The sequence below is a fragment of the Maccoyibacter intestinihominis genome, assembly GCF_040096355.1.
Classification (GTDB): Bacteria; Bacillota; Clostridia; order Lachnospirales; family Lachnospiraceae; genus Maccoyibacter; species Maccoyibacter intestinihominis.
This window is the reverse complement of sequence record NZ_JBBMEX010000002.1, coordinates 288,358-345,665: the sequence shown is the minus strand read 5'-3', so window position 1 is coordinate 345,665 and position 57,308 is coordinate 288,358. Positions and strand designations below refer to the sequence as shown.

The window sequence follows — 57,308 nt, the reverse complement described above, 5'->3', positions numbered from 1 at the left end:
AACTGCACACTTTCCTTCCGGTAACATTCTTGGAATATTCTCATAAAAACCGCCACCTGTGATATGGCTGCATGCTTTGATGCGCACGCCTGCATCCTTGATGCTGCGAAGTGCTTTGACATAAATTTTTGTCGGAGCGATCAATGCTTCACCAAGCGTCGTTCCTAACTCCTCATGATAGGTATCTAAGGTCTTTTTATCCATGGAGAACACCTTGCGTACCAGTGAAAATCCATTGGAGTGTACACCGGAGGATGCCATTCCGATCAACACATCACCCGCTTTGACATCTTTACCTGTAATAATATCTTTTTCATCTACGATTCCTACTGCAAATCCTGCTAAATCATACTCATCTTCCGGATAAAATCCCGGCATCTCTGCGGTCTCGCCACCGATCAATGCAGCATTTGACTGCTTGCATCCTTCTGCCACACCGCTTACGATCGATGCGATCTTTTCCGGATAATTCTTTCCACATGCAATATAATCAAGGAAAAACAGTGGCTCACCACCGGCACATGCGATGTCATTGACACACATTGCCACACAGTCAATTCCTACACTGTCATGCTTGTCCATAATAAACGCCAGCTTTAATTTTGTTCCAACTCCATCTGTCCCTGATACTAAAGTTGGTTTTTCCATATTTTTAAATGCTTCCATTGAAAACGCACCGGAGAAACCGCCAAGATTTGTCAATACTTCTTTTCTCATGGTCTCCTGCACATGTTTTTTCATCAATTCCACTGATCTGTAACCTGCTTCAATATCTACACCGGCATTCTTGTAATCCATCTTTTTTCCTCCTGAATATCCTGATTCTGTATCACTGTATCTTCCGCACGATCGCGGTTTTATGTCACTGTCCTTATTGTACAAAAAAAACGCTAAAAAAGCCAATAGTATTTTATTATTGGTTTTATTAGCGTGGCTAATTAATCTATGTGGTAAGTTTTGTTTTTCTTATAAAATATTGTAAGAAATTTTTCCCGGTTATCCTTCTATCCCCTCTGTTGCTGAGGCAACGACATCGGATACCTCCATGATCTCCGGGGTACCACCACCGTATTCTGCATCGTTTGCCACTTCATCCGGGTCCGGATTTTCTTCTTTTTTTTCATCATCCCAAAGGGAATCATACTCTTCTTTCTTCTTATTTTCGTTCAGCACTGCCATATTCTTTGCTGCCATATACAGTTCCATGCTGTATTCCATCAGTTTTTTCTCATCGGAGGCTGGTACTTTTGCACCCTTCATGATCCTTCGTGCCACTTCCATGATCTTTATCATATCCTCTGAATATTCTTCCATGGCCTCGCCCTGCTGCTTAGAAACCTCTGCATTAAATAGTGCTGTATGCTGTGCCATGATCTGTTCCATGGTCTTGCTGTACTCTTCATATTTTTCTGAAACAGCACGATATGACAGGTCTAAGGTTACCGCCTCTTTGGCAAATTCCTCTTTTCCACTTGGGGTTGCCTTTATTTTTTCATCTAATGCTTTTTTCTGTTTTGCTAAAGACTTTTTCTCTTCCCAAAATTCACGCAGTGGTGCGGAATAAGTCTTTCTTGCTTCACCGATCTTCATATGATCACATCCTTGTCTGTGTTTTTGAACTGTCGTGTTCTTTGTAATATTTTTTATGATATGCTTTCTCATGTTTCTATCTATATCATATGTATCGACCGGATGCAGGAATTTGATTATATGAAAAACCAAAAAGAAGATACCTGCCCTGCAGCAGATATCTTCTCCTAAAGATCCTATTTCTATTTTTTACAACTCACAATTATTAACAGTTCTTGGGAACGGAATGACGTCACGGATATTACCCATTCCGGTCAGGTACATGACACAACGTTCAAATCCAAGGCCGAATCCTGCATGACGGGTGCTTCCGTATTTACGCAGATCTAAATAGAATCCGTAGTCTTCTTCGTTTAAACCAAGCTCTTTGATCCGTGCAAGCAGTTTGTCGTAATCATCTTCTCTCTGGCTTCCACCGATGATCTCACCAATGCCAGGTACTAAGCAGTCCATTGCTGCCACTGTCTTGCCATCCTCGTTTAACTTCATATAGAATGCTTTGATCTCCTTCGGATAATCGGTTACAAAGACCGGACGTTTGAACACTTCCTCTGTCAGATAACGCTCATGCTCTGTCTGTAAGTCACAGCCCCAGGATACCTTATATTCAAACTTGTCGTTGTTCTTCTCTAAAATCTCGATCGCCTCTGTATAGGTCACATGTCCAAAATCAGAATTTAACACATGGTTCAGGCGGTCTAACAGTCCCTTATCCACAAAACTGTTGAAGAAATTCATCTCTTCCGGTGCATGCTCTAACACATAACGGATCACATATTTTAACATGCTCTCTGCTAAGATCATATCATCCTTTAAATCTGCAAATGCGATCTCCGGCTCGATCATCCAGAACTCTGCTGCATGACGGGTCGTGTTGGAGTTCTCTGCACGGAAAGTCGGTCCGAATGTATAGATGTTTTTAAATGCCATCGCATATGTCTCACCGTTCAACTGTCCGCTTACCGTCAAATTGGTCGGCTTATTAAAGAAATCCTTTGTATAATCTACGGTACCGTCCTCGTTTGTCGGCACATTGTCTAAATCCAATGTGGTAACTTTAAACATCTCGCCTGCACCTTCACAGTCACTTCCCGTGATCAATGGAGTGTGAACATATACAAAGTCTCTCTCCTGGAAAAACTTATGGATCGCATATGCGGTTAAAGAACGTACACGGAAAACTGCCTCAAACGTATTGGTTCTTGCTCGCAGATGAGAAATTGTTCTTAAATACTCAAAACTGTGGCGTTTTTTCTGCAGTGGGTAATCCGGTGAAGACTGACCTTCAATGGCAACCTCCTCTGCCTGGATCTCAAATGGCTGTTTTGCCTGTGGGGTCGCTACTAATTTTCCGGTAACGATGATTGCCGCACCGACATTTAATTTTTCTACCTCTGCAAAATTTTCTAAGCCATCTGCATATACAATCTGTAATGGCTCAAAAAAAGTTCCGTCATTTACAACAATAAACCCAAAATTCTTAGAGCTTCGGATGCTTCGCACCCAGCCGCCGATCGTCACTGTCTTATCCAGATATTCTTCCTGGTTCCGATATAATTCGCGTATATTTACCAATTCCATCTCTAATCCCTCTGTTCTATTTCTTACTTTCCTGTCGTTGTATCAATGGTATCCTTTACTTCTGCATTTTCAGAAGTATTGTCTGTATTACCTGTATCTTCACTTCCATCAGACTGTGTCTGTTCTGTAGTGTCCTCGGAAGTAGTCTCTACATATTTTACTTTTGCCTGTTTGATCAATTTATCTTTGGCTTCCTGCTCAATATACATACGTTTTACCATAGTTTCCGGATAGACGTCAAACAGATCATCCTTTTTATCAAATTTCAGGGTGCTCATCATCTTGTCTACGAATTTGTCATAATCCTCACCGCTGGCTTTGATCCCTTCTTTTGCAGCAACTGCTTCCCATACTAAATCGCTCTTGATATAGTCCGGCATCAGTTCTTTGAGCTGCTTGTTAAAATCATCCTCTGACATTCCATAGGTGTTCTGTAAGAAATCTGCAAATTCCTGATCCTGATATTTTGCCATTCCTTTATAATAGCTCTTTAATTCTTTGGTACGCTCTTTGGTCAGAGAATCCGGAATATCACTGATCTTACTGATCTCTTTTAACTTATCCGTTAAAGCATCTCCTACTGCTGAATTGTTATTGTTCTCTAAAGAATCGGATACATATTTCTTTAACTCTTCAACTGTAGATACTCCGTAATAATCGTTGTAATTGTCTTTGACATATTCATCGTTCAATGTATCATAAGTCGGATAACTCTCATCCTGAATGGAGTTGATCGTTACTTTAAAGACAACATCTTTTCCTGCTAAGTCCTCACTGCCGCAATCTTCCGGGAATGTCAGGTTCAGATCTACGGTTTCACCGACTTTTTTACCGATCAGACCGGACTCAAATCCGTCAATAAATGTACCGGAACCGATCTTTAAATTGTAACCTTTTGCGGAACCGCCGTCAAAAGCCTCTCCGTCTTTGGTTCCTTCATAATCAATATTTGCAACATCACCATCTGCAACGGTGTCTTTTTCCTTATTTTCCGTATAGATCGGGGCAGTTAAGAAATAATTCTCAATGGTCTCCTGTACACTGTTATCAGAGATTTCATAGCTCTTATCTACTTCCACTTCAATATTCTTATAATCCCCAAGTTTTACCAGTTTTTCTGCGCTGTCCACATTTCCTGTACTTGTACTGCTTTTGCTGCTACCACATCCGGATAAAGCCGCCACTGTAGAAATGCACAGAAAAAGTGCTATCATTTTTTTTCTCATAGTCTCTACCTTTCCTTACGATATTTTAGAACTTCACAAGTATTTACGATACCACACTTTGTGGGGATTGAAAAGATTCTTTCCGATAAATTAATAAAGATTTCACATATTGCTTTTTCTATAAATCAATGATACAATGAAAATCAAGTCTGATGATAAGGAGGTCTATATCGTGAGCCCATTAACAGTTGTACTAATTGTTATCGCCGTGGCTATGTTAGCTGCCGTCATCGCACTGTATTTCGTAGGAAAGAAAGCACAGAAGAGACAGGAAGAGCAGAATGAACAGTTAGCCGCTACTGCACAGACAGTATCAATGTTGATCATAGACAAGAAAAAGATGAGATTGAAGGATTCCGGTCTTCCGGCAGTTGTCATTGAACAGTCTCCAAAAATGCTTCGTCGTTCCAAACTGCCTATCGTAAAGGCAAAAATTGGTCCAAAAGTTATGACATTGATCTGTGATGCTTCTATCTATGACAGTATTCCTGTGAAAAAAGAAGTCAAAGCAGTGGTCAGTGGTCTTTATATTACCGAGGTAAAAGGACTCCGCGGTCCAATCGAAAATAAAGATGAGAAGAAGAAAAAGAAATTCTTCAAAAAATAGGACATGCTAAAAAGGAGCTACCACACCAGCTGATTGAAATCAGCAGTGTGGTAGCTCCTTTTTTATCTGTTTCTCTTTACTCGTAATCTAACATTGCATCCATATTTCCATGAAGCTGGTCTAAATATTCTTTCAACTCTCCGGAAACTTCCGGATTGCGAAGTGCAAATTCAATATTTGCCTGTAAGAATCCAATCTTGCTGCCCACATCATAGCGGTGTCCCTTGAAGTCATATGCATAGACTTCCTGCTGTTTTGCAAGACGTTTTAATGCATCGGTAAGCTGAATCTCGCCACCTTTTCCTGCTCCCTGTGTCTCTAATAATGGGAAGATCTCCGGTGTGATGATATAACGTCCTAATACGGCAACATGGGAAGGTGCATGTTCAGGGTCCGGTTTTTCTACCATATCATGTACACGGTACATACGATCTGAAACCCGCTCTCCATCAATAATTCCATATTTATTTACAACTTCTTCCGGTACCGTCTGAACGCCTAAAATACTCGACTGACATTCCTCAAACTGCTCGATCATCTGACCTAAGCATGGTGTTTTCGATACTACGATATCATCGCCGAGTAATACGGCAAACGGTTCATCTCCAATAAACTGTTTTGCTACTAATACGGCATGTCCAAGTCCTCTTGGCTGTTTCTGGCGGATATAATGTACATTTGCCATATCTGCGATCTCGCGTACCATTTTTAAATAGTCTGTCTTTCCGGTCTTTTCTAATTCCATCTCTAACTCGATAGAGCGGTCAAAATGGTTCTCAATGGTCTGCTTGCCTCTTCCTGAGATAATGATAATATCTTCAATACCGGATGCTACTGCCTCTTCAATAATATACTGGATGGTCGGCTTATCCACGATGGGAAGCATCTCTTTCGGCTGTGCCTTGGTTGCCGGCAGAAAACGTGTTCCTAATCCTGCTGCCGGTATAATCGCTTTGCGTACTTTCATATCTGTTCCTCCTATGCCTGTAGTTTAAAATCCCTTGCATCTTTCGATTTAATATTCATCTGTATCCGGCAATCTGCTAAATGCTCATAATTGGCTTCTAACGCGTATGCCACGTTTACGTTAATATTCTCTTCTGACTCCTCTACCTGTATTTTTTCCGCATCAATGCCGATAAACAGGTTTCCAAACGGCGTATTGTAATAAGTGATATTTTTCTTATTTTCTTCAAACACCATATGGACATTCGTCACACCTTTTTTCGTGACATCCAAAGAATCCTCGGTCAGCTTGATGATATTTTTCGTGCTTCCCTCAAATCCCTCCATGACTTCATCATAGATGATATAGTGCTTTCCGTTTTTCTTATAATAACTTCCGGCTGTTACGATCTCGACCGGCTCTGTTTCTGTCTCCTGTGCGAACTGTAATCCGCTGATGGTTACAATTACGTCTTTTGTCATATCAATACTCCTCTATCGGAATGAGCTGTGTCTGCTCAATGTCATATGGCAGAATAGAATTGGCAAACTGCATAAACTTCTCTGCCGCATCGCTGACATAGAACTGGTATTTTTCCTCCCCATCCTTTGTTTTTCCATCATTTGCAATTCCCTGCTCGGATAAAAGCCGTCGTAATTCCACGGCTGTCTCATAAGCCGGATTGACCAGATTCACGCCTTCTCCCATGATCTCCCTTACGGTTGAACGCAGCAGCGGATAATGGGTACAACCTAGGATCAGTGTATCAATATCTGACTCCTTAAACGGCTGCAGATAACGTTCTGCCACGGCAACGGTTACCGGGTCTTTGATCCATCCCTCTTCTACTAAAGGAACGAATAAAGGGCATGCCCTGCCCATAACCTGTGCATCCTTATTTTCTCTATGTATGGTTTTTGTATAAATCTCACTGCGGATCGTACCCTCTGTTCCGATGACTCCGATCTTTCCATTTTGTGTTGTCTGCGCCGCAACCTTAGCCCCCGGCTTTACAACACCGATAATCGGAATGTCTAACTCCGGTTTGATCGTCTCTAATGCAAACGCACTCGCCGTATTGCAGGCAACTACAATTGCCTTGACATTTTTTGTCCGTAAAAAACGGATGATCTGTCTGGAATATCGGATAATGGTATTCGGTGACTTACTTCCATACGGTACGCGTGCTGTATCTCCAAAATATACAATTCTCTCATCCGGTATCTGACGCATGATCTCCCGTGCCACCGTCAGACCGCCGACACCGGAATCAAACACGCCAATCGGAGCATGGTTCAAGTCACAATGTTCCGTCATGTTCTATTCCTCTCAAAATCTTTCTACTCTTTTCATTTTAACTGTTTTCCATAAAATATTCAAGTCAGCAAACATAAGCATTACAGATAATGATTGAGAAATGACAAATATTTAAACTGTATCTTATAGTCGCTGTCCTCTATAATAGAGTCATATTCTTCCTGTGTCAACACTTCCTGCAAAGATGTTTCGGCTTTCTCATCGATCACCTCATACATGCTCCCCTGAAAGCACATATTCGGATACATCACACACCACCAGTTTTTTCCGGCTCCTTCTCCGATAACCACTTCGACCGCCTCATAAGTTCCTGCCGGGAAAGAATATGCTCCATAGGTTTTGAACGGAAAATCCACCGGTCCGATAAAAGCATTTACAGTATATGATCTTCCTTCTTTGGCTATGACATCTTCAGCCACTTTTTCTATCTTTTTTAAATTGGCATTCGCTGTCTCTTCTGCTTCTTTTCGGTTCGTGACTTCTTTCATCTGATCTTTCATATAAAGCCCGACTGCATCACGGACTTTTAATTTCAATTCCTGATCTTCTCTGCTGTCACTGTTAGCGATCACATGAAAACGCAAAATTTTCTCTGCGATCTCCTTTTGCATTCTCTGTTCTCTATACATATGTATCATCGGCATCACTGCTAAAAATAATAGCAGGAAAAAGATTCCTTTTTTCCAGTTTTTATTCATTATTATTCCTTCTTTCTGACTCTTATCACAGGGATCCTGTCCGATCACTGTCTTTTGACCCCGGATCTGTTTGTCAGATACATCTTTCCCGAAAAAAAGAAATCCTAAACCTGTTTTATTTTAAATTTACCACCGATACCTCTGTCTCCACTTTGATCTGAAGATTTTTCTCATATTCCTCTCTTCGTTCTTCATAATAGACATAGCCTTTCCGATAGGAATTTCCAAGTTTTTTATAACTGTTGCTGATGTCAATCCCTTTTTCCAATGCCGCTTTTGCATCCGTATTTAACCGGTTCTGCAATTCCTCTTCTAACGTTCGTTCTAATGTCTCTTCATGCTTCCAGTCTGTTAAGGTTGCATTTTCCAAAGAAGCCGTACAGGCAAGATGTATCTTTATGATCGGATGCTCTATATTTTTTTCAAACTCATAAGACGGATGGATCTTTGTGATCCTCCACTCACAGCCTGCTGCATCCTGATAGGAAAATCCTTTGAGTTTTCCCTGTAACAGCATACTTTCCATGGCAAGTTCCGATGACACTCTCTCTTTTGCTTTTCCATTTCTTAACACATAAAATCCTGTCACCTCCGGCTCTTTATCTTTTTCTCCCAAAACCGGAATATACAGTGTTTCCATCTGATTCTGCCGCTCGTCATAGAGCCGTCCAAGTGTCATGATCCGCTTATCCTTATAGTCCTCATCACTCTCTAAAAGCTCCTCTAAATAAGTTCCCAACGGCTTTTCTAAGTTCTGATCCAGTCCAAATAAATGTTCCATTTTCAGGTCAGTCACAAACAGATACGTGTTCCTTGCCATCAGTTCCTGCGTCTTTGCATATTCTAAGAACTTCTGCAGTTTTTCTTCGTCCTTTAAAAATTCTTCACTTAAGATCAGTGCTTTGTTATGAGAAAAGTCGATACTCTTAGAGCTGTTTTTTTCGTAATTTTTCTGTATAGTAAAAAAATCCCTGCCCTTTTTAGAAGCCACTGCCGTATAACTACCGTCGGCATTTTCATTTGCAACCTCCGAAAGCACCGGAAAGTTAAAGACCACGCGGCATCCCTGTTTCTCACTTTCTAAACCGACCGCTAACGGAAAACTGCGGTTCTCCAGTTCATGGTCGCCACAGCCGCAAAGCAGCAGGGATAAGACCATAAGCATGAAAAACATTTTTCTTTTTTTATGCATGCTCCTTCCTCCTTTTGCGTTTTACCAGAATGTATGCCAGAATCGAAATCCCAATAGAAATTGGGACTGCTGCAAGATAAAACAACTGTTTTAAAAGCTGTAAAAAGAACAGGGACTCCCAACATCCTCTTGCAATGGCATAGACCAGAATTAAGATCAGAATGGACGGATATTTTTTATTTTTTAAAGAAAATGTATGCATAAAAATATTCACACTGTGAAAGATCATATGATCCATCAAAGCATACAGCGCAAAGAACCATATCCCCACCATCAATACGTCTAACCGCTCTAAAAATCTACCCGGCAATTCTACCATGCTCATAAGTGCCACAACTGAGAACTGCGTTCCCGCCAGTGCCTTTGTTCCAAAAATCCCCATCAGAAGCAGATAGATGAAAAAAAGCAGTCCACCGGTCACAAGAACTGCCCTTGCCGCCGTATTTCCCAATTTTTCCGGTTCTGCACAGTGAGGTCTTAAAAACAGCAAAAAAATGATCCAGGAAAAGATTCCAAATACCAGATAGGTACTGCCTAAAAAATCCATTCCACTGTCATACAAAAACGGCATCCACTTATCCGTATCCACACTTCCTACAGAAAATGCCAGCATGATCAGCAGCAGGACCGCCAGCGTCCAGTATATGATCTCATAGACTCTTCCGCGGCTTTCAATCCCTCCATAAATCCCATATGCTCCCAGTAAAAGGAGCAGGAGCAAAATGACCTCAAAGGATTCCTGCTGCAACAGATTTTTTAAGATCAGATGGCAGATCGTATATGCTGCAAAACCCGCGATACTGATACTGTAAAAGAAATAAAAGATTTCACAAAATTCCGTTCCTTTTTCCCCAAATGCTTCTTTTAAATAGGAAAAATAATCTCCCCGCATCTGCTTAAAATTACCGCCCAGAAGCCACAGCAGTAAAAACGTGCAAAATATGCCACACAGGATCGCAACTGCTCCGTCCACCCCACTCCTTCCTGCAAGGATATCCGGCAGCAGCAGGGATGCCATGCCAAAGATATTAAAAATGAGCAGCCGCTTTATCTGACGTAATGATATTTTTCCATTGTCTGCAAACATCTTACTCCTTCCAGCGCAGACGCGTCTTATTCCGTCTGCTCGCAAAAATCGGTCTTTTCTTCAGATAAAATAGCGGCATCCGAAACAGGGAATCCCGCTCATCCTGATAATTAGTCAGATCTGCTCCCGCAAATGGCATCAGATACGGAATACCAAAACTTTTCAGACTTGCCAAATGTAAAAATACAGCAAGAAGTGCTATCAAAAATCCAAAGAAGCCTAACCACGCACACATTCCGATAAAAAAGAATTTGAGAATACGGAAGGCTGCGGCAAATTCCTCGTTTGGTATTGCAAAGGAACAGAGTGCCGTAAAGGCAATGACGATCACCACGACCGGGCTTACAATATTCGCTTCCACTGCTGCCTGTCCGATGATCAATCCACCTACGATCCCGATCGTATTTCCCATTGCTCCCGGCAGACGGATGCCCGCCTCCCGCAACAGCTCAAAAGACAGTTCCATCAGGATCACTTCTACCACGGAAGGAAACGGTACGCCCTGTCTTGCCGCCGCAAAGGATAAGATCAACGTAGTCGGCAAGATCTGCGTATGGAAATTGGTCACCGCCAGATACAGTCCCGGCAGTGTCATTGCAAAAAAAGATGCCAGATAACGGATGATCCGTCCTAAAGAGGCAATTTCAAACCGGTTGTAATAGTCATCACTGGTCTGAATAAATGAGTTGTAATCCGTAGGCAGGATCAATGCCACCGGAGAATTGTCACAGAGCAGGATCACTCTTCCTTCTAACAGACACATCGCCGCACGATCCGGCCGTAAGGTTGTCTGGAACTGTGGAAACGGCGACAGCCACCGTTCCTCTGAAAGCTGTTCGATCACTCCGCTGTCCATCACGCCGTCAATCTCAAATCCCTCTAACCGCTTTTCAATCTCTGCTAACACAATGTCCGGTGCGATCCCCTCCATGTAGAGCAGACTGATATTCGTATTGCTTCTGACTCCCGCTTTTTTCTCCTTGACTTTTAGCTGTGGCGAACGGATCCTTTTTCGGATCAGTGCAGTATTTGTTTTTATGGAATTCGCAAAACCTTCGTTCGAACCACGGGCAACTTTTTCCGAATCGGTCTCTGACACTCCTATTCCCGGATAACCTTTATCCGAAACCTTGATCGCCCGTGCAAATCCATCGATCAAAAGCAATGCGGCACCGGATAACATCCCATTAATGGCGTCCTCCATATTCTCAAAATATGCCATATCCGACACGCCAAAGCTGTTCTGTTCTAAAGAAAGATAGACCTCTTCTTTCTCCATCGTACACAGCATATTGAGCATTTTTCCAAGTACCGTCTCATCTAACAGCATGTTTTCCACCGTTGTCTCGATAAAAGCCACGATACAGGAAATATTATGCTCTGTCCCTAAATGTATCTCATTATATTTCAGATCACTACATCCTTCAAAGAGATCAAACAGCACTGCACTGTCCTTTTGCAGATTTCCGGTTACCGGATGCTTCTCTTCATCAGGACGGTATTTTCTATTTTGTTCATCCATGTTCATGGTAATTCCTCCGAATCCTATAACGGTGTTTCCTATAAAGCAAAAAAGAGATAAGCTGCACTTATCTCTTTTAATATCTTCATATTCCAGCCATTTTATACCATAACGGATGATTCTTATCTGATTTCCCGCCTATTCCTGATCGCGGATGATCTGTTTCACTACTTTTGCCTGTTTTTCCACATGTACTTTCATGACTTCGATGACTTTTTCTTTTTCGTGTTTGTCTAATAACTCCAGTATCTTTCGATGCTCCTGTATCAGTGTCGGATATGCATTTTCATCTTTTAGATATTCCACACGATACCGGTAAATCTGCTCACGCATATTATCTAACATCGTTACTAACTTTGCATTGCCTGCCGCATGGTAAATCGTATCGTGAAACGCCACGTCGGCTTCCGCGATTTTTTTGATATCCCCCTGCTTGGTGCTGTTTTCAAACTGCAGCATCTGCTTTTCTAATTCTTTGATCTCTTCTTTTGTGATATTATCACAGGCAAGCCGGACTGCTAATTCATCTAAGACCTCACGGATCTGCAAAACATCTTTCATGTCTTTTTCGGTCATCCGTGCTACTTCCGCACCTCTGCGCGGGATCGTCACTGCCAACCCTTCCTGCTCTAACATTCGGATTGCTTCACGGATCGGTGTTCTCGATACTCCTAATTTAGATGCAAGCTGCAATTCCATCAAACGCTCCCCCGGTTTTAACTCTCCTTTCAGGATTGCCTCCCGCAGTGTATGAAATACTACATCACGCAGTGGCAGATATGCATCCACATTTAATTTTAAATTGTCTGTCATAAATCCCCCTACTTTCTGTTATTATAAATCGTTGTCAGATAGAGCTGCTTTGCCAGCCCGCTCTCTTTTACTGCACGATACGCTCTCTTCGCTGTCTTTTCATCTTCAAACAGTCCAAATACCGTCGGACCGCTGCCACTCATCAGTGCGTTGAGTGCCCCATGCTCTTTCATGATCTCTTTTAAACTGGCAATCTCAGGATAATATGCAACGGTTACTGTCTCTAAGATATTTCCCATATCCTGCGCCGTGCTCTGTAAATCCTTCTTACGGATATCTTCTAATAAACGGTCAATGTCAGGATGTGGCGGATCATTCTCTAAATGCAGATTCTCATATACGAATTTTGTAGAAACCGCAACCGATGGCTTCGCTACTAAAACCGGACATTTTGGCATCGGCGGAAGTGCTGTTAACTTCTCTCCGATTCCCTCTGCTAAAGCGGTTCCACGCATCAGACAATATGGCACGTCTGCTCCGATCTTTACACCACGTTCTTTTAACTGCTCCATATTAAGTCCTAAATCAAACATTTGGTTCATTCCATATAATGCTGCTGCAGCATCGGTACTGCCTCCTGCCATGCCTGCCGCAACCGGAATATGCTTCTCTAAACGGAACTCTACACCCTCTGTGATTGAAAACTCATCCATCAAAAGAGCTGCCGCCTTATGAATTAAATTGTTCTCATTGACCGGAAGGTAATACAGATTCGAGGAAATCTGAATCCCCGGCTCTTTTGTCTTTTTGATATGAAGACGGTCAAATAAGTGAATCGTCTGCATGATCATGCGAACCTCGTGATATCCGTCCTCACGCTTTCTCAATACGTCAAGTCCAATATTAATTTTTGCCAATGCTTTTAAATTTAACTCATCCATGTTTTTCTCCTGCACTTTGTATACAATATACTCTAACGTGATATTTTAAAAATGTCAAGTGACATTTCCTGCCGAGATCCGGGTGTCAAAAAGCGGCTCACAACTTAGTAGTTTGCAACTTGCACAAAACAGACTCGGCTTTGTGCAATTGTCAATACAAAAACCTGAAACCGCCTTTTGACACCCTAATCTGTAGAGTAAAAAAAGCGGAGAACCCCTTCGCCTTTTCCGTAAGAGATTACTCCGCTTTCCTGTCATCTGACCTCCCTGTTAGGATGTCTTTGATGATAAATTTTGATCATTATTCTTCTGTTTCTGTCTTAGCTGTCTCTGTACCGTTTTTCCATGCATCGAATTTTTTCATAACAGCATCATAGGTTCTGCCGGAGATATCCGGTAAGGATTTGCCCCATGCTTTGGTTGCCTGATCAAAACCTTTTTTGAATGCTGCGATCATTTCGTCTGCTTTTTCTGAATCACCGCCGGATAATGCTTTTGCAAATTCCACGATACGGTCAGAGGTCTGCTCTACGCCCCAGTAACCATCGTCTGCAATATCTTTTTGTGCCTGGGCTCTTACCTCAGGAGATACATTATATTTACCGCTTGCTAAGAATGACCAGATATCGTCTGCCTGTCCGATCTTCTTGCCCTGCTTCGTCATCATCTGCTCTACCATGCTGCGAAGCTGGTTGGTTCTGTTTGCTGTATCTGCTTTCATCTTTTCGATCAGTGCGGTATTTGTCTTTCCGCTTGTCTTTTTATAAGTTCCTGCATTTTCTACGGTCTTTGAACTTTTCTCATAGACTACTCCTACATCTTTGCCATAGGATTTTTCTGTCGTTGCCTCTGTATTCTCTTTTTTTGCAACTGCTTTGCTCTCATAAGCTGTTGTTGTATACGCCGCTGCTGTTACACTGTTAATTGTACTCATATCCATCCCTCCGTGGTTTTGCTGCGTTTTGATTGTTCCTGCTAAGCCGGCTCCGCCCACTTATGCTGCTTTCTTATATTATATATCGTACATTTCTTTCAATAGTTTAGTGTTTCTGCACTGTTTTAGACTTTTCTTTCAGATTTCTATTGCAGACTGTTATTTCAGGCCTTCCCGCCAGGATTTTACCATTGCAATCTCTGCCGCATAGCCCTCATCGTCATTCGGTGTCTCTAAGATGAACGGAAGTCCCTGCAGCTTTTCATGACATACGATCCTCTGCAATGCTTCTGGTCCGATCTGCCCTTCTCCTAATCTTGCATGACGGTCCTTGTGGCTTCCTAACGGATTCATACTGTCATTTAAATGTATGGCTTTTAATCTCTCTAATCCGATGATACGGTCAAATTCCTTTAACACTTCATCGAGATGTTCCACGATATCGTAACCGGCATCCCAGACATGGCAGGTATCGAGACAGACTCCGATCTTTTCCTTTAAATCCACCCGTTCTATAATTGCCTGTAATTCCTCAAAGTTTCTTCCGACTTCACTTCCTTTGCCTGCCATGGTCTCTAATAAGACGGTCGTCGTCTGCTCCGGATGTAACACCTGATTGAGCAGTTCTGCGATCAATGTGATCCCTGTCTCCGTTCCCTGTCCGACATGGGAACCCGGATGAAAATTGTAATAGTTTCCCGGTGTATACTCCATGCGCTTTAAATCATCGGTAAACATCGTATGTGCCAGTTCCCGAATGTCTTCTTTGGCTGCACAGGCATTCATCGTATAGGGTGCGTGTGCCACAATCTTTCCAAAGTGCTGCTCTTTTGCAATTTCTAAAAATTTTTCCACATCCTCAGGCTTAATCTCTTTTGCCTTTCCACCTCTTGGATTTCTGGTAAAAAAAGCAAAGGTTTCACCGCCTAATCGGACTGCCTGCTTTCCCATTGCCTCATAACCTTTTGCCGAGGACAAATGATTTCCTATATACATAAAGAATCTTCCTTCCTGTTTTTTTTAAGCATACCACATTCTGTTCCCGACATACAACGCCCTGCATATGATATAAAAAACTTTTAAGGATTTTCATATGTATTTATATATTGGTATGATTCTTCTGCTCTGTGTGCTGCTTTTTGTCCTGAGTTTGCTTTTCAGAAAGGCAAAGGCTGAAAAAATCTGTAAGATGAGCTGTCCGCAAAAACTGCAGATCATAGAAAACCTTGTGTTTCCTTTTGGGTATACCTATATTCCAAAAAGCGATTTCTTTTCTTCTTCCTTAGAAGCATGGCAGAGACGCTTTGGATACGCTGCCCTCTATGATAAGAGTGCTTCACATTTTCATATGGTCTTTAATGCTCTCCCGGTCTATTTTGACTATGACGGCCGCACCTGGCTCATCGAGTTCTGGAAAGGTCAGTACGGACTTCACACCGGCTGCGAGATCGGCGTCTATTGTTCTGACCGCATTTTAAGACCGGCAGAGCGTTCCGCGGAACTGTTCCATGCCGTATCGGATGAGGAGCTTCTTCCGATGTCCCTTGTCTTAAAACAAAACGATACGACCGTGGCTGCACTTTCCGGTATCCACTGGTGGCTGACTGCTTTTTGTCCGGGTGTCTTTTCTGATCCGGAGGATTTGACGATGGAGACCTCCATTACTTTTCCGGACCTTTGTATGGCATATGCTTTCCGGGATGCCCTTGAAAAAGAAGGTTATGATGTCTGTATCTGTGGTCTGAAGATCTGCTTTACGTTTTCAGACTGCAAAAACTGTTCTTTTTCCTGCCTGCAAAAATGCTACCGCAGATGGATCCAGTGGCAGAACCGCCTCTTATGCCGTCTGTTTCTGTGGTATACCAGACCATTTGACACTGCCTTAGACCGCATATTGTTTCTCTGTGAAAGTCTTCCTTTTGCTTTTCATAAGACACTTCAACTTCATAAAAGTAATCGTAAGATCCGGAGGCAGCTATGAGTTATCTATCCCGTATTGACCATGCCTTTTCCGATGCCCCTGTTCTCCCACTTTCGGAGAACGGGCGGTATGTCCTCTTTAGTGACTGCCACCGCGGCATCGGTACTTCTAATGACAATTTTTTAAAAAACCAGCATCTCTATTTTGCTGCTTTAAATTACTATTATCAACATTCTTTTTGTTATATTGAACTGGGGGATGGGGATGAATTGTGGGAAAACAGAAGTTTTTCCGCTATTCAGAATATCCACAGCAATGTCTTCTGGCTGCTTTCTCTCTTTTATGAAGAACACCGCCTGTTCATGCTGTTTGGAAATCACGATATTGCCAAGAAGGATTTTCATCCGTTTTCGGACTGTTGCTTTCACGAGGGTCTTCGTTTGAAAGACTGTGTCACCGGACAGGAACTGTATCTGACACACGGACACCAGGCAGATTTTTTTAATTCCACGCTCTGGCGGCTCTCCTGTTTTCTGGTGCGTTATCTCTGGAAACCGTTAGAACAATTCGGCGTACTCGACCCGACAAGTGCTGCTAAAAATTATAAGGTGAAAAACAAAACCGAACAAAGACTGCAGGAATGGACCAAACTCCACAAAAAAATCCTGATCACCGGGCATACCCACCGTCCCGTATTAGGTTCTAAAGACAGCCTGTACTTTAATACCGGAAGCTGTGTACATCCCCGCTGCATTACCTGTATCGAATTGGTTCATCGGGAATTGTCTTTAGTGAAATGGACACTCTCCACCAAACCGGACCGTACTCTCTTTGTCGCAAGAGAAGTGCTTGCAGGCCCGGTAGGACTTGATGATTTATTAAAATACTCTTAAGAGCTTACTTCCATTTTATCTCGTAGGTTTCGCCGGTTGCCTCTCCCATCCGGTTGACATAATCCGTGATCAGGTTCTTAGCTCTCTCTTCTGCCTGTGAAAGCAGCTCGTTATCTTCTTTGGCTGCTTTTTTCAGGTTCTCCTGTGCCGTCCTGATCGTCTTGGTCTGTATGTCTGCCGTGATCTTTCCGGCTCCTAACCCATGTTTTTCTACGACATAGGAATCCTCGGTCAGAGAATCTTTATCGACCTTGCAACTTAAGATCTCCGCCTTTGGAAGGGATATGGTAAGTGTATTTCCATCCACTTTCATATCGATTTTATCTATATCAACGCCTGCTTTTACGATTCCTGTATACTCTATCCAGAGCCGCCTGTCCGTATTCCACCACAACACCTTTTTCATAGTATCTGATTTTGCGACATTGTGATAATAACATTCTAATACCGCAAATTCTCCAATGGATTTGATCTGCTGTAATTCGATCTCCGGTTTCTTTTCGCTCTGCTCAGAAGTGCATCCCGCAAAGGAAAATGCCAGCATCATGACACATATGTAAATACTGATCCGCTTCTTCATCTGTCCTTCTCCTTATTTTACTTCTAACGTATATGCTTCTTCCTGCTGTGCTAACAGTGTTCCTAAAACTCCTTTGACAACATTTTTTGCATTCTCTTTTGCCAGATCTTTGATCTCCTCATTGTCCTTACATTCTTTGGTCACATCCGCAATGGCTGCCTGATATGCATCTTTGGACACACTTTCTGTCTGACTTCGTTTGCTCTCAAACATATAATCTAACGTTCCCATGTCCACATCGATGTCCTGAATCTGAACCTCCGGCAGGATAACGGTTACTTTTTTTGCTTCTTTCTCTATTTTGATCTTGATCTTATCGGTATCAATGCCTGCTTTTACCGTCGCATCATATGCCACATGGTATAGCACGCGCTCATCATTTTTCAGATCATACACATGTGCGATCCCATGATAAACTGCCTTACCTGTCGATAACTCACTGATATCCAATACTTTTTCTAAGGTTGTCTTACTGATGACCGTAGTCGTCTCTTTTCGTCCTTCTTTGATATGAAAAGCCGTCCATACTCCTGCTACGGCTATGACTGCAAGGAGCAGGATCAGAATAATGTATTTCACCGGCTTTTTCTTTTGTTGCTTTTTCACGTTTTTTCCTCCTAAATGAATCTGTCTAATACTTTCCGGATCGGCCGGTATAAGATCAGCATCAGTACAAAATTAGAAATCCCATGCAAGATATCATAGGGGATTCCGGCAATCCACCATGCAAATGCCGTCTTTATTCCACCAAATCCCAAATATACCAGACTGCACAATCCGCCAAACATCAGACCATAGATGCCGGAAAAAACTGCCCAGAACCATACTGATCTTTGTTTTTTTAAAAATAGTGTCAATACGCAAAGCAAGGGCCAGATGTATAAATACATGATGACCCATATTCCCATTCCCCAGATCAGACATTCCACACCGACAAAGGCAAAAGCTGCATAGAGCACTTTTTTGCCAAATGCTAAGGTATAGAGTATCAAAAGGAATGTAACCAGTTCCACATTCGGGATAAATGACAGGGATAGTTTTGCCGCTTCTAAAGTTGCGATCATCATTCCGATGTAAGCGACATCGCGTACTGTCAATGACCAGGAAGATTTATTCTGCAGCATTTTTTTCATAAGACAGTGTGATCTCGTCTTTATTCCGGACTGGCTGTGTATCAATACCGTTCTGCGCATATTCGCCATTCATATACAATGCCCAGTAAGCACCGTCCTTGTTGTAATCTGCTTCTAATCCGTTTACTTTTTCAATATAGAGCCCATAATCGGATTCACTGCCTTCTAAGGTAAAATCTTCCGTCTTTTCTAACTCCTCCAATGCGCCTCTGACATACTCCGCATCGGTATAGCCTTCATAGACTTTTTTGTCTCCTTGATCATCCTGTACGGTCAGTGTATAACTCTTTGCACCCTGTGTGGTCTTTGCTCCGAATACTTTCCAGCATCCGAATAAGACTGCTATCACAACTGCAAACAATACGACGCCTAACACTATTTTTTTCGTGTTTTTCGTATTCTTTGTATTCTCTTCCATTGATTAAATCCTATACTCCTGTTTATTTATTTTTACCGCATGATCTTTCACTAGCAGGCAATGATCACGCCGCCGTCATTGGCATACAGGGAGCTGACTCCTGCTGTATCCAGTACAAAAATATCTTTAAAGTTTGCCGCTTTTTCTAACTTTTCTTTGACCAGTGCGGCTCTCTGCGGGCAGTTGCAGTGGGCAATCGCAAGGATTTTTTCTTCACAGTTCTTTGTCTTTGCAACAACCTCCTGCACCATTTTTTCTAATGCTTTATTCATTCCGCGAGCCTGAGAAAGCTGACAGATTGCCCCCTCCGGAGTCGAACCCATGACCGGCTTGATGTTCAATGCTCCTGCCACAAGCGCTTTCAGATTGCTCAGACGTCCGTTTTTACGCAGCGTATCTAAGGTCTCTAATACAAAAAATGTATGCTGTGTCTCGATGTACCGGTCAACTTCTTTGACCACATCCTGAAACTCCATGCCTGCTTCCTCACATTCCTGAATCTTCATGGCAATCAGTGTCTCTCCGATCGAGGCTGATTTCGAATCAAATACATGGATATTCTTATTCTCATTTTCTTCTAAATAGAGCTTCTTACCAAGTTCGGCACTGTTATAGGAACCGCTTAACCGGGAAGAAAGCGTGACTGCATAGACGTTCTGTGCCTCTCCTTCAAACGCTGTCATATAGCGCTCCGGGGAAGGACAGGTAGATTTCGGGCAGTTCGGACTCTCCTTCACTCTTCTTAAAAATTCCTTCTGGTCAAAACTCTCATCATCCACAACATGATAATCGTCCACATCCAGCTCTAAGGACGCTGACGCAAAATGAATGTCACTCTTCTGCTCCGGCTTTAATTCTCCACAACTGTCTACTACAATTTTATAGCTCATAAAAACATCCTCATTTCTCTTTTTCTATTGCTCACATTTGTTATTAAAAAATATATTATCTTTTTTCTTTTTCTATAACATGTAGTTTTTAATACTACATTATATTAGCACAAACCAATACGTTTGAAAAGAGTTATTTCTATATTTTAAAAATTTTTAAAAAGATATACTTAAAATTTTCTGTTCCTTATTCTCGATATAGTACATTGTAGTGATTCCGTCGCAGTAATTTGAAATTTTTTCATCATGGATAAAAAACTGTACTGCCTGCTCATAAAGCTCCGGTGTCGCAAACTTCACTGACACCTTCTTTTGTCCGTTCTCCCATGCCGCAGCATATTTTTCTCCAATCGCATCCGGGTCCCATTGGTCAAAGTAAAGCCCCTCATGTACATAATAATTGTCCGCTGTTGCCGTACATTCCGGCAGCGTATAGATGGTATCTGCCTGATGGGAAGTGCTGATCTCCTCACTGGTAATTCCCAAATAATTGTAATTTACATACTTTTCTGCGGAACGGTCTTTGCCATAATAACGGGAATTGCCCCAGGTGGTATCCAGATAGTAATAATCTCCGTCCATCCGTACCAGATTCCACGCATGCGCATCTCCGTCAGCTTTTCCTGTCACGATCGCACATTGGATATTCAACAGACGTAACAGATACTGCGTTGCACAGGCATATCCCTGACAGACCGTTTCCCCATTTAAAAATACGCTGATGATATTCTGATTATTCTCTGCATCCGGATTGTAATCCACCTGTTCGATCAGCGTTTCAAACACATACTTTACTTTTTCATAATCGGAAGCCTCCGTTGGAATGCCGGTAAGCAGTTCCTCCACGCGGCTGTCGATCTGCGCCTGGATCTCTTCCCGCTCACTCTGCTCCATCGTGTAGCTTGGTGAAAAATCCATACCTATGATATTATCCCCTCTGCTATGCTGGGTATACATATAGCCGGATACCCAAAACAGACCGCCGTAGTCTGCATTTACCGCATTATAGGCATTGTCTAAAACTTCCTGTTCGGTTGTCGATACTGCCACACTTTCTTTATTTTTTAAAATTGCATCCAGTACCTCATCATAGACTTTCTTCGTCTTTTCATCCAGTGTCTGATATGCATAGGCTTCTGTCGAAATACTCTCTACTTCTTCCGGCTTTTTGATCTCTTTGGATGCCTGCTCTGTGATGGTATCCGCTGCTGTTTTCCAGTCAACCGGACTGCATCCCGTTATCAGACAGAGCATTGCTAAAAACAGAATACCTATCCTGCATTTTTTCCACAGCTCCACGCTTTACCTCCTGTATTCTCAGATTGAAAAATAACTACCTACAAAACGGCTCAAAGCTGCCATATCATCTGCTCCCATCAACTCCCTTGCAGAATGCATTGCAAGGATTGGAACTCCGATATCTACGGTCTGTACCGGCATCAGGCTTCCTGCAATGGCTCCAAGCGTACTTCCTCCTGCAATATCGGAACGGTTTGCATATTTCTGATAAGCAATCCCTTCCTTTTTACAGATCTGTTCCACAATCGCAACCACTTCACAATCTGTTGCGTAGGACTGATTGCCGGATTCTTTGATACAAAATCCCCGGTTCAATACCGGCTGATTCGTCACATCTGCTTTCTGGTTCTGATTTGGATGCATGGCATGTGCCACATCCACGGACAACAGCATACTCTGGTAAAGTGCCTCTTTTACCTGACATGCATCTCTGCCAAGTGAAATCTGTATTTTTTCCACCACATCACGAAGCAGCATAGAGCCTGCTCCCTGTTTTGTTCTGCTTCCAATCTCTTCATGGTCAAATAATGCGATCAGATTGATGCCGTCCTCACGCCCACCTGTTATGATTCCGTCTAACAATGCCTGTACGGAAGTCAGGTTATCCAGTCTTGGGGCAGAGATCAGTTCTTTGTCCATGCCAACGGTTTCCGGCATTTCTGTATTATATAGATACAGGTCAAAATCTAAAATTTCCTCTTTTGATACCTGTAATTCTTTTGCTAAATATTCATAGAAGAAATCTTTTTGCTGCATTTCTTCTCCGGCGACACCGACGATCGGTATCATATCCTTTTGTTTATTCAGCTCTACTCCTTTATTTAATGCCGGATTCATATGGATCGCGATATTCGGTATGACCGCAACCGGGTATTCCGAGGAAAAATGCACAATCCGCGGCGCAAATACCTCGTCACTTGCAAGTGCCACTTTTCCTGCAATTCCAAGCGGACGGTCTAACCAGGTATTTAAGATTGCTCCACCGTACACCTCGACATTCAACTGCTGATAGCCGGACATCTCCATTTCCGGATTTGGCTTGATCCGCAGACACGGAAAATCCGTATGTGCCGCTGCCATGCGAAAACTTTCTCTGTAATACAGCGTTTTAGGGATCGTAAATGCGATCAGCGTTGTGCCATGGTGGATCATATAATAACTTTTTCCACCGGTTAATCCCCATGCCGTGTGAAACTCTAATTTTTCAAATCCTGCTTCTTTCAGTCTTTTTTCTGCCTCTTCCACAACCTGATACGGCGAGCCTCCTTTCTCTATTAAATGGAACAGTTGCTCTGCTGTTGTGTTCATTTCTATGACCTCCCATCATTTGCTTCACATTGTACTATATTCTCTTTCTTTTTTCTACCAATCTATCCGGTATTTTATCTTTATTTTATATTTTGACACCCTGATCATATTTATGAAAAAAGTTCTTTTTTTCGTCATATCGTTGCGTTATAATAATATGCATAATGCGTTTTAGCGTACATAACACAGGAGGATTTTTACATGATTGCAGTGCAGATTGCAGATATCGGCAGTTTTATGACTAAATTTTTGCGTTCGGAAATATTTGATCCCTTTGAATTTATGGAGGGAACTTTGCAGACACGCATTACCTATGACTTCGATGGCCACATTCTGAGTGACTCTTATTCCGAAGATGAACTGAGGGAAGAAGGACTGTTCGGACATACTTATCTGCCTTTTTCGATGCAGCGTCCGGTACTGTTTGATCTGATCAAAGGGAAAAAAACTCCTGTCTTTTTTAAATTTACTCTGTTTTTATCTCCTTTGGATTTTTACGAAAGGACACAGCTTCCACCGGACCCTTCGGATGCGATCAGTGGCTTTTTATTAAATCTGAGATTTATGCATGGGGAACTGACTGCTTCTACCGGTGTCTCCTATCGTACTTTTTCCACCGATAAATCCTTAGAATTTGAGTGGGATTCCTATATCCGGCAGTTTTTTAAGGAACATTCCCTTTACTTTTCGGAGGACCTATGATATGGTTAGTTTAGTGTTGCAGAGTGCACACTGATATTATTTATTTGGAGGTACTTTCAATGAACAAAGGTACAGTAAAATGGTTTAACAACCAAAAAGGTTACGGATTCATCTCCGATGAGCAGGGAAATGATGTATTCGTACATTTCTCCGGTCTGAACATGGAGGGATTCAAATCCTTAGAGGAAGGCGCATCTGTAGAGTTTGATATTACAGAAGGTGCTAAAGGTCCTCAGGCAGTCAACGTAACCGTTTTAAATTAGTCTTTTCAACGTACCTTTTTCTATTTTCGATAATAAACAGATAGAATCAGATTTTTTATTTTTTATTATGATAAAAGTTAGGTATTGGGTAATGGCTATGAAGCAAAAAGAAGCTGAACACCGGGTAATCTGAGATCAGATCATCCGGGTGACAGCTTCTTTTTGTTTTATTGTTCTTTATCTTACTACTGTTCATCCTTATGAAGTCTTGAAGTAATAAATAGTATCACTGCTCCAACAAGGACATAGATATCCGACAGGTTAAAAACCAGTTTGTTCAGGCGTTTATCAGAGGTCTTCAGACGTATGTAATCGACCACATAACCTCTCCGGTAGCGGTCAAGAAGATTATTGAGTCCTCCTGCTAATAACAGTCCCGTGCCTGCTTTCATCCCTGCATGATCGCGATGTTTGTTCAGACAGGTCAGATAGCCTGCTGCGCTAAACCATGCTCCGGCATGCAGCTTTTTCATAAGTCCCGGTCTTTTTTCCAGGGCATTGAGTGCTGCCCCTTTATTGTGATATTTTTCAATCTGAACTTTTCCACGAAAGAGTTCTTTTTGCTTCTTTTCATCATATGTTTTTTCTACTTTTTCCTTTGCAGCATAATCACATAAAAATGCCGCTGTACTTCCTAATAAATAGTTCATGTCGTTCTCCTCATATTTGTAAATGCCTTGTATACATTCAGCCGTCCGTAGCCTTCTTCCGGGTTCGGATAGACCCTTCCCGGCGTTTTATCCGTTCCGACCAAAAGATAATTTTTGATCAATGCATTATTCATGTCACTGGAATTCCCACGCACGACTCCCCATTCTAACAACTGTGCCGCTGCCCCTGCCGTAACGGCGGCTGCCGCACTCGTACCGGTACGCCTTGTAAAATTCCCAGTCAGGTCAGGACCAAAGACTTCTACCGCCGGTGCTAAAAAATCCGGTTTGACCTGATTATCAATATTATATCCTCTGCCGGAATCTAAGTAAAGACTATCGTCTGATGCATTAAACCCGCCCACACTGATTGGCGCATAGGCACTTGCCGGTCCGGTAATGGTAGTTTCGGGATTTGACCTTAAGAAAAAGATGTCCCCCTGTACAAATTCCGTGACCGGAAGCCAGATATGGTATCTGCTTGTCACATAATTTTCCGGGTATACCCGCAGTCTCCAGATTCCCTTGCTCGGATTCGTAAACCGCAAAAAAATCAGTTCCCTTTCTCTGGTAAACTCTCCCAGACTATAGCTGATACTGACTGTTGTTCCCTCTAACAAAAAACGGTATTCCTCGCTACTTCCCTGCCTTGCCGGGATCAGTGGTTGACTTTCTCCGGTCGGTGACTGCACGGCTACCGATACAACTTCCGGTGAATTTGTTAAAAGCTCGGCGGTAAATCCTCCGATATTGTCTCCTACACTGATCTCCACATCCTCGTATTCCTGCAACGGTGCTAAGTTTCCCAGATAGTGCCGCCTTGCATTTGCCTCATTTCCTGCTGCAACGACCACTGCCCGCATCCGTTTTGCCGCCACATAAGAGAGCAGCATCGACAATGCCGAAGTCCCCCCATGCCCGCCACTGTTTGTTCCAAGTCCCAGACAGAGCACCAGTGGTTTACTCAGTGTATATGCCAGATTGTGCAAATAGGCGATTCCTGCCATAATGTCATTTTCCTGATATGCCACGGCACCCTCTTTGATGTGGTAAAAATCTCTTAAATACTGCTTTGCTTCTTTTAATTTGACTACTGCAATATCAGCAAGGGGTGCCGCTCCGATAAAATCCCGCCGTTGGATTTCCGAACCCGCCGCAACACCTGCTAAAAAAGTGCCATGTCCATTTGTGTCACGGCTTGGCACAATCGAATAGGAATCTTCTGAACGAATTGCATAATTGATATCCTCTGCCGTATACTCACTTCCATATAGAAATCCTTCCGGCTGTGTCCCGGTCCGCACAGTCTGATCCCAGATCCTTAATATCCTGGTAGTTCCGTTTTCCGATTGAAATACCGGATTTTGATAGTCAATCCCGGTATCGATAAATCCCATCAGCACTCCGTTCCCTTTTAATGGAAGGGTCGGAAAATTCTGCATGGTAAGTATTCCGGTTCCTTCAAGCGCAGAGGTATCCATCAGTGCATAGCATTTTGGCACTCCGATATAAGTCAGTCTTGCAATATTAAAATCCCCATTCTCTACAACTTCCCTGGGATAAAAAAGGGCTTCAAAACCATTGTCAAGTGGCTGGGAACACAAGATTTCATCTCCGTTTCGCATGTTCACTTCCCTTGACAATGTATTTATGAAGTCAAAATAATCTTCCGAGTAAACGGCCTCTGTACAATCCATTTTTCACCTGATGCTTCTATTTATTGCATTTTATGCCGAAAATAGAAAGTTATGCCACTAGATCACACTCTTTTCTTCCAATTCCGGGCATCCACGCATCATAATAACAGGTCCGCCTGTTTTCTCGATATATTCTTTTGTGATAATTACTTTTCCAATGTTGTCATCCTTTGGAATCTCATACATGATGTCTAGCATGAATTCTTCAATGATGGCACGAAGCGCTCTCGCTCCGACTTTCTTCTCCTTTGCTTTTTTTGCAATCGCATGGAGTGCCTCATCTTCAAATTCTAACTTGACCTCATCCATCTCTAACAGCTTCTGATACTGTTTTAAAATGGCGTTGCGCGGCTCTTTTAAAATCCGCACTAACATATCTTCTGTCAATGCCTCTAAAGAAAAAAGGATTGGCAGACGACCAATGAATTCCGGTATCATTCCAAAAGTACGGATATCCTCTACCGTTACCTTCTGTAAAATGTTCTCATCCTCATCGTACTGGTCTTTTAATGCCGCTTTAAATCCCATAGAGGATTCCTGATTCAGCCGCTCTTTGATAATATTGTCCAAGTCCGGAAATGCTCCGCCACAGATAAACAAAATATTTCTGGTGTTGACAGTTACCATCGGCACCATGGCATTTTTACTGCTGGCTCCCACTGGAACCTCTACATCAGCACCCTCTAACAGCTTTAACATTCCCTGCTGGACGCTCTCGCCGCTGACATCTCTCTGATTGGTGTTCCGCTTTTTGGCAATCTTATCGATCTCATCGATAAAGATGATCCCACGCTCTGCCTTTTCTATGTCATTATCGGCTGCCGCTAAAAGTTTGGAAACTACACTCTCGATGTCATCACCGATATAACCGGCTTCTGTCAGGGAAGTTGCATCCGTAATTGCCAACGGCACATCTAACAGCTTTGCTAACGTTCTGACCATATAAGTCTTACCAGAACCGGTCGGACCTACCATCAGCATATTGGATTTTTCAATTTCAATATCATCATTTGCCTCGGATGCCACTCTCTTGTAGTGGTTGTATACGGCAACGGACATAACCTTTTTTGCATAGTCCTGTCCTACAATGTACTCATCCAGACTTGCCTTGATCTTATGAGGTGCCGGGATCGCATGGATATCGAGTGCCGGCTTTTCTTTCTTTTCTTTTGGTTTTTTCTTCTTGATCTGCTGGCTTTTTGGAAGCATACCCTGTAAATCAGAAAGATTGATCATGCTGATATTGGGCATGTTCCCAAATCCCATATTTGCCGGATTGAAATCTCCAAGATTAAACCCGGAACCGCTCATGCTGTCAAAGGTCTTTTGCATACAATCCCGACAAATACAGATATTATTTGGGATTTTGATCATTTTGCCCGCTTTGCTCTCCGGCCGGCGGCAGATATAGCAGATATCTTCGTAGCCATCCTTCTCGTCTTTGTTCGTATCCGGGGCATCGTCTGTCTGTTCTTTTTCTATGATTTCCTGTTCTAAATCTTTATCCTGATCTGACATGTTATTCTCCTATCATCTATCTTATCTATAACTGCCCCCATTATAAGACATTCCATTTGCAATCTCAATTGATAATTTGGAGAAAATGCCGAATTTATAAAATTTCTTTCAATATCTTATTGACCATTCCAGGATCTGCTTTTCCCTTCATGGCTTTCATCGTCTGACCGACTAAGAATCCGATGGCTTTTTCCTTTCCGTTATGGTAATCTTCTACAGATTTCGGATTGTCTGCAACGATCTGCTCGATCGTCTCTCGCAATGCACCTTCGTCGTTTACGGTCTTTAAGCCTTTTTCTTCCACATATTTTTCCGGGTCAATATTACGATCGAAAATCTGCTCAAATACTTCTTTTGCCACATTGCCGTTGATGACTCCGCCATCGACAAGCTCGATTAATTTTGCCAAGTTTTCAGCAGAAAAAGCGATGTCCTCCGGCTCTTTTTCATGTTCTTTTAACAGACGGAGTGTTTCGCCCATCAGCCAGTTTGAGACTTTTTTCGGCTTCTTACAGATGGCTGTGGTCTCTTCAAAAATATCTGCCATATGCTTTGAACCGGTAATGATCTGTGCATCATAATCCGGCAGCTCATATTCTTTTTTGTAACGCTCTAATTTTGCGGTACGAAGTTCCGGCTCTTTTGCCTTGATCTCCGCTAACCACTCGTCACTGATGACGATCGGTACTAAATCCGGCTCCGGGAAATAACGGTAATCCTGTGCATCCTCTTTGCTTCTCATCGCATAGGAATACTCTTTGTTGTCATCCCAGCGTCTGGTCTCCTGAATGACCTGTTTGCCTTCTTCTAACAGTTCGATCTGTCTTGCACGCTCGCCTTCGATGGCACGGGCAATTGCTTTGAATGAGTTCAGGTTTTTCATCTCGGTACGCGTTCCAAATTCTGTTGCTCCCACCTCTCTGACTGACAGGTTGACATCGGCACGCATCGAACCTTCATTTAATTTGCAGTCTGAAGCACCCAGATACTGGATGATCAGTCTTAACTTCTCTAAGTATGCAATGACTTCTTCTGCAGAACGCATATCCGGTTCTGATACGATCTCGATCAGTGGTACACCGGAACGGTTATAATCTACGATTGAGCAGTCTTCCCACTCGTCATGTACCAGTTTTCCGGCATCTTCTTCCATGTGGATCTCATGGATGCCGATACTTTTCTTTCCGCCTGCGGTCTCGATCTCTACGCTTCCATTCCTGCAGATCGGCAGATAGAGCTGGGAAATCTGGTAGTTCTGTGGATTGTCCGGATAAAAATAATTCTTTCTGTCAAATTTGCAATACTGGGTAATCGTACAATTGGTTGCAAGTCCGACTGCCACGGCATACTCTACGACCTGTTTGTTTAAAACCGGTAAAGATCCCGGCATTCCGGTGCAGACCGGGCAGGTATGTGTATTCGGTGCTCCTCCAAACGCTGTGGAGCAGGAGCAGAAAATTTTTGTCTTGGTCGCAAGTTCCACATGAACTTCCAATCCGATCACGGTTTCATATTGTTTGCTCATTTTCTCCTCCTCCTATTCTGCTAACGGGCTTTTGTGATATGCTCTGGTCTGTTCAAAACTATATGCTGCACGAATGATATTTTTTTCTTCAAAACAATCTCCGATCAACTGCAATCCGATCGGCAGTCCCTTCGAATCGATCCCGCATGGAAGTGTCATTCCCGGAAGTCCTGCTAAGTTGACGGATATCGTATAAATATCTCCTAAATACATTTTGATCGGGTCTTCTAAGGAAGAACCTAACTTCGGTGCTGTTGTCGGTGCTGCCGGTCCTAAGATCACGTCGTATTTTTCAAAGGCTTTATCAAATGCCTGCTTGATCAGTGCTTTTGTCCGGAGTGCCTTTAAATAATATGCATCATAATAGCCGGAACTTAATACGAAAGAGCCTAACATGATACGGCGTTTTGCTTCTGCTCCAAATCCTTCGGAACGTGTCTTTTTGTACATGTTATGAAGTCCTTCATATTCTTTTGTACGGTAGCCGTATTTTACACCGTCAAAACGGGCTAAGTTCGAACTTGCCTCGGCACTGGCTATGACATAATAAGCAGGGATCGCATACTCTACAAGGCTTAGATCAAATTCCTCGACAATGGCTCCTTTTTCCTCTAATGTCTTTGCTGCTGCTAAAACTGCTGCTTTCACTTCTTCGTTCAAGCCCTCGCCAAAATAATCTTTTGGGATTCCGATCTTCATTCCTTTTACATCATCCACTAATGCAGATGTAAAATCTGTATCTTTTCGTTCTATGGATGTGGAATCCTTCTTATCATAGGAAGTAATTGCTTCTAAAATGGTGGCACAGTCGGTCACGTCTTTTGCCACCGGTCCGATCTGATCTAAGGAAGAACCATAGGCGATCAGTCCGTAACGGGATACCGTTCCATAGGTTGGTTTTAAGCCGGTCACTCCGCAAAATGAACTTGGCTGGCGGATGGAACCACCGGTATCGGAACCTAACGCATAACTGCACTCTTCTGCTGCCACGGCTGCACAGGAACCGCCGGAAGAACCGCCCGGCACATGTTCTAAATTCCATGGGTTTTTCGTAACTCCATAAGCGGATGTCTCTGTCGTGCTTCCCATTGCAAACTCATCCATATTGGTCTTGCCTATGATGACCGCGCCTGCTTTTTGCAGATTTTCTACTGCCTGTGCGGTATAGGTTGGTACAAAGTTATTTAATATCTTGGAACTGCAGGTTGTCAGAACTCCTTTGGTACAAAGGTTGTCTTTCAATGCCACCGGTACGCCCGCAAGCGGTCCGGTCAACTCTCCTGCATCTATTTTTTTCTGGATCTCCCCGGCATCTTTCAATGCCTGCTCTTTGGTCAGGGTGACAAAGCTATGCACATCGCCCTCTACTTTTTCTATCTGTGCAAAGGCTGCTTCTACGGCTTCTTTTACCGTTACTTCCCCTGCTTTTATCTTTTTTCCCAGCTCTACGGCTGTCAGACTCATCAGACTCATTGTATTCCTCCTTTAACCGATCGTCTTTGGCACCTTAAATCCATCATCTTTAGCACAAGGTGCGTTTGCAAGTGTATCATCATGTCCGTCTCCATTGGTTACAACATCCTCGCGGAATACGTTATTGACCGGGAATACATGGGACATCGGCTCTACGCCGGAGGTGTCTAATTCATTTAATTTATCAATATAATCGAGCATTTTTCCCATATCGGCTTTTGCCTGCTCTTTTTCTTCTTCGGAAAGCTCTAATTTTGCAAGAATACCAACGTATTCAATGGTTTCATCTGAAATTATATTTGCCATTTTTCTTCTCCTTGTTTTCCTAAGGTTCTAATCTGCTTAAATCTCTTGGGAACAGTGTGGTCTCTCTGACATTGTCCTCGCCGATCAACTGCATTGTCAGTCTCTCTAATCCGATTCCAAGACCTCCATGCGGCGGCATTCCGTATTTGAATGCACTCAGGTAGTCCTCCATTCCTTCCTCTGTCATTCCTCTTGCTGCAATTTTTTCTGTCAACATCCGGTAATCATGGATTCTCTGACCGCCGGTTGTAATTTCAAGGCCACGGAACAATAAGTCAAAGCTCAGTGTAAATGTGGTATCCTGTGGATCATCCATTGCATAAAATGGACGTTTTTTGCTTGGATAATGTGTAACAAACACAAAATCCGCATCATATTCTTCTTTAAACAGAGTTCCGATCAGATGCTCTTCTTCCGGCTCTAAATCATATGGGTTTTTGATCCTGCGGTCATATTTTTCTGACACCATTTTCTTTGCCTCGTCAAAACGAACCACCGGTATCTTTTCCACGTTCGGAAGCGTTACACCTAACATTTTCAACTCTTTTGCATAATCTTTTTCTAACAGTTTCATTGCATACTGCAAAAATCCTGTTTCCATTGCCATGATGTCTTCAAATCCGTCGATATATCCCATCTCAAAATCTAAGGAGGTATATTCGTTCAAATGTCTTTTAGTGTTGTGCTTTTCTGCTCTGAATACCGGAGCAGTCTCGAATACACGGTCAAATACACCAACCATCATCTGTTTGTAGAACTGTGGACTCTGCTCTAATACGGCAGGTCTGTGGAAATATTCAAAACGAAACAGGTTTGCTCCACCCTCTGCTCCTTTTGCACCAATCTTTGGTGTATGGATCTCGGTAAAGCCCTCTTCGTATAAAAATTCCCGAAAACCTCTGACTAAGCCCTCCTGGATCTTGAACTTTGCCCGCTCCCTGACATTTCTAAGAGATACGGCACGGTTGTTTAGCTTTGCCTCTAAGGATGTATTCAGTTTCCATTTTGAGATCGCAAGTGGCATTGGAGCACTCGGCTCTGACAAGATACGGATCTCTCTTAAACGGATCTCGATGCCGTTTGGAGCACGATCTTCTTTTGCTACCACTCCCTCTACTTCTACGGTTGCCGCCTCTTTTAAATCTTTCAGTTCAAACTTGGTTACGCCTTCCTCAAATACACACTGGATCAGTCCTTCTCTTTTTCGCAGGATCACAAAGGCGACCTCACCCATATCACGAATGGTATGAACGGCACCGTTGAGCTTTACACTCTGTCCTTCGTAATCTCCTGCTAAGAGGGTTGTCAGTTCTAAAGTTTCCTGTTCTTTTACTCCTGTTAAAAATTCCATCATGTTTGTACTCTCCTTTTCTTCATGTTTCAGTCGGAAATGTTTTCCTCTGAAGGATAGGTGCGGGACGGAAATATGACTTTGTGAAAAAATATCATTTTTTACTGATTCATTTTTATGAATTTAGAAATAATAAAAATTAGAAATAAAAAAACGCCCCGGAACATTTCACTGTTCCGGGGCGGGATCTCATTCTTCTATATTCCCGCGGTACCACCCGCATTGAAAAATCATGGCAATCACAACTTTTCCACTCTTGATATTTAACGCATATCAGACGTACTGACCTACTCTGTATTTTGCAAGTTCTCATTCCTTTTCCTGCAAAATTCTGTTCAACCAGTCTGCTCCGGAGTGTTCCCTTTGTCTCCTCTTTCAAACAGCGCTCTCAGTCGGTGACGCTGTATTCCTGTCGACGTCTGAAGATAAGAGTCTCTTTCATCGCTTTTTTTGTTGCCTGTATGTTAGCATAGTCTTAGTTATTTTGCAAGTATTTTTTTGAAAACTTTCAAAAACCGGAGTCTTCATTCGTCATTCCTTTTTCTTTTTTTCACAATAAACAGGTCTCTGACGTTCAGACTCTGCATGATGTTTCCTGCATTCGTCACATTTCCCATGACGTTCACACTTTTTTCTTTTGCATGGGCAATTCTCATTTATTATCATTTTAGCTCCATAAATCTACAATTTTAAAAACCTATATTTTCCGGCACCTAAGCCGGTAACCTTTTCTATGACTTTTGCTTCCTTTAAAACATTCATTACATTTGTAGCCTTAGACTTTGAACATCCCAGCCATTCCATCACATTAGCTGCCCAAATATCGTATCTGTTCCACAATGCTTAAATACCTTCTCAATATTGTTCACAAAAACATCTGTCGCATTTGCTTCTTTTAACAATGGCTGATATTTTTCAAAAGCATTGCTTACTTTTCTAAAGATTGTGACCTTAAATCCATCTCCAAATTCTTCAAATAACGGATCAGGTAAGCCATATTCCTAACATCACTTGTCCCCCTGTACTGTTAGAAAAAGCAATAATGTCCTTTAAAAATTTCTCATGATTACTTGGAAGCTTCCGTTGAAATTCTATATTTTTACCTTTTCCAAAATATTCTTTCCTATTAAGTTTAATTATATCATTCGCTTTTTATACTTACAATTGGAACTTTTGATAGAATAAAATCTATTCCCCAACCTTTTATTGAAAAACGAAGTCTATATGGTATAATAATGGCAAACGGATCAACATGCCCGCATGATCGACATGATCGATCCGTAACAAAATCAAACTGACAGAATCGAGGATACATATGGATCACTTAATTATTCCAAAAGATTACAAACCCGACCTGAATCTCCATGATACACAGGTTGCCATTAAAACGGTTAAGGACTGCTTTCAGGAACTGTTAGCAGAACGTCTGAATTTAACAAGAGTTTCTGCTCCACTGTTTGTTGACCCGGATTCGGGATTAAATGACAACTTAAACGGTGTGGAACGCCCGGTGGCTTTTGACATCAAAGAACAGGATGGAAAAATTGCTGAAATCGTCCACTCCCTTGCAAAATGGAAACGTTATGCGTTAGATAAATACGGTTTTTCCGTTGGTGAAGGACTCTATACGGACATGAACGCCATCCGTCGTGATGAAGAGACCGACAATATCCACTCTATTTTTGTGGACCAGTGGGATTGGGAAAAGATCATCACTAAGGAAGACCGTAATATCGAGACACTGAAAGAAACCGTCCGCACCGTATATAAGGTTTTGCGTAAAACGGAAAAATATATGTCCATCAAGTATGATTACATTCAGGAAATCCTTCCAAAGGATATCTTTTTTATCACCACACAGGAATTAGAAGATGTATTCCCGGATGTATCTTCTCCAAAGGAACGTGAGTATTATATTGCAAAGGCCAAGGGTGCTGTCTGCATCATGCAGATCGGAGATGTTTTAGAAAATGGCGAACGCCATGACGGACGTGCTCCGGACTATGATGACTGGAGTCTGAATGCAGATATTGTCGTTTACTATCCGGTTCTTGATATTGCACTGGAACTTTCTTCCATGGGAATCCGTGTGGATAAGGATGCACTGCTCTCACAGTTAGAAAAAGCCGGCTGCCCGGAACGTGCAGAACTGCCTTTCCAGAAAGCCATTATTGAAGAAAAACTTCCATATACCATCGGTGGAGGTATCGGTCAGTCCCGTATCTGTATGTTCTTTTTAAGAAAAGCCCATATTGGCGAAGTACAGAGTTCAATGTGGCCGGAAGAAGTTGTACAGGAAGCCACTGCACACGAAATTTCTTTATTATAGGCAACGAAAGAGAGATATTTCATGAAAAAATGGATGACTTTTTTATGTATATTGTTGTTATGTAGCAGCCAGACACTGTTACCTGTGTCTGCTACACCTGCAAAATCTGTATCTTCCACTCCTCGCCAAACACAGATTACTGTTCGGACAGCCACAAATTTCAAGACTGAATCAGATGTTAAAAAATTCGTTCAGCTGGCTTCTAAATATAAAATATCTGTCATCTACTTAAATGTAAAGCAGGATGAGGATGATGAAGTACCGTCCGGTTATGTTTATTATAAGAGTAAGGTTGCACCCATCGCCAAAGGCTACAGGAATTTCGATGTTTTAAAATCTATGATTAAAGAAGCTCATAAAAAATCTATCAAAGTCTATGCGTGGGTTCCTCAGTTTCATGACCGTGCAGCATTAAAAAAGTATCCCAATGCACAGATGAAAACTCTGGTTGGAAAAAAAACTGTGGCTTACAACCAAAATGGTGAATATTTTGTAAATCCTTTAAATAAGAAAATCCAAAAATATGAGATTTCCATCTTAAAGGAAATCGCTAAAAAATATGATGTTGACGGTATTATTTTAGACTGGCTTCGCTTTGATGATTACAAAATGGATTTGAGCAAGTCTACCAGAAATGCTTTTAAAAAGAAATATGGCTATGATCCGATAACCATTTCGTTTTCAACCAATAATGCCAAACGCAGACAGTGGAATAGCTGGAGAACTTCACAGCTTGCATCTTATGTCAAACAGGCTTCTCGTAGTGTCCGGCAAACTAAAAAAGACATTTTACTGGGTGTATTTATTCTCCCTCCAGAGTTCACAGAATGTGGGCAGGATGTTGGAAAATTTAAGTCGTATATTGATGTTGTTCTGCCAATGTCCTATTACAAGGACTGGGATTTTACTCCTTCCTGGGTTTATGGGAAAAATTCGGGTATTCTTTACGATACACAAAAAAAAGCAAAAAACACCTCCATTATTCCAACATTTGATTTGCCTTCATCCACACAAAAGGATAGTTATAAGACAATTTTCAAAAAGACGCAAAAAAATTATCCTAAGATTAAATGCATAAATTACTTTATTTACGGAAAATGGAAGGAATCCCATTTTAAAAAAATTGTATATTATTGAAAATTGCAATGTAATTTCTCTTACACAATAAAAAATGAAACCGAAGACTTCATGATTAGTCAACGGTTTCATTTTTTGTGCTATACCCTATCGTATTACTGCATGATATTAAATGCCAGCATCATCATAAAGGAATCTCCAATGCATTTGCAGCGGTGCGTGCAGCATAATGGAAATCATAAGAAAAGCACGATGAAAATATGATTATTTTTTCATTGTTATGCAATCTTCCAGAATTCTTTTTGCATTGGCTACTCTTTCCGCACTCGGCGGACAGACACCTTCTAACGGATAATCAAGTCCAAGATTTTCCCATTTAAAAATTCCCATGGTATGATACGGCAGAACTTCTACCCGTTCCACACTCTGCAATTCCCTGATAAATTCCGCTAAACGAAACAGATATTCATCTTTATCATTTCGCTCCGGCACAAGGACATGACGAATCCACATTGGTTTTTTCATTTCGGATAAGAGCTGTGCCATGCGTAAAATATTCCGGTTACTCTGTCCGGTCAGAATCCGATGCTGTTCTTCATCGATATGTTTGATATCCAATAATACCAAATCCGTATTCTTCATCAGTTCCTTCCATTTGGAAAAATAAGGCTCTTGTTCCGTGAACGGATTGCCACTGGTATCTAATGCGGTATGAATTCCCCGCTCTTTTGCTTTTCGGAATAACTCATTTAAAAAATCAATCTGTAAGAGCGGTTCTCCACCACTTACGGTAATCCCGCCTTTTTCTCCCCAGTAGCTGCGGTATCTCCATGCTTTGTCCAATAACTCTTCGGCACTGGTCGGCGTTCCTGCATTTTTCTCCCAAGTATCGGGATTGTGGCAGAACTGACACCGCATGGCACAACCGCTTAGAAAAATAATGTAACGGACACCCGGTCCATCCACAGAGCCGAAGCTCTCAAGTGAATGGACGTATCCGATATTCTGTTCTTGACTCATAGATTATAAACTTTCGTGGCAGGTTCTTGAAATAACATCCATCTGCTGCTCTTTTGTCAGGTCGATGAATTTTACTGCATAGCCGGATACACGAATCGTAAAGTTTGCATACTCTTCTTTTTCCGGATGCTCCATTGCATCGATTAACTTTTCTTTTCCAAATACATTGACATTTAAGTGGTGTGCGCCCTGGTCAAAGTATCCGTCTAAAACATGTGTCAGATTTTCTACACGTTCTTCCGGGCTGTGTCCTAAAGCATCCGGGTTCATGGTCTGTGTATTGGAAATTCCGTCTAACGCATCTTCATATGGCAGTTTTGCCACGGAGTTCAAAGATGCTAATAATCCGTTCGTCTCTGCACCGTAAGATGGGTTTGCTCCCGGTGATAACGGTGTCCATGCTTTTCTTCCGTCCGGCATTGCTCCGGTTGCTTTTCCATATACCACGTTTGATGTAATAGTCAGAATGGATGTCGTAGCCTCGGAATCGCGGTAGGTGTGAACCTTTTCTAATTTTCTCATAAAGGTCTCTAAAAGCCATACGGCAATCTCATCGGCACGTTCATCATCGTTTCCATATTTCGGGAAATCTCCGGTTGTCTCAAAGTCTACTACCAGTCCGTCCTCATCGCGGATAGTTTTTACTTTTGCATATTTGATCGCACTTAAGGAGTCTACAACATGGGAGAATCCTGCAATACCGGTTGCAAAGGTACGGCGTACTTCGGTATCGATCAATGCTAACTCTGCTGCTTCATAGTAATATTTATCATGCATATAGTGGATCATGTTTAAGGTCTCTACATAGAGTTTTGCCAACCAGTCCATCATTGCATCGTATTTTTCCATTACTTCTTCATAGTCTAAGTATTCAGAAGTGATCGGACGGTACTTCGGTCCTACCTGATCTTTGTTCTTCTCATCTACTCCGCCATTGATCGCATAAAGTAAGCATTTTGCAAGGTTTGCTCTTGCTCCGAAAAACTGGATCTCTTTTCCTGTCTCTGTTGCAGATACGCAGCAGCAGATAGAATAATCATCTCCCCAGATCGGACGCATTACATCGTCATTCTCATACTGGATAGAACTTGTCTCTACGGAAATATGAGCTGCATATTTCTTAAAGTTCTCCGGCAGACGGGAAGAATAAAGTACTGTCAGGTTTGGCTCCGGAGAAGGTCCCATGTTCTCTAATGTATGTAAGAAACGGTAATCGGTCTTTGTTACCTGGGAACGTCCGTCGATGCCGATTCCTCCAACCTCTAAGGTTGCCCATACCGGGTCACCGGAAAATAACTGATTATAGGACTCGATTCTTGCGAATTTTACCATACGGAATTTCATGGTCATATGGTCGATCAGTTCCTGTGCTTCGCTCTCTGTTAAGATTCCTGCTTTGATATCTCTTTCGATATAAATATCTAAGAATGTGGAGATACGGCCTACGCTCATTGCTGCACCGTTCTGTGTCTTAATGGCTGCAAGATATCCAAAATAAAGCCACTGTACAGCTTCTTTTGCATTTTTTGCCGGTACGGAAATATCAAATCCGTAGATCTGTGCCATTTCTTTCATGCCGTTTAATGCACGGATCTGCTCTGCAATCTCCTCACGGATCTGGAAATCTTTTCTTCTCATTCCATGACGCTCTGTTTTTGCAAAGTCTTTTTTCTTAGACTCTATTAAAAAGTCAATACCGTAAAGTGCAACACGACGGTAATCGCCTACGATCCTTCCACGGCCGTATGTATCAGGAAGTCCTGTTAAAATGTGGCTGTGACGTGCACGCTTCATCTCCGGTGTGTAGATATCAAACACTGCATCGTTATGTGTTTTATGGTATTTTGTAAAAATTTCATGTAATTTTTCACTTGGCTCATAGCCATACATACGGCAGGACTGCTCTGCCATCTTGATTCCGCCATATGGCATAAAAGCACGTTTTAACGGTTTATCGGTCTGTAAACCGACTACCTGCTCTAAATCTTTTAATCCTTCATCAATGTAACCAGGACCATAAGCGGTTAAGGAAGATACTACTTCGGTCTCCATATCGAGAACGCCGCCTTTTTTACGCTCTTCCTTCTGTAACTCCTGTAATCTGCCCCATAACTTGTCTGTTGCCTCGGTGGCTCCTTCTAAGAAAGACTCATCACCTTCATATGGTGTATAGTTGTTCTGGATAAAATCTCTGACATTTACGCCCTCTTTCCAGCGTCTTCCTTCAAAACCATCCCATTGACTGAATTCCTGCATACTGTTATCCTTTCCTTTCTCGCTAGTATTTCTAATGCAGATTTATTATAACGGATTGTTAAAAAAATAACAAGATGATTAGTGAACAGTTTTTCTCATTATCGGATGAAATCATTTCCATTAATATGCCTGATAACCTGTCTCCTGTAATCTGTTATCTTTTTCTACTACCTGATCTTTCATTTCTTCACTGTATGCTTCTAACTTCTCAAGCAGTGCTGCATCAGAAGTTGCAAGGATCTTTGCTGCAAGGATTCCGGCATTCTGTCCGCCATTGATCGCTACTGTTGCAACCGGAATACCACTTGGCATCTGTACGATAGAATATAAGGAATCTACTCCTCCTAAATCGGACGTTTTCATTGGGATTCCGATGACCGGCATTGGAAACAGAGCTGCACACATTCCTGGAAGATGTGCTGCTTTTCCGGCTCCTGCGATGATCACCTTGGTTCCACGCTCTTTTGCGCCCTTTGCCCATTCAAAGAAAATGTCCGGTTCACGATGTGCAGAAATGATCTTCATCTCATAATCAATCCCGAATCTGTCAAGCATCTCTGCTGCCTTTGCCATAACAGGCATGTCTGAATCGCTTCCCATTACTATTCCTACTGTTGCCATTTTTTCTTCCTCCTGTTTGTTAAATCTGTATTTTACATTTCATCGAGTGGCTGATTTAATGCCTCACTTCCCGGCACTACAAATCTTCCATCCCGAATAATGTCCTCTGTGCTTCCATCGGCACGGATCACGGTGATCGCACCTAATTCATCATACGGGATCGTAATATCCGTATGACAGTTCAGATATGCTTTACTCATATCCTCTTTTCGCTGCAGGGAAACCTCATTATCTCTTGCAACAATCTCTTTTCCATCCGGATTAAAGACTGCATTGTCCTCCGCATGGGAATAACAGGTATCGCCTACCGCAAAATGAGGTCCTGTCTTTTCTGCGATCAAAATCGGCAGTTTTGCCGCTATATCGTACTTTCTCGCCATACAGTATGCTGTGGTGTTTGTACCAATCGCAAACTCTCCCATTGGAAGCGTATCATGGTGCTTCAATACATTTTCATGAATATATTTGCGGTTTTCCTCTTCGTTCTCAAAATTCTTACAGGTATAATTCACAATCTTTCCGTCAGAAAAATCCATCTCTAAATCCAAAAAGTTAAGCTCGTTTAAATACACCTGTGAAACATGCAGTTTTCCGTTGGTACCTTTTAAGACCGGGGAGGTAAAGACTTCCCCTACCGGAATGTTGACATCTGCCACACAGTTTTCAAAAATCGTCTGCTTATCCGGATCTTGCAATTTATAAAGTTCTACGGTCAGATCTGTTTTATTCTGACCTCTTCCTTTGATATGCACCCGCTCACCGGTATCTAACACATCAATGATCTTTTGCTGTATCGACTGATAGAGTTTGTAATCTAAAGTATTGATCTTTACGGTCTCATCAAAGATCTCACGGAACTGCTCTCCGATCGTCGGGATCGGATATGCGATGATCGTAAAACTCCGTTCATCGCCTTTGATATACTCGTTTGTGATCTGTCCTGCCATGCTCATATAATAGACATTCAACTGCTGCTGTTTTTCATTATAATGTGCATTTTCCGGCTTGCTCACCGGCTCAAAAGGCTCTTCTCCAAAGATCTCGATCACCGCCGGACCTGCATGGACTCCTGCTAATTCTTTGCGGCTTTCAAAGGAACTTCTAAGCACTTCTAAACGACGCTCTACGAATGCTTTGTCAAAATAGTATGCCTTATCGTCCTTGTGGTCATACTCATACTGTTTGTTGACTGCCTTTACATAAGCATTGCGTTTTCCATGTCCGCGGTTAAACAATGATAACACCGGATCTCTTGAAATGGTCGGCTGTAACCCCATTTTTTCAAAATTTTTCACTGCTGCCCGTACCATGCGTTCAAATCCGATCGGATAATGGATCTGCACGGTTTTCTTTTTAGACAGATCTACACCGAGATTTACAAAACCGAGCCTGTAACCCTCGGTATAGGTGTCTGCCATGGACTGTATTTTTTCTTCCTCCATACTGTTCAGAAAACGTGCGATCTCCAGTTCGCAATCACTGATATACTCGCCATAACGATAGAGATAACGGGTATCGGACAGATCCGCATGCATCACGATATCCGTAAAAAAGTCCAGTGACGGATCTATCATCTCTAAAATATTACGTTCCACCATTGTTTCACTGTAATCATGGTAGAAATAGTAAATAGTCTGCATCACTTCTCTTTTATCCACTACTTCATCCTGTGCTGCCGCAAAGATTCCATAGACCTCTACAAACAGCTCGCCGAAAATCGTAATGTCCTCTGCTCTTCCCTCATAGGCATAGCCAATGCAGGCACGAAGTTCTGTATAGAGAAAACTTAAGACTCCGCCAAATTCCTCTCCCAGCTTTTCCACTGCATAGGAAGGGTTAGCGTAACTGGTGTCATAATTTTTTCCTAAAATATCCTGATAAAACTCTTTGTTTCTCTTTTTTGCCTCTTCCTCTGACTCTGCATCTAACAGTCCCTGCTGCTTTTTTTGCAGTGTTTCATCTACTTTTTCTAAAAATAATGCTGTCTTTTGAAAATACTCCTGATAGCGGGCAGGTACGCTCTCTTCTTTTGCAATCTCCCGGATGCGTCCCGTCACTAATTCATATCGTTCTCTTTGTAATTCCTGATCCATATATCTTCCTACATATCTCCTTACATATCATCTATGATATTGCCTTTTTTTATATTCTGTTCAATAATTTCCTTCTGATACTCCCAGATTGCCTCGGAGCCCTCATGTGTTCTCGCATTCCTTTTCATGATCTGGGATTTTTTCACGCCGTGTTCTCTCCACGATTTGCCTTCGGATGCATCATTTAAAAGCATTGGCTGTGCATTGTCAAGCACATGGGCAAATTTTGCCTCCGGGGTTTTGCTCTCTTCAAATTCTTCCCAAAGGTTCCGGTACTCTTTCGCCATATCTTCCGGGAGTATCGGAAATATCCGGTCTGCCGCCTTTTGCTCCCGCTCTTTTTTTGTCTGGTTGCCTGCCACATCATATGCATAAGTGTCACCGGCATCAATCTCTATGGCATCGTGTAACAATACCATTTTCATTGTTTTTAACACATCGATCGGCTCATTGGAATATTCCGCAAGGATCCCGCACATCAAAGCCAGATGCCAGGAATGTTCCGCATCATTTTCCTTGCGCTCTCCATTTGCAAGATATGTCTGTCTCATGATGGATTTCATTTTATCCATCTCTAAAATGAAATCCATCTGCTTTTTCAGCCGTTTGTTATCCATTTCGTCTTCTCCTTTATAACAAAATTCCTAACATGTAAAGTGCTAACCACAGCACTGTCGCAACCGCCGACAATCCGACTGCCGTATATGGAATGGAGCGGAAGGTGTCTTTTTCCTGCACTGCCTGTACGGCCTCTATAAAAGATGCAACACCGACAAACAGTGCAACAACACCTGCACTTCCTAAAAATGCACCACCGTTTCCTGCACTTGTGACTGCCTGTATCAGCATTCCTGCTAATATGAGCAGGGAGATCACTGCTCCGACACAGGCGATCATGCCGCGAACGGATTTTTTCTTCTCTGTAAATTTATAACTTCTGTTATTCTTCTTTTTTCTCATTTCTTCTCTTCTTCCACTTCCTTGCAACCCAAAAACAAAGATAACCGAGACTTCCTCCCAGCGTATTTAAAATCATATCATCCACATCGAAACTGCCCACCTTAGACACCAGCTGTATACACTCGATCAAAAGACTGAACTCAAAGCTGATGAGTGTCACATATGCAAAACTCCTGTTTTTCTGACTAAGGAATGGCAGAAAAAAGCCAAACGGAAGAAACGCCGCGACATTTCCGAGCAGATTTACTACTACTGCTGTCATTCCCAGCTTCTTCCGATAGATAATAAAACGCTTGATTTCCAAAAATGGAACCAGATTGTAATGATAGGTTCTGGTCAGATTGGTTCTTCCCATGATTTCCGCAAAAAACAGGAAGTAACTCAAAAGCAGCAGATATCCTCCGAACAGAATCCATCTAAAACATAATTTCTTTTTTGTCATGTAACAAACGTGCCCCGCTTACCACTGCAATAATACCGCAGACTAAGCCTGCCACCATCATAATGATCCCAACGGTCAGTGCTCCTGCTCCACTACGGCTCATTGTCTTATATGCTTTTTCGTTCATAATCATTCCTCCAATTATTTTACACCATACTCCTGATAGTATTGGTCAATTGCTGTTTTTAATGTATCGTCAATGACAATTTTTCCCTGACATGGACGATTATGGAGATGTTCTACCACATCTGCCATGCTGACAATGGCATTTGCATCAAATCCATAAGTTTCTTTGATCTCTTCTAATGCGGATTTATCACCTTTGCCCCGCTCCATGCGGTTCAAAGATACCATAAGTCCTACGATCTCTACCTTTCCCTGTGCCCGGATGATCGGAAATGTCTCTTCAATGGATTTCCCGGATGTTGTCACATCTTCAATGATCACCACTTTATCGCCATCCTGAATTTTACTTCCAAGCAGGATTCCTGTATCTCCATGGTCTTTTACTTCCTTACGGTTTGAACAATAGCGGATATCTTTTCCATATAATTCACTGTATGCCATCGTTGTCGCAACACTTAACGGGATCCCCTTATATGCCGGACCGAATAACACATCAAAGTCATCTCCGTAATGCTCATGAATTGCCTTTGCATAGTATTCACCGAGTCTGCGAAGCTGGCTGCCTGTGACATAAGCTCCTGCATTCATAAAAAACGGGGATTTTCTTCCGCTCTTTAATGTGAACTCACCAAACTTTAAGACATCACTCTCTACCATGAATTCGATAAATTCCTGTTTGTATTGTTCCATTCTGTTGTTTCCTCCTTATTTCAAGCCATTCGTAAGCATTTATATATTCATTTTATGTGTCACTATAATGATATCTGCAAGCTAATACATAGATATTCTCATCATCGATTTTGTATATGAGCCTGTCATTATCGTTGATCCGTCTGCTCCAGAATCCTGCTAAATTTCCGGTTAACGGTTCCGGTTTTCCAATGCCTTCGTTGCCATTTCTGCATATATCTTCGATCAGACGATTGATCTTCTTCAGTGTCTTTCTATCCTCGGTCTTCCAGTAAACATAGTCTTTCCATCCGTTATCGGTGAAAACTTTATTCATCCGTGGACACCTCCGCAAAATTGTGAACAGAGGATTTTCCCTTTTCAAGCTGTGCTTTGGATTCCATCAGCCAGTCATAATTAGCCTTATTTCCCATCACATATACATTTTCCATCAAATTGTTATAGGTTTCCTCCGAAAGCATTACTACGTTTTTATTATCTTTCCGTGTTACGATCATTGTCTCATAGTCATCTGTTACCCTATCCATATACGTTTTCATATTATCCCGTAAATTTGTATAGTTGACCGCTAACATGATAACACCTCCATTCGATGCAGCACTGATTTTTGCACATCTTTATGTTGTACAGTTTTCTGTACTTTTATTATATTGTACGGTTTTCTGTACGTCAAGTGCCCGTATTTTTATTTTCTACTCCGATACTGCTCCGATCAATTCCCGGATATCGGAAATCTCATATTCTGCCATATAGCTTCGGATTCCTTCTAAGATTTCCATGGTTGCCCGCGGATTCTGGAAATTCGCTGTTCCCACAGCCACGGCAGTTGCTCCTGCAAGCATCATTTCAATCGCATCCTCTGCCGTATGCACACCGCCCATTCCGATGATCGGAAGGTTGACTGCCTGTGCCACCTGATAGACCATGCGTACTGCGATCGGATGAACCGCCGGACCTGACATGCCTCCGGTCTTATTTGCCAGTGCAAATTTCCGGTTGCGAATGTTGATCTTCATTCCTGTTAATGTATTGATCAGGGACAACACATCTGCACCGCCGGCTTCTGCCACTTTTGCCATCTCTGTGATGTCCGTCACATTCGGGCTGAGCTTCATGATCACCGGCTGTTTTGCATGCTTTTTGATCTCTTTTGTAATTGCTTCTACCGCCTTTGGGTCCTGACCAAAAGCAATCCCGCCTTCTTTGACATTCGGGCAGGAGATGTTGATCTCTAACATATCCACCGGCTGATCGGATAACCGTTCTACTACTTCGCAGTAGTCCTCTGTGGTTCTTCCGCATACATTGACGATGATCTTTGTATCAAACTGTGTTAAAAACGGGATATCTCTTTCCACAAAAAGATCAATGCCCGGATTCTGCAATCCGATGGCGTTGAGCATTCCGCCATAGACTTCCGCTACCCGTGGAGTTGGATTTCCTTCCCACGGAACGTTTGCAACGCCTTTCGTCACTACTGCTCCTAACCGGTTCAGATCCACAAATTCTGAATATTCCTCACCGGAGCCAAAGGTGCCTGAGGCTGTCATGATCGGATTATTTAAGGTAACTCCTGCTAAATCTACTTTCAGATTCATTACAACTCCACCTCCTCAGCTAAAAATACCGGACCTTCTTTACAGATACGTTTGTTATGCACATTCGTATGGCTGTCCTTATGTCTGGACTTGCATACGCAGGCAAGGCATGCTCCGATTCCGCATGCCATCCGTTCTTCCATCGAAATCCAACATTCGATCCCTGCTTCTTTTGCATATTCCTTCACTGCTTTTAACATCGGAGTCGGTCCACAGGCATAGATGATATCTGCCTTTAACTCATTGACACGGATCGCATCTAAAACGGTTCCTTTTGTTCCCATACTTCCATCTTCGGTTGCGAGATAGATTTCTCCTGCTTTTTCAAATTCCTCTGTTAAAAAAAGCTCATCCCGATATCCCAATACGATCTGTTTTTCACATTCGAGTTCTTTGGCTAATTCTAACATTGGCGGAATTCCGATCCCTCCTCCTATCAGGATTGCTTTCTTGGATTTTTTCGGAAAACCGTTTCCTAACGGTCCTAAGATATCTAAGATCATTCCGGCTCTCATACCCGAAAACTCTTCTGTTCCCTTGCCCGCAACACGGTAAACAATCCTCAATGCTCCATCTTTTTTGTCTATTTCACAAATACTGATCGGTCTTGGCAGCATTCTGCTTCCGTCCTTACAATAAACAGAAATAAACTGTCCTGCTTTTGCATTTTTTGCAATCTCATCCGTCTTTAACCACATGCTGAATACTCCGTCTGCGATCTCCTCCTGACGGATCACGATTGCTTCTTCCCTGCTCTTTTCTGACATGTCCTTCTCCTTACTTTGCTCTCTCCAAAGCTGTACTGATGTCTTCCACCATATCGATCACGGCTGCTCTGGATGCTTCCGCGAAATGCTCGGCTCCGAATTTTGCATATTTTTCCTGCTTATATGCTGCAATGATACCTCTGGAAGAATTTACAATGGCTCCTAAACCATCCTCGTTAAAGAAGTGTACCAGATCTGCTCCTTTTCCTCCCTGTGCTCCATAGCCCGGTACTAAAATATAGCTCTTTGGCATTACTTTTCTTAAGACTTTTCCCATTTCCGGATAAGTTGCCCCCACAACTGCTCCGATGTAACTATAGGAATCTCCCATGTGGTCTGCACCCCACTCGGCAACTTTTTCCCCTACCCACTCATAGAGTGGTCTGCCGTCGATGATGCGGTCCTGGAATTCCCCACTGGATGGGTTTGATGTCTTAACAAGGATGAACAATCCCTTTTTTTCTTCCTTACATATATCTACAAACGGTTTGATCCCATCTGTTCCCAGATATGGGTTGACCGTTGCAAAATCTTCATTAAATGCCTGACAGATGGTATTTCCTACCTGTACTTTTCCCAGATGTCCGACTGCATAGGCTGCAGAGGTAGAACCGATATCTCCTCTCTTGACATCTCCGATTACGACCAGACCTTTTTCGTGACAGTAATCTACGGTTTTTTGGAATGCTTTCAGTCCTTCTACACCAAACTGCTCATACATGGCAATCTGTGGCTTTACTGCCGGGATCAGGTCATAGGTCGCATCTACGATCTCTTTATTGAACTGCCAGATCGCATCTGCTGCTCCTTCTAAGGTCTCTCCGTATTCTGCAAATGATTTCTTCTGTATATGTTCCGGCACATAGTTTAACATCGGATCTAATCCTACAACGATTGGTGCATTGGTTTTTTGAATGTTACTGATAAGTTTGTTGATCATGCTTTTTCTCCTGTCATTTCTTTTTCATATATCATCTTACCGCCACAAATGGTATACTCTACCTCACCGGTTACGGTACGTCCATCAAATGGTGTATTTCTTCCTTTGGATGCAAAATTATTTTTATCGATCTGATATGTTTTTTTCGGATTAAAGATTACAATATCCGCATCTTTTCCAACTTCTAAGCTGCCTCTGTCACTTCCAATGACTTTTGCCGGATTGTAACTCATCTTTTCCGCCATCTGCATTGGTGTCAGATATCCCTTTAATACCAGCTCACTATAAGTCAGCGCCGCAACGGTTTCGATGCCCACGATTCCAAACGGTGCTTTTTGCATACTCTGATTTTTATCCTGTTTTGTATGCGGAGCATGGTCTGTTGCAATGACATCCATGATATCTTCTTTTAATCCCTGTCTTAATGCCTCCACGTCCGCTTTTGTCCGAAGTGGCGGGTTCATTTTATAATTGGTATCATACGGTACCATATCCTCGGTAGACAATGTAAAATGGTGTGGGCAGACCTCTGCCGTCACAGGAAGTCCATCTGCCTTTGCCTGTTTTACCATGGTAACGCTGTCCTTTGTGGAACAGTGACAAAGATGCAGTCTTGCACCTGTCTCTTTTGCTAAAATAATATCTCTCGCAATAATCACGTCCTCTACGGAATTGGTAATCCCTGCAAGTCCCTGTTTTTGGGTAATCTCATCTGCGTTTACCACTCCGCCCTGAACTAAATGAATATCTTCGCAGTGTGCTAACACAGGAATCTTACACTCTGCTGCAATCTTCATTGCTTCTCTATATAAATCGGTACGCATGACCGATTTGCCGTCTTCACTGATCGCCGGGCTGCCTGCCTGAACCATGCCTTTGATATCCGCAAGTTTCTCTCCCTGCTGCCCTTTTGTGACTGCTCCAACCTGTAAGACTCTGGTCAGTCCCTCACTCTCTGCTTTTTTATGCACATATGACACCACGTCCGCATTATCTACGACCGGCTTTGTGTTTGGCATTGCTAAGATCGTCGTATAACCGCCCTTTGCCGCTGCCCGCACTCCGCTTGCAATCGTTTCTTTTTCTTCGTATCCCGGATCTCTTAAATGCACATGCAGATCAATAAATCCCGGCATGACATAACTGCCTGCCGCATCTATGACACGCTCTGCTTTACATTTTAATTTTTTCCCTCTTTTTGTAATCTTTCCATCTTCAATGAAGATGTCTATTTCCTCGTCTGTTTCCGTTGCAGGGTCTAAGACATGCCCATTTTTAATAAGAAGTGTCATTTCCTCTCCTCACTTTGCTTTACTAGTCTGTATGCTCACCGAACGTGCAAGCACGTTCTTCTCGCTTGCACTCATTGTATCATGTGACAGGATGTATCGCAACCGTGATTGTGGATTTCGCCGGTGCGAATTTTCTTTTAAAATCCACTCGAATGTTCTAAAACACATAGAAAAACAGCACCTCTCTATTTTTAGAAATGTACTGTTCTTCTGAAGATTCTGATCAAATCCTTTTATATCTTTCTCTTTTATTTCTTCGTTCCCTATCCTTACTCCATATCCTTTAATGCACGTCCCATCGGGATTCTCCGTATGCGCTTCATCTGGATCATATGTACGACCAGATAGCATACAATGCCGATCGCAATCATCGCAGGATAGACCCAAGGAGCAACATAGTAGGTCAGCCAGCCGTTAAATTGCTGCATCATCACATAGTAAATTGCCATCATTGTAAAGTGGCAGATTGGAATGACGAGTAGCAATGATATCACTAATACGACTCCTGTCGCACGGTTATAGAGACTGCCTGCCTCTTTGTCACTGTAGCCTAAGATCTTGATCATGGAAATGGACTGTTCATTTTTCTCCACGATCATTTTTGCTAACAGATAGATGACTAAAACATAGAGGAATACGGAAAATGCGCACATCAGCCACATCATGTCGCCCATGGAATCCTCTAACTGGTCCGCAATGACGGTCAGGTCATCCTGTGTGATAATGGATGCAACCATGCTGCTGTCAATATCCTTTATTTTTTTATCTGTAAAATATCCGTTAAAATAATCCTCATCATAATCGAAGATACGGTTAAAATTCTCCATACTCATAAATACCGACAAGGTCGCCGGATAATCATATGTACCACTGACGGTAAAGGTGTAGGAATCATCCTCATATTTCTTTTCTAAGGTTACTTTTCCTCCCTCTTTCAGACCATATTTTTCTAAAAATCCATCGGAAAGAAGCACTTTATTTTTTCCGGAAGGGATCTTGGCATCCTTCAAATAGGTAGAATCCTCTTCCACACCATAGACCGTGATCTCTTCGCCCCGCTCTGTCTGTAAGGACATCACTGCATATTTTTCCGCACCCTTTGTCTCTGTCTGAACAGGTGCCTTTAAAATGTACTGATACTTTGCAATTTCTGAATGGATGACTTCTGTTTTAAAGTTCTGTAACAGTGGTGACATCATCATGCCAAAGAACAGCAGGAAACTTGCAAAAAATACACCTAAAAACAGGGGCAGGTATGCTGAAATATTCTGGAATACGATACGCAGCCGGAAACGTGTAAAAAATTTAAACTCCGGCAGATGTATCACGCCTTTCTTTTTCTTTTTCCGCAGCTCGTGACGTAAAAACTGCAACGGTGGCAGATGCATCATGGAAACTAAGATCAACAGCACGATCGCAAATACGATCAGGCATGGAACTACGGTCGTCAGCCAGAAGGCTTCCGTATTCCAGATCGTCTCGTAAGTCGGAAGTGAATAGCTGTGATAATAAATATCTACGACCACATCTTTCATACAGGTATATCCTAAAATGTTTCCGATAACTGCTGAGATCAGCGTAACCCGGATCGGCAGGGTCAGATAATGCCGGATCAGTTCACCCCGTGTGTAGCCGAGTGCCCGCAGGGTTCCTATGGTTGATGCTTCTTTTTCTATCGTACTGCGTGTCGTTACGGCAAAGACAAATGCCAGAACGACCATCACGATATAGAGCAGGGTAATGATCATGACCAAATCGCCGCCCATGTCCTCACCGGTAAAGGTGATCGCCTGATTATCACTTGCCTTGACAAAATCGGTCAGTAAGCCGGTCTCCTTTAAAATGTCTTTGACATCGTCTGACTTATCCGATGCTTTCTGCTCCGAATATCCGCGGTAATTCCAGCGGTATGCATAGCAATAATGCAGTTCATCATCAGAAAACCTCTCAAAGCCCTTTTTCGTTACCATGGCAACGGTAAACTTGTTAGCATCAAACATCATATCCGTATTGTTTTTAAACAACGCACTGTAGTTAGAAAATGCTGCCACTCCGCTGACCGTAAACTTTTTCCCGTCAACATCAAACTTGTCTCCGATAGCGATCCCATTATTTTCCGCATAAAGCCTGTCTATGATGATCTCATCTTTATTCTCTGGGAATTTTCCATCCATGACGCAGATTTTATTGACATCGTCATTTTGGGTATAAATACGCACGGAATGTTCGTTTTTACGCTCTACATCTTTATAAAAGATTTCACTCAGTTTCAGATGTTCTTTTTTTAATTTACTCTTTAATTCCTTATCTGCTTTGACTGCAAGTGTAAAATGTCCGTCTTCTATTTTATATTTTTCAAAACTCTCATCATATGCCTTGGTCATACTGCTGTCAGCAACCTGAAATCCCGATACAAATCCAATCGTCAGTGTCAGGAACAAAAACAGTACCAGATATTTTCCGGCATCCTGCTTTAACTCCCGCAGATATCTTTTATGTAATGGATTTTTCATACAGCTCCCTCCTTACCAGTCTAAATCTACGGCAGGAATCTTCTGCTCATTCTTATCATTGTGGCGGATCTGTCCGTCATGCAGCTTTATGACCTGATCTGCCATATGGCGGATCGCATCATTATGTGTGACTAAGATGACGGTATTTCCAAATTTCTGATTTACGGTCTCAATGAGTTTTAAAATCTCTTTCGAGGTCTTATAGTCCAAAGCTCCGGTTGGCTCATCACAGAGCAGTATGTCCGGATTTTTGATGATCGCCCTTCCGATGGCTGTTCTCTGCTGCTGTCCTCCGGAAAGCTGGTTTGGGATTTTGTCCTTATGCTCCCAGAGTCCGAGTGTTTTTAACATATCATCCAACGGCAGTGGATCATTGCTTAAGTACGCACCCGTTTCAATATTTTCTTTTACCGTCAGATTCGGAATCAGATTGTAGGACTGGAACACATATCCTAAGTGCTTTCTTCTGTACAGGGAAAGCTGCTTGTCATTCATGTTCTCTACGGTCTCGCCATCAATGATGATGCTGCCCTCATCGGCTGTTTCAATTCCTCCTATAATATTCAATAAGGTGGATTTTCCCTATCCTGTCAAGTTATATCCAAAAAAAATTGTCGATTTTTGCAATTAAAAGAAACCATTCTTATCGCTTCTTCTGTACTGGAAAAGGATTTTTCCTTTCCAACTCCTGTCCCTGCATTTCCATCTTTTTTATAAAGATGTGCTGCTGGCTGTCAGTTTCATATTGAATTGCCACACCAAGACCTTTTTTCATAAATGCAGCAACTCCCATATCTACAAAAGCCTCCTGCCCTTCTTTCTCCTGAAAACTGATTTTAGGGAAAGCCCCGGATAATTTTTCCCTAATATACAGTTCCATTTTTTCCAAACTCTCAAATGGCATAGCCTGTACTCTTTGTAATAGCTCCTGCAAACGTTCCTCTCTCATAATACATCTGCAATGATCAACACCAAATACCATAGCAAGGCTGTGTCCGCAATCCCAAGATACATGAATCTGTCCGGCATCATCTACAAACTGTACGGTTCCTAAATCACCGGGACTCAGTTTTACATACGGATCAGCTTCCATATCTTCCAACTCTACCCGACACCCCGGTGGGTACATATTTCTTAACACAATTCTTTCCGCATTACTTATCACTGTTTTCTTCCTTTCTCCAATCCGGCTACCGTCCCAAAGACTTATCTGGGACATTTCCCTCCAACAAATACTCTCTTTCTTTATTCCATTCCAGCACCTTTTCCATAGCAGCTTCCAACTGGTCTTCTGTCGTTTCTCTTGTATAGGTTCTATATTCCTGAAAATAGTCTTCCAAAGTGTTCTGCTGTATCTCCAGTTCCTCTTTATCATAACAATCCGGCTCTTCCAGCTCCTTCAACTCCTGCAAGATTTCCCAGCATTCCAAAACACTGTCTATCTCCCGCATTTCAAGCAGATAAGATAAAAATGTTTCCTCTGGCATAATACTGAAATAGCACCGGTCAAACCATTGCTCAATATACATGCGTTCATCAGAACCATTGGTATGTGTACCACAAATCAAATCTGCAACAAAGTTTTCAAATAGTTCACCGATTGATAGCCCAACTTTTCCAGACTTCCTACAGAGCTCTTCTACCTCATCTTGATACAACCTGATAGAAATAGTCCGCTTCAGGCTTTTTTCATAGGGTTCTATATCTTCCCCTGTCTCGCAGAAATGCAGATATGTATCCGTATAAATGTTTTCCATATCGCAAAATCTCCGGCTCATTGCCACATAATCTTTACTTTCCCGGTCCCATTCCAGCCGGTAATGATGTTCCCTTGCATGTTCCTCTAAATCTTTCCGTATGATATTTCTGGTTGCTTCCGGCAACTCCGCAATAAAAATGCTTGTATCTGGAACTGCTAATACTCTTTCTTTTACCACATTTGTCCTCCTTACTTGTAACTATTTCTTGCACGCGGCAAATTCCCCAGTACGTCCATATAGAGGATAATTCCCTGCGAGTCCAGATGTACGGTAATAAATTTCTGTATTTCCTGTAACAGATCATGATCAGAAAACCCAGCCTGGCAGCCAATAAAATTCCTGATTTTTTCTACAATATCCCGTTTACGGAACTCTTGTAACACCAGAATCGGAATCGTGTGCTGACCTCCCATAGCATTATATGCTAGCTTTTTTCATAGTCTTTCCGTAAAATATGTTTCAAGATACATGGCTCTTCTCCCCTTCCTTCTTTTCTAAATTTTCTTCTAAATAAAAGAAGAGGAAGGCACCGCAGCGTTTTCCTCTTCTTTTATTAGTCTTTTCTGACTGTATAATCGTATTATAAATTACTTAGCATTACCGGCTGAAAATTTTTAATATCTAACCTTTTTGCAAAATATTCCATATTATCTAAATCACTTTCTGAGAAATATGAAATATACCATTTACACGAATGTAATACTCTCTTTCTAATCTCAACAAAATAATCCATATCTACAGAAGATAACGAATGACCTAATATAAATATTTCATTTATATTTATAAGAGAGTCAAAAAAATTTTGATTCATTTGTATAATACCAAACGTATCTTTATATGTCTTTTGAAAATAGGCTTTAATGATTTCTTTTGTTTCAGTTATTCTAAAATCTTCATCATCATCTTGTATATATATTCCATGTTCTTCCGCTGCATTAAATGGAGAAACAGCTCCGTACTGAAAAGTAGAAATATCATGATGTCCCACTACAAGTTTCTTACTGCTCAGGGCTTTTCCATGAATGTATAAAATATTCTCAGCAGGTACTTTATATGCTCTTTCTAATGTATCCGTATAATTAAAATTTAGAATCTTACACGTATTATTTATTATACGCTTTGATACCAAAGGTAAAACGTTTGTATCTATTTGCTCAATCCATTTCTTAAAATAATATGGAATATAAGATGCAAATGCCAAATCCTGCTCAACCATAAATTGAAAGTCATGATTAGCACTGTCTTTCCAATTTTCGTCACCATAATCAAGATAATATGAAGCATTTTCTTCTTGCACTTGATATTTATCTAATTCGCCTAAAGCCATTTCAAATTGAAACCACAATTCTTCTTCTGGTATATATTTACATATAGCTTCATAAAATTCACGAGCATATATTCTCAAATACTCCTTAAAATCATAATACGAAGTGGGCAAATTGTGTGCCCGATCAAAACCATTTCCTATAATAACCAATCTGTCCAATTTCTTTTCTCTCCTAGTAAATATGTTCCAAAAATGTTTGCACTGCTACACAAGCAGCTGTTAGACTTCCGATAAAAGCTGTTAAAGATACTATTAACGAAGAAGCCATTTCTAGCAGATGTACAATTCTGGAAACATTTTGATTTGTACTATTAGGAAACAGTAATCTCCTTACCTTCTGTATTAAAAAATAAAATGTTTTAATGAACGAGATAAGTATATAACACAAATAGGAACACACGATTATGCCCCCTATGCAAAATCCTATATCTCCCAAGTGAGATCCTTTTTTCCAATTAACAAGAATATAATGTATCTCCCAAGAAAATATAATTAAAACAGAAAATGCAGTAATGGCATGGATGCTTACTGTAACTATCTTTTTCTCTTTAGTTTCTCTCGATAAAGCAGGAAAACTAATAAACCAAAATGCAATACATGTTGCTCCTATTGATAAACGTGTTTCATTTGCTCCACCACTATATAAGGCTGGATATGCACCAATCGTTAACATTAAACATCCCATTAACAACAAACCCATATTAAGACTAAGTGCTATTTTCCTTTTATTTTCACGTATCAATGTACCCATTTTAAACATCTCCATTCGTATTCTATTTCTAAGTTAAATTATTAACCTATCATATTTTCTTTGGTTTTTATATTACTTTTAATGCTTATTTTTCTTTATATTTTATTGTACCACTTTTTCAATAATCTTCCTATATCTTATTTTCATAATGATGTCGAGAACCGCCAATACTCTTTCTTTTACCACATTTGTCCTCCCTGTTTGTAAACATTCCTTGCCGCCGGCTGGTTTCCCAATACGTCCATATAGAGGATAATTCCCTGCGGGTCCAGATGTACGGTCATAAATTTCTGTATTTCCTGTAACAGAGCATGATCGGAAAATCCAGCCTGACAACCAATAAAATCCCTGATTTTTTCTACAATGTCCGGTTTACGGAACTCCTGTAACACCAAAATCGGAATTGTGTACTGCCCTCCCATAGCATCATAGGGCAACGATTTCCGTAATTCTTCTAAGAGATGCCGGTAATAATCAACTACCACCTGGTCTGTTTTCCACGCTTTTTCCTCACAATCCCGGAGTAAAAAATCATACTCTTTTTTTGCCTGTTCCATTTCTTTCAGGATTTCTACTGCCTCCACAGAGCAATACCCTTTCTCTTCTATCAGCTCCATCAGTTCTTCCATAGAATATGTTTCAAGATACATGGCTCCTCCCCCATCTTCTTTGCCTAATTTTCTCCTAATACAAAGAAGAGGAAGACACCGCAGCGTTTTCCTCCTCTTTTATGAAATCTTTTTCTCTACCGGAATCCAGGACAATAAGCTCTCCCGGTTCTTTCTTATTCTACTGCTTCCAGAAATTCGTCCCTGTATTTCCATACAATTTCAATATGTTCCGGATCATAAAAATTTATGACTTCAATCAGCTCATGCAGAACTTCATAAGACAGCTCTTCCAATCCCTTATATTTTACAAAAAGTTGCAGTCCCTCTGATTTCTCCTTTTGTTTTTCCTCCTCCCCCTTTAAAATTTTTGCTTCTATCTCCTGTATCTTTTGCTGATAAGCTGCTATTTTCTCCATATAGGTTTGTTTTCGTGCCAGGTAATCCTTCAAAGAAATCTGTTCTTCTACATATTGTTCATATAGTTCCATTTTCTCCTGTTTGCAAAGTGCCAGCTTCTTTTCATATTGCTTTTTCCGATACCGGAGTTTCGGAATATTCAAAGTCTGATTGGCTTTCTTTAACTGCTTTATGGTATCCTCTGCAAGGGCTGCCTGCTGTCTTATCATAATTAGCACCAGTTCTTCCAACTCTTTCTGCTTATATTTCTTTGGATAACAGGAAGCATTGGGGGCTGTCGTAACACTTTTACAATAAATCGGCTTTTCTTTGTATTCTGTCCGTATCCGCATTTTCCGACCACAATGCCCGCAGCGGATCAGGCCTGCAAAAATATTCTCAGAAGACGGTGTAGACCCATGATATTTTCTGTCCTTCTGTACCATGTCCTGGACCTTCTGAAGCTCCTGCTCCGTTACAATCGCTTCGTGTCCTCCTTTTACGCAAATCCAATCCTCTCTTGAAATATATCGGTACTCTCTTTTTGACGGAACCCTGGTTTCTGTTTTCCCTCTTACCGTCAGTCCTGCATAAACCGGATTAAACAAAATCAGCTTTACTAAATTTCCGTCCCAGAATTTCACAGATTTCTTTGCTTCCGGCGCCCAGCCTTTCCTTTGAAGATATACGGTAGGTGTTTCAACTTCTTTTTTATTCAGGTCCCTGGCAATGTCTGCATAGGTCTTTCCTTCCAACCTTTGGTCGAAAATCCCCCTTACAACGGAAGCTGCCTCCGTATCCAGATGAAGTTTTGTATGAACACCGTCATGGAAGCAATATCCGTATGTTGGGATTGAACCATGATATTGTCCCATTTCAGCCTGTTTCCTCATAACTTTTTTGATATTGTCGGAACAAATCTGGGGATAAATCCCATTGATTAGGTTCTTAAATTTAATCTCCGTATCCTTTCTTTCGGAAGGTTTCTGGCTGCTGTCATAAAAATCATTGATTGAAATGAAACGCACCCCAAGGAACGGAAATATTTTTTCGATATAGTTTTGTGTTTCTATGGTATCCCTTCCCAGGCGGCTCAAATCTTTGACAATGATACAGATCCGTTTTCTCCTGGTAATCAGCCCCATCATGCGCTTAAATTCCGGGCGGTCAAAGGTTGTACCGCTGTAACCATCATCTACAAAGAAGAAAACCTTTGCCCCTGCAAATTCCGGCTGTTTTTCTACAAAATGCTGGATCAAAAGCCTTTGATTTTTAATGCTGTTGCTTTCCTCCATTTTTTCTTTATCATCTCTGGAAAGACGCAGATAAGCAAAAATAAAATCATACTGCATACGGAAGACCTCCTTCCATATTGACCAGTTCTTTTTCCAGCTCCTTTTCAAATAAATCCCCAAACC

63 protein-coding genes and 1 pseudogene (2 of these 64 only partly in view) are annotated in these 57,308 nt (G+C 41.8%); 7 read left to right on the top strand and 57 right to left on the bottom strand.

Going from position 1 to position 57,308, the window contains the following annotated elements; all coding sequences use genetic code 11:
- The 4 genes from purM to tig form a co-directional block, all read right to left on the bottom strand.
- Positions 1-798, bottom strand: partial view of a phosphoribosylformylglycinamidine cyclo-ligase gene (gene purM / locus WMO43_RS03655; RefSeq protein ID WP_353530007.1) — the 5' portion only. The gene continues 228 nt to the left of window position 1, outside the view; 798 of the gene's 1,026 nt are visible here — the first part of the coding sequence; the start codon lies at positions 796-798; its stop codon lies off the left edge, out of view.
- A gap of 198 nt (positions 799-996) precedes the next feature.
- Positions 997-1,590 (bottom strand): hypothetical protein, encoded by a 594-nt coding sequence (locus WMO43_RS03650; protein WP_177963321.1) that lies wholly within the window; start codon positions 1,588-1,590, stop codon positions 997-999.
- A gap of 189 nt (positions 1,591-1,779) precedes the next feature.
- Positions 1,780-3,171: an asparagine--tRNA ligase gene (gene asnS / locus WMO43_RS03645; protein WP_353530004.1), complete on the bottom strand. Its 1,392-nt coding sequence runs from the start codon at positions 3,169-3,171 to the stop codon at positions 1,780-1,782.
- 23 nt (positions 3,172-3,194) lie between these two features.
- A complete protein-coding gene (gene tig / locus WMO43_RS03640; RefSeq protein ID WP_353530001.1) occupies positions 3,195-4,397 on the bottom strand; it encodes a trigger factor in 1,203 nt (400 codons plus the stop codon).
- 172 nt (positions 4,398-4,569) lie between these two features.
- Between tig and WMO43_RS03635 the strand changes: the two genes are divergently transcribed.
- On the top strand, positions 4,570-5,004 hold the full coding sequence (locus WMO43_RS03635; protein ID WP_177963318.1) for a hypothetical protein: 435 nt from the start codon (positions 4,570-4,572) through the stop codon (positions 5,002-5,004).
- Between the two features lie 76 nt (positions 5,005-5,080).
- Here WMO43_RS03635 and galU read toward each other — a convergent pair whose 3' ends face one another.
- The 11 genes from galU to WMO43_RS03580 form a co-directional block, all read right to left on the bottom strand.
- The gene (galU, locus tag WMO43_RS03630) at positions 5,081-5,971 is read right to left on the bottom strand and encodes a UTP--glucose-1-phosphate uridylyltransferase GalU (protein ID WP_177963317.1); all 891 of its coding nucleotides are present in this window, start codon (positions 5,969-5,971) and stop codon (positions 5,081-5,083) included.
- An 11-nt stretch (positions 5,972-5,982) separates the two neighbouring features.
- On the bottom strand, positions 5,983-6,432 hold the full coding sequence (locus tag WMO43_RS03625; RefSeq protein ID WP_177963316.1) for a YwiB family protein: 450 nt from the start codon (positions 6,430-6,432) through the stop codon (positions 5,983-5,985).
- A 1-nt stretch (position 6,433) separates the two neighbouring features.
- Positions 6,434-7,267: a glutamate racemase gene (murI, locus tag WMO43_RS03620; RefSeq protein ID WP_353529998.1), complete on the bottom strand. Its 834-nt coding sequence runs from the start codon at positions 7,265-7,267 to the stop codon at positions 6,434-6,436.
- 80 nt (positions 7,268-7,347) lie between these two features.
- A complete protein-coding gene (gene spoIIR, locus WMO43_RS03615; protein ID WP_353529995.1) occupies positions 7,348-7,965 on the bottom strand; it encodes a stage II sporulation protein R in 618 nt (205 codons plus the stop codon).
- 115 nt (positions 7,966-8,080) lie between these two features.
- On the bottom strand, positions 8,081-9,157 hold the full coding sequence (locus tag WMO43_RS03610) for a Ger(x)C family spore germination protein (RefSeq protein ID WP_353529993.1): 1,077 nt from the start codon (positions 9,155-9,157) through the stop codon (positions 8,081-8,083).
- The gene (locus WMO43_RS03605) at positions 9,150-10,244 is read right to left on the bottom strand and encodes a GerAB/ArcD/ProY family transporter (RefSeq protein WP_353529991.1); all 1,095 of its coding nucleotides are present in this window, start codon (positions 10,242-10,244) and stop codon (positions 9,150-9,152) included. Before WMO43_RS03605 ends, WMO43_RS03610 begins: the two co-directional genes overlap by 8 nt.
- A gap of 1 nt (position 10,245) precedes the next feature.
- A complete protein-coding gene (locus WMO43_RS03600; protein WP_353529989.1) occupies positions 10,246-11,772 on the bottom strand; it encodes a spore germination protein in 1,527 nt (508 codons plus the stop codon).
- A 132-nt stretch (positions 11,773-11,904) separates the two neighbouring features.
- Positions 11,905-12,579 carry a GntR family transcriptional regulator gene (locus WMO43_RS03595; RefSeq protein ID WP_353529988.1) on the bottom strand — a complete coding sequence of 225 codons (675 nt, stop codon included), beginning with the start codon at positions 12,577-12,579 and terminating at the stop codon, positions 11,905-11,907.
- An 8-nt stretch (positions 12,580-12,587) separates the two neighbouring features.
- A complete protein-coding gene (ispE, locus tag WMO43_RS03590) occupies positions 12,588-13,460 on the bottom strand; it encodes a 4-(cytidine 5'-diphospho)-2-C-methyl-D-erythritol kinase (RefSeq protein WP_353529986.1) in 873 nt (290 codons plus the stop codon).
- 301 nt (positions 13,461-13,761) lie between these two features.
- Positions 13,762-14,394 (bottom strand): hypothetical protein, encoded by a 633-nt coding sequence (locus WMO43_RS03585; RefSeq protein WP_353529984.1) that lies wholly within the window; start codon positions 14,392-14,394, stop codon positions 13,762-13,764.
- 159 nt (positions 14,395-14,553) lie between these two features.
- Positions 14,554-15,390 carry a deoxyribonuclease IV gene (locus tag WMO43_RS03580; protein WP_353529983.1) on the bottom strand — a complete coding sequence of 279 codons (837 nt, stop codon included), beginning with the start codon at positions 15,388-15,390 and terminating at the stop codon, positions 14,554-14,556.
- Between the two features lie 97 nt (positions 15,391-15,487).
- Between WMO43_RS03580 and WMO43_RS03575 the strand changes: the two genes are divergently transcribed.
- Both WMO43_RS03575 and WMO43_RS03570 read left to right on the top strand, forming a co-directional pair.
- Positions 15,488-16,375 (top strand): DUF4474 domain-containing protein, encoded by an 888-nt coding sequence (locus tag WMO43_RS03575; RefSeq protein WP_353529982.1) that lies wholly within the window; start codon positions 15,488-15,490, stop codon positions 16,373-16,375.
- A complete protein-coding gene (locus WMO43_RS03570; protein WP_177963306.1) occupies positions 16,372-17,208 on the top strand; it encodes a metallophosphoesterase family protein in 837 nt (278 codons plus the stop codon). The genes WMO43_RS03575 and WMO43_RS03570 overlap by 4 nt, the downstream gene beginning before the upstream one ends.
- 4 nt (positions 17,209-17,212) lie before the next feature.
- On the opposite strand, the gene WMO43_RS03565 is transcribed toward WMO43_RS03570, so the two are convergent.
- From WMO43_RS03565 to WMO43_RS03535, 7 genes are all read right to left on the bottom strand, one after another.
- A complete protein-coding gene (locus WMO43_RS03565; RefSeq protein ID WP_177963305.1) occupies positions 17,213-17,788 on the bottom strand; it encodes a DUF4230 domain-containing protein in 576 nt (191 codons plus the stop codon).
- A gap of 12 nt (positions 17,789-17,800) precedes the next feature.
- Positions 17,801-18,394, bottom strand: coding sequence for a DUF4230 domain-containing protein (locus tag WMO43_RS03560; protein ID WP_353529979.1), 594 nt, complete (start codon positions 18,392-18,394; stop codon positions 17,801-17,803).
- Between the two features lie 11 nt (positions 18,395-18,405).
- Positions 18,406-18,921: a hypothetical protein gene (locus WMO43_RS03555; RefSeq protein ID WP_353529977.1), complete on the bottom strand. Its 516-nt coding sequence runs from the start codon at positions 18,919-18,921 to the stop codon at positions 18,406-18,408.
- Complete coding sequence (locus WMO43_RS03550; RefSeq protein ID WP_353529976.1) at positions 18,899-19,339, bottom strand: DUF4430 domain-containing protein; 441 nt, start codon at positions 19,337-19,339, stop codon at positions 18,899-18,901. The genes WMO43_RS03555 and WMO43_RS03550 overlap by 23 nt, the downstream gene beginning before the upstream one ends.
- Positions 19,340-19,389: 50 nt before the next feature.
- Positions 19,390-20,229, bottom strand: coding sequence for a DegV family protein (locus WMO43_RS03545; RefSeq protein WP_353529975.1), 840 nt, complete (start codon positions 20,227-20,229; stop codon positions 19,390-19,392).
- Between the two features lie 156 nt (positions 20,230-20,385).
- On the bottom strand, positions 20,386-21,528 hold the full coding sequence (locus tag WMO43_RS03540; protein ID WP_353529973.1) for a transglutaminase domain-containing protein: 1,143 nt from the start codon (positions 21,526-21,528) through the stop codon (positions 20,386-20,388).
- 18 nt (positions 21,529-21,546) lie between these two features.
- On the bottom strand, positions 21,547-22,836 hold the full coding sequence (locus WMO43_RS03535) for a M18 family aminopeptidase (protein WP_353529971.1): 1,290 nt from the start codon (positions 22,834-22,836) through the stop codon (positions 21,547-21,549).
- 201 nt (positions 22,837-23,037) lie between these two features.
- Between WMO43_RS03535 and WMO43_RS03530 the strand changes: the two genes are divergently transcribed.
- Both WMO43_RS03530 and WMO43_RS03525 read left to right on the top strand, forming a co-directional pair.
- Entirely contained in the window at positions 23,038-23,538 is a 501-nt protein-coding gene (locus WMO43_RS03530) for a DUF5721 family protein (protein ID WP_353529969.1), read from the top strand.
- A 59-nt stretch (positions 23,539-23,597) separates the two neighbouring features.
- Positions 23,598-23,801 (top strand): cold-shock protein, encoded by a 204-nt coding sequence (locus tag WMO43_RS03525; RefSeq protein WP_353529967.1) that lies wholly within the window; start codon positions 23,598-23,600, stop codon positions 23,799-23,801.
- Positions 23,802-23,986: 185 nt separating this feature from the next.
- Here WMO43_RS03525 and WMO43_RS03520 read toward each other — a convergent pair whose 3' ends face one another.
- The 10 genes from WMO43_RS03520 to WMO43_RS03475 form a co-directional block, all read right to left on the bottom strand.
- Positions 23,987-24,451, bottom strand: a complete 465-nt coding sequence (locus WMO43_RS03520; protein WP_353529966.1) for a signal peptidase II — start codon at positions 24,449-24,451, stop codon at positions 23,987-23,989.
- The gene (locus WMO43_RS03515) at positions 24,448-26,148 is read right to left on the bottom strand and encodes a S8 family peptidase (protein WP_353529965.1); all 1,701 of its coding nucleotides are present in this window, start codon (positions 26,146-26,148) and stop codon (positions 24,448-24,450) included. The genes WMO43_RS03520 and WMO43_RS03515 overlap by 4 nt, the downstream gene beginning before the upstream one ends.
- Before the next feature lie 57 nt (positions 26,149-26,205).
- The gene (clpX, locus tag WMO43_RS03510; protein WP_353529964.1) at positions 26,206-27,666 is read right to left on the bottom strand and encodes an ATP-dependent Clp protease ATP-binding subunit ClpX; all 1,461 of its coding nucleotides are present in this window, start codon (positions 27,664-27,666) and stop codon (positions 26,206-26,208) included.
- 94 nt (positions 27,667-27,760) lie between these two features.
- A complete protein-coding gene (gene gatB / locus WMO43_RS03505; protein WP_353529963.1) occupies positions 27,761-29,191 on the bottom strand; it encodes an Asp-tRNA(Asn)/Glu-tRNA(Gln) amidotransferase subunit GatB in 1,431 nt (476 codons plus the stop codon).
- 12 nt (positions 29,192-29,203) lie between these two features.
- Positions 29,204-30,664 carry an Asp-tRNA(Asn)/Glu-tRNA(Gln) amidotransferase subunit GatA gene (gatA, locus tag WMO43_RS03500; RefSeq protein WP_353529962.1) on the bottom strand — a complete coding sequence of 487 codons (1,461 nt, stop codon included), beginning with the start codon at positions 30,662-30,664 and terminating at the stop codon, positions 29,204-29,206.
- A 12-nt stretch (positions 30,665-30,676) separates the two neighbouring features.
- Positions 30,677-30,970, bottom strand: a complete 294-nt coding sequence (gatC, locus tag WMO43_RS03495) for an Asp-tRNA(Asn)/Glu-tRNA(Gln) amidotransferase subunit GatC (protein ID WP_353529960.1) — start codon at positions 30,968-30,970, stop codon at positions 30,677-30,679.
- A 19-nt stretch (positions 30,971-30,989) separates the two neighbouring features.
- Positions 30,990-32,321, bottom strand: coding sequence for an aspartate--tRNA(Asn) ligase (gene aspS / locus WMO43_RS03490; protein ID WP_353530051.1), 1,332 nt, complete (start codon positions 32,319-32,321; stop codon positions 30,990-30,992).
- Positions 32,322-32,845: 524 nt separating this feature from the next.
- Entirely contained in the window at positions 32,846-32,977 is a 132-nt protein-coding gene (locus tag WMO43_RS03485) for a hypothetical protein (protein ID WP_353529958.1), read from the bottom strand.
- A 25-nt stretch (positions 32,978-33,002) separates the two neighbouring features.
- The gene (locus tag WMO43_RS03480; RefSeq protein ID WP_353529956.1) at positions 33,003-33,161 is read right to left on the bottom strand and encodes a hypothetical protein; all 159 of its coding nucleotides are present in this window, start codon (positions 33,159-33,161) and stop codon (positions 33,003-33,005) included.
- Positions 33,162-33,305: 144 nt separating this feature from the next.
- Complete coding sequence (locus WMO43_RS03475) at positions 33,306-33,416, bottom strand: RNA-binding domain-containing protein (RefSeq protein WP_353530048.1); 111 nt, start codon at positions 33,414-33,416, stop codon at positions 33,306-33,308.
- 220 nt (positions 33,417-33,636) lie between these two features.
- Between WMO43_RS03475 and asnA the strand changes: the two genes are divergently transcribed.
- Entirely contained in the window at positions 33,637-34,650 is a 1,014-nt protein-coding gene (gene asnA / locus WMO43_RS03470; protein ID WP_353529954.1) for an aspartate--ammonia ligase, read from the top strand.
- Positions 34,651-34,671: 21 nt separating this feature from the next.
- The gene (locus tag WMO43_RS03465) at positions 34,672-35,787 is read left to right on the top strand and encodes a glycoside hydrolase family 10-like protein (protein WP_353529953.1); all 1,116 of its coding nucleotides are present in this window, start codon (positions 34,672-34,674) and stop codon (positions 35,785-35,787) included.
- Between the two features lie 204 nt (positions 35,788-35,991).
- Here WMO43_RS03465 and pflA read toward each other — a convergent pair whose 3' ends face one another.
- From pflA to WMO43_RS03340, 25 genes and pseudogenes are all read right to left on the bottom strand, one after another.
- The gene (gene pflA / locus WMO43_RS03460; protein ID WP_353529951.1) at positions 35,992-36,747 is read right to left on the bottom strand and encodes a pyruvate formate-lyase-activating protein; all 756 of its coding nucleotides are present in this window, start codon (positions 36,745-36,747) and stop codon (positions 35,992-35,994) included.
- Between the two features lie 3 nt (positions 36,748-36,750).
- Positions 36,751-39,003, bottom strand: a complete 2,253-nt coding sequence (pflB, locus tag WMO43_RS03455; protein ID WP_177962462.1) for a formate C-acetyltransferase — start codon at positions 39,001-39,003, stop codon at positions 36,751-36,753.
- 120 nt (positions 39,004-39,123) lie between these two features.
- Complete coding sequence (purE, locus tag WMO43_RS03450) at positions 39,124-39,624, bottom strand: 5-(carboxyamino)imidazole ribonucleotide mutase (protein WP_177962463.1); 501 nt, start codon at positions 39,622-39,624, stop codon at positions 39,124-39,126.
- 32 nt (positions 39,625-39,656) lie between these two features.
- Positions 39,657-41,717 carry an aminopeptidase gene (locus WMO43_RS03445; protein WP_353529948.1) on the bottom strand — a complete coding sequence of 687 codons (2,061 nt, stop codon included), beginning with the start codon at positions 41,715-41,717 and terminating at the stop codon, positions 39,657-39,659.
- A 20-nt stretch (positions 41,718-41,737) separates the two neighbouring features.
- The gene (locus WMO43_RS03440; protein ID WP_353529946.1) at positions 41,738-42,334 is read right to left on the bottom strand and encodes an HD domain-containing protein; all 597 of its coding nucleotides are present in this window, start codon (positions 42,332-42,334) and stop codon (positions 41,738-41,740) included.
- Between the two features lie 13 nt (positions 42,335-42,347).
- Positions 42,348-42,677 carry a DUF6142 family protein gene (locus tag WMO43_RS03435; protein ID WP_177962466.1) on the bottom strand — a complete coding sequence of 110 codons (330 nt, stop codon included), beginning with the start codon at positions 42,675-42,677 and terminating at the stop codon, positions 42,348-42,350.
- Positions 42,658-43,119, bottom strand: coding sequence for a VanZ family protein (locus WMO43_RS03430; protein WP_177962467.1), 462 nt, complete (start codon positions 43,117-43,119; stop codon positions 42,658-42,660). Before WMO43_RS03430 ends, WMO43_RS03435 begins: the two co-directional genes overlap by 20 nt.
- Positions 43,094-43,246 carry a hypothetical protein gene (locus WMO43_RS03425; RefSeq protein ID WP_177962468.1) on the bottom strand — a complete coding sequence of 51 codons (153 nt, stop codon included), beginning with the start codon at positions 43,244-43,246 and terminating at the stop codon, positions 43,094-43,096. The genes WMO43_RS03430 and WMO43_RS03425 overlap by 26 nt, the downstream gene beginning before the upstream one ends.
- 14 nt (positions 43,247-43,260) lie before the next feature.
- Positions 43,261-43,935 carry an orotate phosphoribosyltransferase gene (pyrE, locus tag WMO43_RS03420; protein WP_353529941.1) on the bottom strand — a complete coding sequence of 225 codons (675 nt, stop codon included), beginning with the start codon at positions 43,933-43,935 and terminating at the stop codon, positions 43,261-43,263.
- Between the two features lie 52 nt (positions 43,936-43,987).
- A complete protein-coding gene (locus tag WMO43_RS03415; RefSeq protein ID WP_353529940.1) occupies positions 43,988-44,251 on the bottom strand; it encodes a Txe/YoeB family addiction module toxin in 264 nt (87 codons plus the stop codon).
- On the bottom strand, positions 44,244-44,510 hold the full coding sequence (locus tag WMO43_RS03410; protein ID WP_353529939.1) for a type II toxin-antitoxin system Phd/YefM family antitoxin: 267 nt from the start codon (positions 44,508-44,510) through the stop codon (positions 44,244-44,246). The genes WMO43_RS03415 and WMO43_RS03410 overlap by 8 nt, the downstream gene beginning before the upstream one ends.
- Positions 44,511-44,627: 117 nt before the next feature.
- Positions 44,628-45,533 (bottom strand): dihydroorotate dehydrogenase, encoded by a 906-nt coding sequence (locus tag WMO43_RS03405; protein WP_353529938.1) that lies wholly within the window; start codon positions 45,531-45,533, stop codon positions 44,628-44,630.
- Positions 45,533-46,300 (bottom strand): dihydroorotate dehydrogenase electron transfer subunit, encoded by a 768-nt coding sequence (locus WMO43_RS03400; protein WP_353529937.1) that lies wholly within the window; start codon positions 46,298-46,300, stop codon positions 45,533-45,535. The genes WMO43_RS03405 and WMO43_RS03400 overlap by 1 nt, the downstream gene beginning before the upstream one ends.
- A gap of 10 nt (positions 46,301-46,310) precedes the next feature.
- Positions 46,311-47,240: an orotidine-5'-phosphate decarboxylase gene (gene pyrF / locus WMO43_RS03395; protein ID WP_353529936.1), complete on the bottom strand. Its 930-nt coding sequence runs from the start codon at positions 47,238-47,240 to the stop codon at positions 46,311-46,313.
- A complete protein-coding gene (locus tag WMO43_RS03390; RefSeq protein WP_353529933.1) occupies positions 47,237-48,532 on the bottom strand; it encodes a dihydroorotase in 1,296 nt (431 codons plus the stop codon). The genes pyrF and WMO43_RS03390 overlap by 4 nt, the downstream gene beginning before the upstream one ends.
- A gap of 269 nt (positions 48,533-48,801) precedes the next feature.
- Positions 48,802-51,045, bottom strand: a complete 2,244-nt coding sequence (locus tag WMO43_RS03385; protein WP_353529930.1) for an ABC transporter permease — start codon at positions 51,043-51,045, stop codon at positions 48,802-48,804.
- 12 nt (positions 51,046-51,057) lie between these two features.
- Positions 51,058-51,627, bottom strand: a pseudogene (locus tag WMO43_RS03380) (ABC transporter ATP-binding protein); the annotation flags it as partial.
- Between the two features lie 61 nt (positions 51,628-51,688).
- Positions 51,689-52,210, bottom strand: a complete 522-nt coding sequence (locus WMO43_RS14185; protein ID WP_420315148.1) for a DUF4314 domain-containing protein — start codon at positions 52,208-52,210, stop codon at positions 51,689-51,691.
- Between the two features lie 25 nt (positions 52,211-52,235).
- On the bottom strand, positions 52,236-52,982 hold the full coding sequence (locus tag WMO43_RS03370) for a hypothetical protein (protein ID WP_195956084.1): 747 nt from the start codon (positions 52,980-52,982) through the stop codon (positions 52,236-52,238).
- 11 nt (positions 52,983-52,993) lie between these two features.
- Positions 52,994-53,218, bottom strand: coding sequence for a hypothetical protein (locus WMO43_RS03365; RefSeq protein ID WP_021651974.1), 225 nt, complete (start codon positions 53,216-53,218; stop codon positions 52,994-52,996).
- A gap of 167 nt (positions 53,219-53,385) precedes the next feature.
- On the bottom strand, positions 53,386-54,291 hold the full coding sequence (locus WMO43_RS03360) for a bacteriophage abortive infection AbiH family protein (RefSeq protein ID WP_021651973.1): 906 nt from the start codon (positions 54,289-54,291) through the stop codon (positions 53,386-53,388).
- A gap of 13 nt (positions 54,292-54,304) precedes the next feature.
- Complete coding sequence (locus WMO43_RS03355) at positions 54,305-54,883, bottom strand: hypothetical protein (RefSeq protein ID WP_044961781.1); 579 nt, start codon at positions 54,881-54,883, stop codon at positions 54,305-54,307.
- Between the two features lie 179 nt (positions 54,884-55,062).
- Positions 55,063-55,533, bottom strand: a complete 471-nt coding sequence (locus tag WMO43_RS03350) for a hypothetical protein (protein ID WP_044961779.1) — start codon at positions 55,531-55,533, stop codon at positions 55,063-55,065.
- A 134-nt stretch (positions 55,534-55,667) separates the two neighbouring features.
- Positions 55,668-57,242: a recombinase family protein gene (locus WMO43_RS03345; RefSeq protein WP_021651970.1), complete on the bottom strand. Its 1,575-nt coding sequence runs from the start codon at positions 57,240-57,242 to the stop codon at positions 55,668-55,670.
- Positions 57,232-57,308: the end of a recombinase family protein gene (locus tag WMO43_RS03340; RefSeq protein WP_195956085.1), read on the bottom strand. The gene runs 1,615 nt beyond the window's last position; only the last 77 of its 1,692 coding nucleotides appear in the window; its start codon lies off the right edge, out of view; its stop codon occupies positions 57,232-57,234. Before WMO43_RS03340 ends, WMO43_RS03345 begins: the two co-directional genes overlap by 11 nt.

What these genes read in the sequence shown, in the direction of transcription:
- WMO43_RS03345 (WP_021651970.1), bottom strand. Translation starts at nt 57,242, where the DNA reads ATGCAGTATGATTTTATTTTTGCTTATCTGCGTCTTTCCAGAGATGAT.
- WMO43_RS03440 (WP_353529946.1), bottom strand. Translation starts at nt 42,334, where the DNA reads ATGGATAACAAACGGCTGAAAAAGCAGATGGATTTCATTTTAGAGATG.
- WMO43_RS03430 (WP_177962467.1), bottom strand. Translation starts at nt 43,119, where the DNA reads ATGACAAAAAAGAAATTATGTTTTAGATGGATTCTGTTCGGAGGATAT.
- WMO43_RS03575 (WP_353529982.1), top strand. Translation starts at nt 15,488, where the DNA reads ATGTATTTATATATTGGTATGATTCTTCTGCTCTGTGTGCTGCTTTTT.
- WMO43_RS03410 (WP_353529939.1), bottom strand. Translation starts at nt 44,510, where the DNA reads ATGTTAGCGGTCAACTATACAAATTTACGGGATAATATGAAAACGTAT.
- WMO43_RS03390 (WP_353529933.1), bottom strand. Translation starts at nt 48,532, where the DNA reads ATGACACTTCTTATTAAAAATGGGCATGTCTTAGACCCTGCAACGGAA.
- WMO43_RS03555 (WP_353529977.1), bottom strand. Translation starts at nt 18,921, where the DNA reads ATGAAAAAAATGCTGCAGAATAAATCTTCCTGGTCATTGACAGTACGC.
- WMO43_RS03365 (WP_021651974.1), bottom strand. Translation starts at nt 53,218, where the DNA reads ATGGGAGGTCAGCACACGATTCCGATTCTGGTGTTACAAGAGTTCCGT.
- WMO43_RS03610 (WP_353529993.1), bottom strand. Translation starts at nt 9,157, where the DNA reads ATGCATAAAAAAAGAAAAATGTTTTTCATGCTTATGGTCTTATCCCTG.
- WMO43_RS03570 (WP_177963306.1), top strand. Translation starts at nt 16,372, where the DNA reads ATGAGTTATCTATCCCGTATTGACCATGCCTTTTCCGATGCCCCTGTT.
- WMO43_RS03595 (WP_353529988.1), bottom strand. Translation starts at nt 12,579, where the DNA reads ATGACAGACAATTTAAAATTAAATGTGGATGCATATCTGCCACTGCGT.
- WMO43_RS03445 (WP_353529948.1), bottom strand. Translation starts at nt 41,717, where the DNA reads ATGGATCAGGAATTACAAAGAGAACGATATGAATTAGTGACGGGACGC.
- WMO43_RS03465 (WP_353529953.1), top strand. Translation starts at nt 34,672, where the DNA reads ATGAAAAAATGGATGACTTTTTTATGTATATTGTTGTTATGTAGCAGC.
- spoIIR (WP_353529995.1), bottom strand. Translation starts at nt 7,965, where the DNA reads ATGAATAAAAACTGGAAAAAAGGAATCTTTTTCCTGCTATTATTTTTA.
- gatB (WP_353529963.1), bottom strand. Translation starts at nt 29,191, where the DNA reads ATGAGCAAACAATATGAAACCGTGATCGGATTGGAAGTTCATGTGGAA.
- WMO43_RS03605 (WP_353529991.1), bottom strand. Translation starts at nt 10,244, where the DNA reads ATGTTTGCAGACAATGGAAAAATATCATTACGTCAGATAAAGCGGCTG.
- WMO43_RS03520 (WP_353529966.1), bottom strand. Translation starts at nt 24,451, where the DNA reads ATGAACTATTTATTAGGAAGTACAGCGGCATTTTTATGTGATTATGCT.
- aspS (WP_353530051.1), bottom strand. Translation starts at nt 32,321, where the DNA reads ATGGAATTTTTAACAGGAGTAAAAGAACAGGAAACTTTAGAACTGACA.
- pyrE (WP_353529941.1), bottom strand. Translation starts at nt 43,935, where the DNA reads ATGGAACAATACAAACAGGAATTTATCGAATTCATGGTAGAGAGTGAT.
- WMO43_RS03600 (WP_353529989.1), bottom strand. Translation starts at nt 11,772, where the DNA reads ATGAACATGGATGAACAAAATAGAAAATACCGTCCTGATGAAGAGAAG.
- WMO43_RS03565 (WP_177963305.1), bottom strand. Translation starts at nt 17,788, where the DNA reads ATGAAGAAGCGGATCAGTATTTACATATGTGTCATGATGCTGGCATTT.
- WMO43_RS03485 (WP_353529958.1), bottom strand. Translation starts at nt 32,977, where the DNA reads ATGAGAATTGCCCATGCAAAAGAAAAAAGTGTGAACGTCATGGGAAAT.
- WMO43_RS03400 (WP_353529937.1), bottom strand. Translation starts at nt 46,300, where the DNA reads ATGTCAGAAAAGAGCAGGGAAGAAGCAATCGTGATCCGTCAGGAGGAG.
- galU (WP_177963317.1), bottom strand. Translation starts at nt 5,971, where the DNA reads ATGAAAGTACGCAAAGCGATTATACCGGCAGCAGGATTAGGAACACGT.
- clpX (WP_353529964.1), bottom strand. Translation starts at nt 27,666, where the DNA reads ATGTCAGATCAGGATAAAGATTTAGAACAGGAAATCATAGAAAAAGAA.
- tig (WP_353530001.1), bottom strand. Translation starts at nt 4,397, where the DNA reads ATGAGAAAAAAAATGATAGCACTTTTTCTGTGCATTTCTACAGTGGCG.
- WMO43_RS03350 (WP_044961779.1), bottom strand. Translation starts at nt 55,533, where the DNA reads ATGTATCTTGAAACATATTCTATGGAAGAACTGATGGAGCTGATAGAA.
- WMO43_RS03625 (WP_177963316.1), bottom strand. Translation starts at nt 6,432, where the DNA reads ATGACAAAAGACGTAATTGTAACCATCAGCGGATTACAGTTCGCACAG.
- pflA (WP_353529951.1), bottom strand. Translation starts at nt 36,747, where the DNA reads ATGAGTCAAGAACAGAATATCGGATACGTCCATTCACTTGAGAGCTTC.
- WMO43_RS03580 (WP_353529983.1), bottom strand. Translation starts at nt 15,390, where the DNA reads ATGTATATAGGAAATCATTTGTCCTCGGCAAAAGGTTATGAGGCAATG.
- murI (WP_353529998.1), bottom strand. Translation starts at nt 7,267, where the DNA reads ATGACGGAACATTGTGACTTGAACCATGCTCCGATTGGCGTGTTTGAT.
- purE (WP_177962463.1), bottom strand. Translation starts at nt 39,624, where the DNA reads ATGGCAACAGTAGGAATAGTAATGGGAAGCGATTCAGACATGCCTGTT.
- WMO43_RS03525 (WP_353529967.1), top strand. Translation starts at nt 23,598, where the DNA reads ATGAACAAAGGTACAGTAAAATGGTTTAACAACCAAAAAGGTTACGGA.
- asnS (WP_353530004.1), bottom strand. Translation starts at nt 3,171, where the DNA reads ATGGAATTGGTAAATATACGCGAATTATATCGGAACCAGGAAGAATAT.
- WMO43_RS03435 (WP_177962466.1), bottom strand. Translation starts at nt 42,677, where the DNA reads ATGAGAAAAAAGAAGAATAACAGAAGTTATAAATTTACAGAGAAGAAA.
- WMO43_RS03650 (WP_177963321.1), bottom strand. Translation starts at nt 1,590, where the DNA reads ATGAAGATCGGTGAAGCAAGAAAGACTTATTCCGCACCACTGCGTGAA.
- pflB (WP_177962462.1), bottom strand. Translation starts at nt 39,003, where the DNA reads ATGCAGGAATTCAGTCAATGGGATGGTTTTGAAGGAAGACGCTGGAAA.
- WMO43_RS03415 (WP_353529940.1), bottom strand. Translation starts at nt 44,251, where the DNA reads ATGAATAAAGTTTTCACCGATAACGGATGGAAAGACTATGTTTACTGG.
- ispE (WP_353529986.1), bottom strand. Translation starts at nt 13,460, where the DNA reads ATGGATGAGTTAAATTTAAAAGCATTGGCAAAAATTAATATTGGACTT.
- pyrF (WP_353529936.1), bottom strand. Translation starts at nt 47,240, where the DNA reads ATGATCAACAAACTTATCAGTAACATTCAAAAAACCAATGCACCAATC.
- WMO43_RS03530 (WP_353529969.1), top strand. Translation starts at nt 23,038, where the DNA reads ATGATTGCAGTGCAGATTGCAGATATCGGCAGTTTTATGACTAAATTT.
- asnA (WP_353529954.1), top strand. Translation starts at nt 33,637, where the DNA reads ATGGATCACTTAATTATTCCAAAAGATTACAAACCCGACCTGAATCTC.
- WMO43_RS03405 (WP_353529938.1), bottom strand. Translation starts at nt 45,533, where the DNA reads ATGAATCTGAAAGTAGATTTAGCAGGAGTTACCTTAAATAATCCGATC.
- WMO43_RS03545 (WP_353529975.1), bottom strand. Translation starts at nt 20,229, where the DNA reads ATGAGCTATAAAATTGTAGTAGACAGTTGTGGAGAATTAAAGCCGGAG.
- WMO43_RS03515 (WP_353529965.1), bottom strand. Translation starts at nt 26,148, where the DNA reads ATGGATTGTACAGAGGCCGTTTACTCGGAAGATTATTTTGACTTCATA.
- gatC (WP_353529960.1), bottom strand. Translation starts at nt 30,970, where the DNA reads ATGGCAAATATAATTTCAGATGAAACCATTGAATACGTTGGTATTCTT.
- gatA (WP_353529962.1), bottom strand. Translation starts at nt 30,664, where the DNA reads ATGAGTCTGATGAGTCTGACAGCCGTAGAGCTGGGAAAAAAGATAAAA.
- WMO43_RS03425 (WP_177962468.1), bottom strand. Translation starts at nt 43,246, where the DNA reads ATGAACGAAAAAGCATATAAGACAATGAGCCGTAGTGGAGCAGGAGCA.
- WMO43_RS03355 (WP_044961781.1), bottom strand. Translation starts at nt 54,883, where the DNA reads ATGGGTACATTGATACGTGAAAATAAAAGGAAAATAGCACTTAGTCTT.
- WMO43_RS03585 (WP_353529984.1), bottom strand. Translation starts at nt 14,394, where the DNA reads ATGAGTACAATTAACAGTGTAACAGCAGCGGCGTATACAACAACAGCT.
- WMO43_RS03550 (WP_353529976.1), bottom strand. Translation starts at nt 19,339, where the DNA reads ATGGAAGAGAATACAAAGAATACGAAAAACACGAAAAAAATAGTGTTA.
- WMO43_RS03535 (WP_353529971.1), bottom strand. Translation starts at nt 22,836, where the DNA reads ATGAACACAACAGCAGAGCAACTGTTCCATTTAATAGAGAAAGGAGGC.
- WMO43_RS03385 (WP_353529930.1), bottom strand. Translation starts at nt 51,045, where the DNA reads ATGAAAAATCCATTACATAAAAGATATCTGCGGGAGTTAAAGCAGGAT.